Origin of the sequence: Rhodococcus sp. KRD175 (assembly GCF_017168275.1) — a bacterium.
Classification (GTDB): domain Bacteria; phylum Actinomycetota; class Actinomycetes; order Mycobacteriales; family Mycobacteriaceae; genus Rhodococcoides; species Rhodococcoides fascians.
On record NZ_JABFAQ010000004.1, the window covers coordinates 1 to 56,355 of the forward strand.

At 64.2% G+C, this 56,355-nt stretch carries 59 protein-coding genes and 1 pseudogene (1 of these 60 only partly in view); 31 read left to right on the forward strand and 29 right to left on the reverse strand.

All coding sequences use genetic code 11. From position 1 onward, the window contains the following. Positions 1-151: pseudogene (locus J1M81_RS26170) on the reverse strand (DUF445 domain-containing protein); the annotation flags it as partial. A gap of 140 nt (positions 152-291) precedes the next feature. Between J1M81_RS26170 and J1M81_RS04430 the strand changes: the two are divergent. Continuing rightward, a complete protein-coding gene (locus J1M81_RS04430) occupies positions 292-969 on the forward strand; it encodes a TetR/AcrR family transcriptional regulator (protein ID WP_228139367.1) in 678 nt (225 codons plus the stop codon). Here the strand turns inward: J1M81_RS04430 and J1M81_RS04435 are convergent. Next, positions 966-1,136, reverse strand: a complete 171-nt coding sequence (locus J1M81_RS04435) for a hypothetical protein (RefSeq protein WP_206497670.1) — start codon at positions 1,134-1,136, stop codon at positions 966-968. The genes J1M81_RS04430 and J1M81_RS04435 overlap by 4 nt on opposite strands. A 72-nt stretch (positions 1,137-1,208) precedes the next feature. On the opposite strand from J1M81_RS04435, the gene J1M81_RS04440 reads away from it, so the two are divergent. Beyond that, positions 1,209-1,754: a type 1 glutamine amidotransferase domain-containing protein gene (locus J1M81_RS04440; RefSeq protein WP_206497671.1), complete on the forward strand. Its 546-nt coding sequence runs from the start codon at positions 1,209-1,211 to the stop codon at positions 1,752-1,754. Positions 1,755-1,770: 16 nt separating this feature from the next. Continuing rightward, positions 1,771-2,760, forward strand: a complete 990-nt coding sequence (locus tag J1M81_RS04445) for an iron-siderophore ABC transporter substrate-binding protein (RefSeq protein WP_206497672.1) — start codon at positions 1,771-1,773, stop codon at positions 2,758-2,760. A gap of 24 nt (positions 2,761-2,784) precedes the next feature. Here the strand turns inward: J1M81_RS04445 and J1M81_RS04450 are convergent, their stop codons facing one another. Then, entirely contained in the window at positions 2,785-3,246 is a 462-nt protein-coding gene (locus tag J1M81_RS04450; RefSeq protein ID WP_027498399.1) for a PPOX class F420-dependent oxidoreductase, read from the reverse strand. A gap of 32 nt (positions 3,247-3,278) precedes the next feature. Between J1M81_RS04450 and J1M81_RS04455 the strand changes: the two genes are divergently transcribed. Then, a complete protein-coding gene (locus J1M81_RS04455; protein ID WP_032381231.1) occupies positions 3,279-4,136 on the forward strand; it encodes a PPK2 family polyphosphate kinase in 858 nt (285 codons plus the stop codon). Positions 4,137-4,228: 92 nt separating this feature from the next. Beyond that, the gene (locus tag J1M81_RS04460) at positions 4,229-4,384 is read left to right on the forward strand and encodes an IS3 family transposase (RefSeq protein ID WP_206497673.1); all 156 of its coding nucleotides are present in this window, start codon (positions 4,229-4,231) and stop codon (positions 4,382-4,384) included. Positions 4,385-4,472: 88 nt separating this feature from the next. On the opposite strand, the gene J1M81_RS04465 is transcribed toward J1M81_RS04460, so the two are convergent. The 4 genes from J1M81_RS04465 to aceA all read right to left on the reverse strand — a co-directional run bounded on the left by J1M81_RS04465 (position 4,473) and on the right by aceA (position 8,304). Next, positions 4,473-5,513, reverse strand: coding sequence for an NAD(P)-dependent alcohol dehydrogenase (locus J1M81_RS04465; protein WP_032399563.1), 1,041 nt, complete (start codon positions 5,511-5,513; stop codon positions 4,473-4,475). Positions 5,514-5,609: 96 nt separating this feature from the next. Further along, complete coding sequence (locus J1M81_RS04470; RefSeq protein ID WP_027498402.1) at positions 5,610-5,885, reverse strand: hypothetical protein; 276 nt, start codon at positions 5,883-5,885, stop codon at positions 5,610-5,612. Between the two features lie 91 nt (positions 5,886-5,976). Next, complete coding sequence (locus J1M81_RS04475) at positions 5,977-6,852, reverse strand: 3-hydroxybutyryl-CoA dehydrogenase (protein ID WP_032365176.1); 876 nt, start codon at positions 6,850-6,852, stop codon at positions 5,977-5,979. Positions 6,853-7,014: 162 nt separating this feature from the next. After that, positions 7,015-8,304, reverse strand: coding sequence for an isocitrate lyase (gene aceA, locus J1M81_RS04480; RefSeq protein ID WP_027498404.1), 1,290 nt, complete (start codon positions 8,302-8,304; stop codon positions 7,015-7,017). A 532-nt stretch (positions 8,305-8,836) separates the two neighbouring features. Between aceA and J1M81_RS04485 the strand changes: the two genes are divergently transcribed. Beyond that, a complete protein-coding gene (locus tag J1M81_RS04485; RefSeq protein WP_032399564.1) occupies positions 8,837-9,685 on the forward strand; it encodes a DUF559 domain-containing protein in 849 nt (282 codons plus the stop codon). A 196-nt stretch (positions 9,686-9,881) separates the two neighbouring features. On the opposite strand, the gene J1M81_RS04490 is transcribed toward J1M81_RS04485, so the two are convergent. Continuing rightward, positions 9,882-10,286: a hypothetical protein gene (locus J1M81_RS04490; protein WP_032399565.1), complete on the reverse strand. Its 405-nt coding sequence runs from the start codon at positions 10,284-10,286 to the stop codon at positions 9,882-9,884. A 148-nt stretch (positions 10,287-10,434) separates the two neighbouring features. On the opposite strand from J1M81_RS04490, the gene ramB reads away from it, so the two are divergent. Both ramB and J1M81_RS04500 read left to right on the forward strand, forming a co-directional pair. Then, on the forward strand, positions 10,435-11,847 hold the full coding sequence (gene ramB, locus J1M81_RS04495; RefSeq protein ID WP_027498407.1) for an acetate metabolism transcriptional regulator RamB: 1,413 nt from the start codon (positions 10,435-10,437) through the stop codon (positions 11,845-11,847). Between the two features lie 17 nt (positions 11,848-11,864). Continuing rightward, positions 11,865-12,638 carry an LLM class flavin-dependent oxidoreductase gene (locus tag J1M81_RS04500; protein ID WP_032373729.1) on the forward strand — a complete coding sequence of 258 codons (774 nt, stop codon included), beginning with the start codon at positions 11,865-11,867 and terminating at the stop codon, positions 12,636-12,638. Positions 12,639-12,664: 26 nt separating this feature from the next. On the opposite strand, the gene J1M81_RS04505 is transcribed toward J1M81_RS04500, so the two are convergent. Continuing rightward, a complete protein-coding gene (locus J1M81_RS04505; protein WP_230593385.1) occupies positions 12,665-13,660 on the reverse strand; it encodes an MBL fold metallo-hydrolase in 996 nt (331 codons plus the stop codon). A gap of 9 nt (positions 13,661-13,669) precedes the next feature. After that, positions 13,670-14,992, reverse strand: a complete 1,323-nt coding sequence (gene mqo / locus J1M81_RS04510) for a malate dehydrogenase (quinone) (protein WP_052053131.1) — start codon at positions 14,990-14,992, stop codon at positions 13,670-13,672. 70 nt (positions 14,993-15,062) lie between these two features. Between mqo and J1M81_RS04515 the strand changes: the two genes are divergently transcribed. From J1M81_RS04515 to J1M81_RS04525, 3 genes are all read left to right on the forward strand, one after another. Beyond that, complete coding sequence (locus J1M81_RS04515; RefSeq protein WP_206497674.1) at positions 15,063-15,725, forward strand: TetR family transcriptional regulator; 663 nt, start codon at positions 15,063-15,065, stop codon at positions 15,723-15,725. A gap of 95 nt (positions 15,726-15,820) precedes the next feature. Beyond that, positions 15,821-17,260, forward strand: a complete 1,440-nt coding sequence (locus J1M81_RS04520; protein ID WP_032373727.1) for a gamma-aminobutyraldehyde dehydrogenase — start codon at positions 15,821-15,823, stop codon at positions 17,258-17,260. Next, entirely contained in the window at positions 17,257-19,194 is a 1,938-nt protein-coding gene (locus tag J1M81_RS04525) for a primary-amine oxidase (RefSeq protein WP_032373726.1), read from the forward strand. Before J1M81_RS04520 ends, J1M81_RS04525 begins: the two co-directional genes overlap by 4 nt. A gap of 97 nt (positions 19,195-19,291) precedes the next feature. Here J1M81_RS04525 and J1M81_RS04530 read toward each other — a convergent pair whose 3' ends face one another. The 3 genes from J1M81_RS04530 to J1M81_RS04540 all read right to left on the reverse strand — a co-directional run bounded on the left by J1M81_RS04530 (position 19,292) and on the right by J1M81_RS04540 (position 20,673). After that, on the reverse strand, positions 19,292-19,720 hold the full coding sequence (locus J1M81_RS04530; protein WP_052053133.1) for a hypothetical protein: 429 nt from the start codon (positions 19,718-19,720) through the stop codon (positions 19,292-19,294). A gap of 171 nt (positions 19,721-19,891) precedes the next feature. Beyond that, positions 19,892-20,464: a hypothetical protein gene (locus J1M81_RS04535; RefSeq protein WP_052061334.1), complete on the reverse strand. Its 573-nt coding sequence runs from the start codon at positions 20,462-20,464 to the stop codon at positions 19,892-19,894. After that, complete coding sequence (locus J1M81_RS04540; protein ID WP_027498412.1) at positions 20,461-20,673, reverse strand: helix-turn-helix transcriptional regulator; 213 nt, start codon at positions 20,671-20,673, stop codon at positions 20,461-20,463. The genes J1M81_RS04535 and J1M81_RS04540 overlap by 4 nt, the downstream gene beginning before the upstream one ends. Before the next feature lie 181 nt (positions 20,674-20,854). Here J1M81_RS04540 and urtA point away from each other — a divergent pair, with 181 nt between their 5' ends. The 6 genes from urtA to J1M81_RS04570 all read left to right on the forward strand — a co-directional run bounded on the left by urtA (position 20,855) and on the right by J1M81_RS04570 (position 26,369). Continuing rightward, positions 20,855-22,132, forward strand: coding sequence for an urea ABC transporter substrate-binding protein (gene urtA, locus J1M81_RS04545; protein WP_032369802.1), 1,278 nt, complete (start codon positions 20,855-20,857; stop codon positions 22,130-22,132). Between the two features lie 72 nt (positions 22,133-22,204). Then, entirely contained in the window at positions 22,205-23,089 is an 885-nt protein-coding gene (urtB, locus tag J1M81_RS04550; protein WP_027498414.1) for an urea ABC transporter permease subunit UrtB, read from the forward strand. Then, complete coding sequence (gene urtC / locus J1M81_RS04555; RefSeq protein WP_032399567.1) at positions 23,086-24,177, forward strand: urea ABC transporter permease subunit UrtC; 1,092 nt, start codon at positions 23,086-23,088, stop codon at positions 24,175-24,177. The genes urtB and urtC overlap by 4 nt, the downstream gene beginning before the upstream one ends. After that, complete coding sequence (gene urtD / locus J1M81_RS04560) at positions 24,174-25,004, forward strand: urea ABC transporter ATP-binding protein UrtD (RefSeq protein ID WP_027498416.1); 831 nt, start codon at positions 24,174-24,176, stop codon at positions 25,002-25,004. Before urtC ends, urtD begins: the two co-directional genes overlap by 4 nt. Continuing rightward, a complete protein-coding gene (gene urtE / locus J1M81_RS04565; protein ID WP_032373723.1) occupies positions 24,997-25,689 on the forward strand; it encodes an urea ABC transporter ATP-binding subunit UrtE in 693 nt (230 codons plus the stop codon). The genes urtD and urtE overlap by 8 nt, the downstream gene beginning before the upstream one ends. 11 nt (positions 25,690-25,700) lie before the next feature. Then, complete coding sequence (locus J1M81_RS04570; RefSeq protein ID WP_032399568.1) at positions 25,701-26,369, forward strand: GntR family transcriptional regulator; 669 nt, start codon at positions 25,701-25,703, stop codon at positions 26,367-26,369. A 4-nt stretch (positions 26,370-26,373) separates the two neighbouring features. On the opposite strand, the gene J1M81_RS04575 is transcribed toward J1M81_RS04570, so the two are convergent. Next, on the reverse strand, positions 26,374-27,303 hold the full coding sequence (locus tag J1M81_RS04575) for an iron-siderophore ABC transporter substrate-binding protein (protein ID WP_032399569.1): 930 nt from the start codon (positions 27,301-27,303) through the stop codon (positions 26,374-26,376). A gap of 108 nt (positions 27,304-27,411) precedes the next feature. Between J1M81_RS04575 and J1M81_RS04580 the strand changes: the two genes are divergently transcribed. The 3 genes from J1M81_RS04580 (at position 27,412) to J1M81_RS04590 (ending at position 29,900) form a co-directional block, all read left to right on the forward strand. Beyond that, positions 27,412-27,972, forward strand: coding sequence for a carboxymuconolactone decarboxylase family protein (locus tag J1M81_RS04580; protein WP_027498420.1), 561 nt, complete (start codon positions 27,412-27,414; stop codon positions 27,970-27,972). Further along, entirely contained in the window at positions 27,969-28,733 is a 765-nt protein-coding gene (locus J1M81_RS04585) for a class I SAM-dependent methyltransferase (RefSeq protein WP_230593386.1), read from the forward strand. The genes J1M81_RS04580 and J1M81_RS04585 overlap by 4 nt, the downstream gene beginning before the upstream one ends. A 117-nt stretch (positions 28,734-28,850) precedes the next feature. Beyond that, entirely contained in the window at positions 28,851-29,900 is a 1,050-nt protein-coding gene (locus J1M81_RS04590; RefSeq protein ID WP_032365161.1) for a M48 family metallopeptidase, read from the forward strand. 70 nt (positions 29,901-29,970) lie between these two features. On the opposite strand, the gene lpdA is transcribed toward J1M81_RS04590, so the two are convergent. After that, positions 29,971-31,386, reverse strand: a complete 1,416-nt coding sequence (gene lpdA / locus J1M81_RS04595) for a dihydrolipoyl dehydrogenase (protein WP_032399570.1) — start codon at positions 31,384-31,386, stop codon at positions 29,971-29,973. A gap of 114 nt (positions 31,387-31,500) precedes the next feature. Between lpdA and J1M81_RS04600 the strand changes: the two genes are divergently transcribed. Beyond that, positions 31,501-33,570 carry a prolyl oligopeptidase family protein gene (locus tag J1M81_RS04600; protein ID WP_032399571.1) on the forward strand — a complete coding sequence of 690 codons (2,070 nt, stop codon included), beginning with the start codon at positions 31,501-31,503 and terminating at the stop codon, positions 33,568-33,570. A gap of 2 nt (positions 33,571-33,572) precedes the next feature. Here the strand turns inward: J1M81_RS04600 and J1M81_RS04605 are convergent, their stop codons facing one another. The 3 genes from J1M81_RS04605 to ppk2 form a co-directional block, all read right to left on the reverse strand. Continuing rightward, the gene (locus tag J1M81_RS04605; RefSeq protein ID WP_032399572.1) at positions 33,573-34,589 is read right to left on the reverse strand and encodes an alpha/beta hydrolase family protein; all 1,017 of its coding nucleotides are present in this window, start codon (positions 34,587-34,589) and stop codon (positions 33,573-33,575) included. A 127-nt stretch (positions 34,590-34,716) separates the two neighbouring features. Next, a complete protein-coding gene (locus tag J1M81_RS04610; protein ID WP_027498426.1) occupies positions 34,717-35,550 on the reverse strand; it encodes an alpha/beta fold hydrolase in 834 nt (277 codons plus the stop codon). 1,084 nt (positions 35,551-36,634) lie between these two features. Beyond that, complete coding sequence (gene ppk2, locus J1M81_RS04615; RefSeq protein ID WP_045840630.1) at positions 36,635-37,579, reverse strand: polyphosphate kinase 2; 945 nt, start codon at positions 37,577-37,579, stop codon at positions 36,635-36,637. Positions 37,580-37,860: 281 nt separating this feature from the next. Here ppk2 and J1M81_RS04620 point away from each other — a divergent pair, with 281 nt between their 5' ends. Continuing rightward, entirely contained in the window at positions 37,861-38,067 is a 207-nt protein-coding gene (locus tag J1M81_RS04620) for a PspC domain-containing protein (protein WP_027498428.1), read from the forward strand. A gap of 80 nt (positions 38,068-38,147) precedes the next feature. On the opposite strand, the gene J1M81_RS04625 is transcribed toward J1M81_RS04620, so the two are convergent. Together J1M81_RS04625 and J1M81_RS04630 are read right to left on the reverse strand one after the other, a co-directional pair. Continuing rightward, complete coding sequence (locus J1M81_RS04625) at positions 38,148-38,303, reverse strand: hypothetical protein (protein WP_155288427.1); 156 nt, start codon at positions 38,301-38,303, stop codon at positions 38,148-38,150. A gap of 162 nt (positions 38,304-38,465) precedes the next feature. Next, positions 38,466-39,878 carry a glucose-6-phosphate dehydrogenase (NADP(+)) gene (locus J1M81_RS04630; protein WP_032399594.1) on the reverse strand — a complete coding sequence of 471 codons (1,413 nt, stop codon included), beginning with the start codon at positions 39,876-39,878 and terminating at the stop codon, positions 38,466-38,468. A 49-nt stretch (positions 39,879-39,927) separates the two neighbouring features. Here J1M81_RS04630 and J1M81_RS04635 point away from each other — a divergent pair, with 49 nt between their 5' ends. After that, positions 39,928-40,530, forward strand: a complete 603-nt coding sequence (locus tag J1M81_RS04635) for a hypothetical protein (protein WP_032381215.1) — start codon at positions 39,928-39,930, stop codon at positions 40,528-40,530. Between the two features lie 28 nt (positions 40,531-40,558). Here J1M81_RS04635 and J1M81_RS04640 read toward each other — a convergent pair whose 3' ends face one another. Next, positions 40,559-41,131, reverse strand: coding sequence for an isochorismatase family protein (locus J1M81_RS04640; RefSeq protein WP_032399573.1), 573 nt, complete (start codon positions 41,129-41,131; stop codon positions 40,559-40,561). A gap of 21 nt (positions 41,132-41,152) precedes the next feature. Here J1M81_RS04640 and J1M81_RS04645 point away from each other — a divergent pair, with 21 nt between their 5' ends. Continuing rightward, positions 41,153-41,959 carry an MOSC domain-containing protein gene (locus tag J1M81_RS04645; protein WP_080731950.1) on the forward strand — a complete coding sequence of 269 codons (807 nt, stop codon included), beginning with the start codon at positions 41,153-41,155 and terminating at the stop codon, positions 41,957-41,959. Here the strand turns inward: J1M81_RS04645 and J1M81_RS04650 are convergent. The 4 genes from J1M81_RS04650 to aspA are packed head-to-tail and all read right to left on the reverse strand — an operon-like array spanning position 41,924 to position 46,095. After that, a complete protein-coding gene (locus tag J1M81_RS04650; protein ID WP_027498433.1) occupies positions 41,924-42,244 on the reverse strand; it encodes a hypothetical protein in 321 nt (106 codons plus the stop codon). The genes J1M81_RS04645 and J1M81_RS04650 overlap by 36 nt on opposite strands. 60 nt (positions 42,245-42,304) lie before the next feature. Then, positions 42,305-43,225 carry an asparaginase gene (locus J1M81_RS04655; RefSeq protein WP_052061335.1) on the reverse strand — a complete coding sequence of 307 codons (921 nt, stop codon included), beginning with the start codon at positions 43,223-43,225 and terminating at the stop codon, positions 42,305-42,307. After that, entirely contained in the window at positions 43,218-44,651 is a 1,434-nt protein-coding gene (locus J1M81_RS04660; protein WP_032399574.1) for an amino acid permease, read from the reverse strand. Before J1M81_RS04660 ends, J1M81_RS04655 begins: the two co-directional genes overlap by 8 nt. Positions 44,652-44,655: 4 nt before the next feature. Next, positions 44,656-46,095, reverse strand: a complete 1,440-nt coding sequence (gene aspA / locus J1M81_RS04665) for an aspartate ammonia-lyase (protein ID WP_032399575.1) — start codon at positions 46,093-46,095, stop codon at positions 44,656-44,658. 102 nt (positions 46,096-46,197) lie between these two features. Between aspA and J1M81_RS04670 the strand changes: the two genes are divergently transcribed. Then, positions 46,198-46,902: a FadR/GntR family transcriptional regulator gene (locus tag J1M81_RS04670; RefSeq protein WP_032399576.1), complete on the forward strand. Its 705-nt coding sequence runs from the start codon at positions 46,198-46,200 to the stop codon at positions 46,900-46,902. Positions 46,903-46,924: 22 nt separating this feature from the next. Next, a complete protein-coding gene (gene argG, locus J1M81_RS04675) occupies positions 46,925-48,340 on the forward strand; it encodes an argininosuccinate synthase (RefSeq protein ID WP_032369815.1) in 1,416 nt (471 codons plus the stop codon). 68 nt (positions 48,341-48,408) lie between these two features. Here the strand turns inward: argG and ligD are convergent, their stop codons facing one another. Both ligD and J1M81_RS04685 read right to left on the reverse strand, forming a co-directional pair. Beyond that, complete coding sequence (gene ligD / locus J1M81_RS04680) at positions 48,409-49,356, reverse strand: non-homologous end-joining DNA ligase (RefSeq protein WP_032373709.1); 948 nt, start codon at positions 49,354-49,356, stop codon at positions 48,409-48,411. Positions 49,357-49,428: 72 nt separating this feature from the next. Then, entirely contained in the window at positions 49,429-50,895 is a 1,467-nt protein-coding gene (locus J1M81_RS04685; RefSeq protein ID WP_051365423.1) for a helix-turn-helix domain-containing protein, read from the reverse strand. A gap of 150 nt (positions 50,896-51,045) precedes the next feature. Between J1M81_RS04685 and J1M81_RS04690 the strand changes: the two genes are divergently transcribed. Genes J1M81_RS04690 through J1M81_RS04705 form a run of 4 tightly spaced genes read left to right on the forward strand, consistent with a single transcriptional unit; the run spans position 51,046 to position 54,271 of the window. Next, positions 51,046-52,089 carry an amidohydrolase family protein gene (locus J1M81_RS04690; protein WP_032389017.1) on the forward strand — a complete coding sequence of 348 codons (1,044 nt, stop codon included), beginning with the start codon at positions 51,046-51,048 and terminating at the stop codon, positions 52,087-52,089. Position 52,090: 1 nt separating this feature from the next. After that, positions 52,091-52,870 (forward strand): iron-sulfur cluster assembly protein, encoded by a 780-nt coding sequence (locus J1M81_RS04695; protein WP_080736388.1) that lies wholly within the window; start codon positions 52,091-52,093, stop codon positions 52,868-52,870. Between the two features lie 5 nt (positions 52,871-52,875). Beyond that, positions 52,876-53,901 carry an NAD(P)-dependent alcohol dehydrogenase gene (locus J1M81_RS04700; protein WP_027498442.1) on the forward strand — a complete coding sequence of 342 codons (1,026 nt, stop codon included), beginning with the start codon at positions 52,876-52,878 and terminating at the stop codon, positions 53,899-53,901. Between the two features lie 46 nt (positions 53,902-53,947). Then, on the forward strand, positions 53,948-54,271 hold the full coding sequence (locus tag J1M81_RS04705; RefSeq protein ID WP_032365151.1) for a putative quinol monooxygenase: 324 nt from the start codon (positions 53,948-53,950) through the stop codon (positions 54,269-54,271). Here J1M81_RS04705 and J1M81_RS04710 read toward each other — a convergent pair. Together J1M81_RS04710 and J1M81_RS04715 are read right to left on the reverse strand one after the other, a co-directional pair. Further along, entirely contained in the window at positions 54,268-55,170 is a 903-nt protein-coding gene (locus tag J1M81_RS04710) for an alpha/beta fold hydrolase (RefSeq protein WP_032399577.1), read from the reverse strand. The genes J1M81_RS04705 and J1M81_RS04710 overlap by 4 nt on opposite strands. Positions 55,171-55,200: 30 nt before the next feature. Then, positions 55,201-55,989: an RsiV family protein gene (locus J1M81_RS04715; protein WP_032399597.1), complete on the reverse strand. Its 789-nt coding sequence runs from the start codon at positions 55,987-55,989 to the stop codon at positions 55,201-55,203. Positions 55,990-56,081: 92 nt separating this feature from the next. On the opposite strand from J1M81_RS04715, the gene J1M81_RS04720 reads away from it, so the two are divergent. After that, a protein-coding gene (locus J1M81_RS04720) for a VOC family protein (RefSeq protein WP_032399578.1) crosses the window boundary here: on the forward strand, positions 56,082-56,355 show its 5' portion. It continues 80 nt past the right edge of the window; the window shows 274 of its 354 coding nt (coding positions 1-274); its start codon is at positions 56,082-56,084; the stop codon falls past the right edge of the window.

The window sequence follows — 56,355 nt, forward strand, 5'->3', positions numbered from 1 at the left end:
CCCATGCCCCGGCCCCGGTGGATTCCTGCCAGCGGCAGAAGAGATAGACGATCGAGGCGAAGACGAGGAATCCCGTCGCGACGGTTTTCATCTTGCGGAGGTCGCGACGCTTGGTCTCGTCGTCGAAGTTCATGAGCTGCACACCCGACATTGTGCCCAGAATCGCAACCGATCAACCGGGCACGGCCCCCTCCTGTGTCGTACCCGACGCATAAGGTGGGTGACGTGGTGAAAAATAGTGCGGCGGCAGCCTCGGAGGACGCCCCCGAGGCGGACGCGGACAAGCCCAAGATCGAGAAGCCGGACGGCCGCAAGCGTCGATGGCGAGAGCACAAGATTGCCCGACGCGAGGAGCTCGTCGACGGTACGTTGGCCGCGATCCGGCTGCGTGGTCGCGAGATCGGGATGGACGAGATCGCGTCGGAGATCGGTATCTCGAAGACGGTGCTCTATCGGTATTTCACCGACAAGAACGATCTGACCAGCGCGACGATGTCCCGGTACGTCGAAACCACCCTCGCGCCGCGCATCTACTCCGCGATCTCCCACGAGCTCGACGAGTACGAGCTGACCCGGGTGGTGGTGACCGCCTACGTCGAGACGGTGGCCACCGATCCCGAGGTGTACCTCTACGTGATGGCCAACAACGCCGGCAACAACCGGGACGTGGTGGCCGAGTCCGAGCGCATGATCGCCGAACTCCTCTCCACCGTGTTGGGTGAGCGGCTGCGCCAACGCGAGATGGATTCGGGCGGCTCGGTGCCGTGGGCGTTCGCCATCGTCGGCGCAGTCCAGTTGGCCACGCACTGGTGGATCTCGAACAAGTCCATGTCCGCCGATGACCTGATCGACTACCTCTGCATGATGATGTGGGGCGGCATCCACGGCGTGGCCATGGCCGACGGCTCACCGGCCAAGTTCAAGTCGCAGCCGCATCCTCTGGTGGACGACGAGCCGGGTAAGTCCTAGCGCTCGTCGTATTCGTCGTCGAGCGGAACTTCGGTGCGTTGTTCGATGACGTCCGTGGCGTCGGCCTCGACGGGGAGATCGCCCGCATCCGGCTCCGGTTCGTCCGCGATCGGCAGATTCTGCTCGACGCGATCCTCGGTCGGAGATTCGATCGGTGATTCGCTCATGTGTCCATTCGTACCACTGCCGCGCACACGGTTCTCGTTTGAAACTCGATCGCGCCGGTAATCCGAACGAGCATGAGCAACGAAACATTGTCCGGACGCCGCATTGCCGTTCTTGCCACCGACGGTGTAGAGCAGGTCGAGTTGGTGCAGCCCCGTGAAGCCGTCGAAAATGCCGGTGGCACAGTCACATTGGTGTCGCTCGATCATGGCGACATCCAAGCCATGAACAGCGACGTGAACGCAGGCGACACGTTCAGTGTCGACAAGATCGCGGGCGAGGTATCGGTCGACGACTTCGACGCATTGATCCTGCCCGGCGGCACCACGAATCCCGATCAATTGCGCGTGGATGCGGACGCAGTGGAGTTCGTGCGTGCGTTCGTTCAGGCGCGCAAACCGGTCGGAGTCATCTGCCACGGCGCGTGGACGTTGGCCGAAACAGACGTACTGAAAGGCCGCACGCTGACGTCCTACCCGAGCATTCGGACCGACCTTCGTAACGCCGGTGCGACTGTCGTCGACGAGGAAGTGGTCGTGGACGGCAACCTGGTGTCGAGCCGCAACCCCGACGACCTGCCTGCCTTCTGCGCGAAGATCGTGGAGCACTTCCGCGCTTGATAGGTTAGCGTGCCCTATGCGCATCTCTCGATCTTTGGCCCTGCCTGCGGCAGCCGTGGCCCTCGCTCTGACCCTGACCGCGTGCGGATCCGGTAATTCCGACGGCGGCGACTCGGCCGATTCGGCTGCTGCGGGCACCGTCGTCACCGACATGTTCGGGGAGGTCGAGGTGCCGGCCGACCCCCAGCGAGTAGTTGCACTCGGCTGGTCCGACGCCGAAACCGCACTGGCTCTCGGCGTGCAGCCCGTCGGAGCCAGTGACTGGCTCGGCGTCGGAGGCAACGGCCTCGGCCCCTGGGTCACCGAAAAGTACGACACCGACCCGACGATCCTGGCCACCTACGACATCGACGTCGAATCGGTCGCCGCCCTGGCACCGGACCTGATCCTGTGGACCCGGAGCACCAACGACAAGGCCGTGTACGACCAGCTGTCCGACATCGCCCCCACTGTCGCGGCACCTCCGGGAACCGACGTCGCCTACGGCACCACATGGGACGGGCAGACCGAGATCGTCGCCGAGGCGCTCGGAAAAGTCGACGAAGGCAAAAAGCTGATCGACGACACCAAGACCCAATTCGCCGAGACCGTGGCTGCCAACCCGGAATTCGCCGGCAAGTCCGTCGCCGTCGGCACGCTGTACAGCGGCCAGAGCGGGGCCTACGTACGCGGCGACACCCGAGTCGACTTCCTCGAAGCACTCGGACTGTCGAACGCCCCGGCCATCCAGGGCCTCGCCCAACCCGGGAAGTTCAGCGTCGACCTCTCCGAGGAGAACATCGCGAACCTCGACGCCGACCTGACGGTCATGTTCCCCATCGGCAGCGGACCCGAGGTCATCACCGAGAACCCGCTCATCCAGGGACTCCCGTCGGCCCGCGACGGACGCCTCGTCGTGCTCGGTGACACCGACCTGTCCAACGCATTCTCGGCCGCCTCGGTCGCGGGAACCCGATATGCACTCGACAACGCAGTGCCACTGTTCGCAGCACCACTGAAGGCTTAGCTCACACTCTCCCGGGCGGGCTTGTCACACTCTTCCCGGGGGAAATCCACCCGCGGCGATCGGGCCCCAGGTGTCGATCGTGATGCGGATCAACGACTTTCCCTGCTTCACCATCGCCGCGCGGTACTCGTCCCAGTCCGAGTGCTCACCGGCGATGCTGCGGAAGTACTCCACCAGAGGCTCGACGGCGTCGGGGAGATCGATGATCTCGGCCGTCCCGTCGACCTGGACGTAGTCGCCGTTCCAGTCGTCGCTGTGTACCAACACGGTGACGGCCGGCGTGCGGCGGATGTTGTGCACCTTGGCGCGCTCGGGGTAGGTGGCGATGACGATGCGGCCTTCCGAGTCCACGCCTGCGGACACCGGGGAGACCTGCAGACCGTCGTCGCGCTTACGCGTGATCAGGGTGTGGTGGTGCCGCGGAGAGACGAATTCGAGCAGTTGCTCACGCGACACAGTCTCGGCTTTTGCGATGGTAGGGGCCATGAATCCCATGGTAGAGAAGTAGTCTTCCGCCTATGGCCGACAAGTCGAAACTGTGGACGCTCTCTCCCGTCGATGTGCTGCGCGCCAGTGCCTCTCCTCGTGTGGAGGACATCGATTTCACCGCCACTCCGGGGTTCGACGGCGCGAAAGCACACGGCAACGACGTCCTCGAGCAGCGCGGTGCGGTGCTCGCGGCGCTCCAGGAAAAGCTCTATGCCCACGGGCGCGCAGGCGGCACCAAGTCGGTTCTGCTCGTGCTGCAGGGTATGGACACTGCAGGCAAGGGCGGCATGGTCAAGCACGTCATCGGGATGGTCGATCCGCAAGGCGTCGACCTCGCGTCGTTCGGAGTGCCGACCCAGGAAGAGAAGCAACACCACTACCTGTGGCGCATCCGCAAAGCCCTTCCGCGCGCAGGCCGAATCGGGGTGTTCGATCGGTCCCATTACGAGGACGTTCTCGTCGTCGCGGTCCACGACCTCGTGCCACGGCAGGTGTGGGAGAAGCGATTCGACGAGATCAACGCCTTCGAGAAGGAGTTGGTCGACGAGGACACGGTCGTCGTCAAGGTGGCCTTGTTCGTCTCGGCCGACGAACAGAAGAAGCGACTGCAGGAACGGCTGGATCGACCCGAGAAGCACTGGAAGTACAACCCGGGCGACGTCACCGAGCGTGGCTTCCTGCCGCAGTACCGGACGGCGTATCAGCGGGTTCTCGATCGCACGGATACCGACCACGCACCGTGGTACGTCGTCCCGTCCGACCGCAAGTGGTACAGCAGACTGGCCGTCACGGAAATTCTCATCGACGCGCTCGAAAAGCTCGATCTCGATTGGCCCGCAGCCGATTTCGATGTCGAACACGAGAAGCAGCGACTCGCCGAGAGCTGAACCCCCTTCGAAGGCGTGAATGGTCCATCGACCTGCACAGCTCCCCGGAAGTTGGACTGAGTAATTCAGTTCCGACTACCGGGGAGTTTTGTATGCGTGCACGAAGTTCACTTACCGAGGATCAGCGGGTCGCGGCGGTAGCGTTGTTCGAGGATGGTGTCATCGACTGGTTCAACAACGACCGCATCTCGCTACGACTCGACGGCCTGAGCCCGGTGCAATACCGAGCCCAGGCCCTCGCAGCCTAGGATTTCCATTAACCGGTCCAACCCACGGGGTCCAGTGCAACCCCCGTCTGGGCAGGTCGATGGACCATTCACGCGTCCAAGGAGACAGTTACAGCGTGGCTGCGTCGATCACGAAGCGGTAGCGCACGTCGGACTTGACGACGCGGTCGTATGCCTCGTTGATCTTCTCGGCCGGGATGACCTCGATCTCGGCACCGATGTGGTGCTCGGCGCAGAAGTCCAGCATTTCCTGGGTCTCGGCGATGCCGCCGACCATGGAACCGGCGAACGAGCGACGGTTGGCCAGCAGGTTGAATGCAGGCACCTCGAGGGGCTTCTCGGGAACACCGAGCTCGACGAGTGTTCCGTTGCGGGCCAGCAGTCCCAGGTACTTGCCCATGGGCAGGTTGGCCGAGACGGTGTTGAGGATCAGGTCGAACTTGCCCTGCAGATCCTTGAGCGCGGTGGTGTCCTTGGTGGCGTAGTACTCGTCGGCACCGTAGGCCTTGCCGTCTGCTTCTTTCGCATCCGTCTGGCTCAGCACGGTGACGTGCGCGCCCATGGCGTGAGCGATCTTGACGCCGATGTGGCCGAGTCCGCCCATACCGATGATGGCGACCTTCTTGTCGGGGCCGGCTCCCCAGTGCTTGAGGGGCGAGTACAGCGTGATGCCTGCGCACAGCAGCGGCGCTGCGACGTCGAGTTCGACGCCTTCCGGGATTCCGAGTACGAACTTCTCGGTGACGACGATCTGGGTGGAGTAGCCGCCGTTGGTGAACTCACCCTCGTAGGTGGTGGAGTTGTACGTCTGGACGACGCCCTTGGTGCAGTACTGCTCGTCGCCGTCGAGACATGCCTCGCACTTGCCGCAGGAGTCGACGAAGCAGCCGACGCCCACGCGGTCGCCGACCTTGCGGGTGGTCACCTCGGAGCCGACCTCGGCCACGATGCCGGCGATCTCGTGTCCGGGAACGACGGGGTACGTGGTGCCGCCCCACTCGTTTCGGGCGGTGTGGATGTCGGAGTGGCAGATGCCCGCGAACTTGACGTCGATGAGGATGTCGTGCGGTCCGACTGCGCGTCGCTCGATCGTCGCCTTCACGAGCGGAGCGTCCGGAGCGGTGGCCTGGTAAGCGGTAGCTGAAGTCATGTCTACATTGCTACCTACGCATCTGTGTAAGCGCAACACAGCTACCGCTACGACCAGGCTATTCCTGCTCCGGACGAGTCGTTCGCAACAGTAACGTCAGCTGTTCTTGGCGATATTGACGCCGAGCCATCCAACATACGCTGCCAGACCGACCAGTCCGATCTTGCGGGTCTTGGGGTACGCGATCGCCACGCCGACGGCCAGTTCTGTGGCCCCGTTACGACTGATCCAGGTTCGAGTGTCCTTGGGGAACGGAAGCTTGGTGATTCCCTCGAAGGCCTCCGGCACCACGAAATGGGCCGCGCCTGTAGCGGCCAACCCGATTCCGAATGCCTTGGGCACCAGACCGTTCGACTTCTTGGACTTGCTCACTGACATGCTCCCTGGGATCGATGGATTTGCACCGGCAGACCGACAATAGCGCTCTGCAAGCCGCTGCGCGGCGACCCGCCCGAGACGCCCACTACTTTGCTACGCGGCCGTTCTCGTAGCGGTAGAACCCGGCCCCGGTCTTCTTGCCCGTCTGTCCCGCCTCGACCATGCGCAGCAACAACGGCGGTGCCGCGAACAGCGGCTCGTCGAATTCCGAATACATGGAGTCGGCAATGGACTTGACGGTGTCGAGACCTACGAGATCCGCGAGCGCGAGCGGTCCCATCGGGTGCGCCAAACCCAGAACCGTCGCTTTGTCGACGTCTTCCTTGGTGGCGAATCCCGACTCGACCATGCGGATCGCCGAGAGCAGATACGGAACGAGAAGTGCGTTGACGACGAAGCCCGAGCGATCTGCGGATCGCACCACCTGTTTGCCGAGAACATCTCCGGCGAAGGCTTCGGCACGGTCGGCCACCGCATCGGACGTTGTGCTCGTGGTGACCAGCTCGACGAGTGGCAACACCGGTACCGGATTGAAGAAATGAAGTCCGACGACGCGCTGCGGTGCCGTGGTGGCCGACGCGAGCGTCGTGATCGGAATGGACGAGGTGTTGGACGCGAGCACGGCATTCGCGTCGGACACCACCGCGTCGAGTTCTGCGAATATTGCCGACTTGATCTCTTCGTCCTCGAGGACTGCTTCGACGACCAGTTGGCGGTCTGCGAAGTCCCCGAGGTCGCAGGTGAACCGTAACCGGGAGGCGGCGTGTTCTCGTTCGCGCTCGGTGATCTTGCCGCTGCTCACTCCGCGGTCCAGTGATTGCAGGATGCGGCTGCGGCCCGCCGTCGCCAGTTCGCGAGTCTGTTCGTAGACCGACACGTCGACGTGCGCGCGGGCGCAGACCTCTGCGATTCCCGCACCCATCTGTCCGGCTCCGACGATCCCCACCCTCTCGACCGTCACTGAGACACTCCTTCAAAAAACATTGCGCTACAACATCTTTGGTGAGATGGGGGTAACTCTTGCCGGGTACGCCCAAGACCCTCGCGATACAGAACAGGCGGCCCGCAACGAAAGTTGCGGACCGCCCGACTGGTGCGCTGAAGGCCAGGAGAGGCGGTACCTCTAGTGGAACTGGCCTTCTTCGGTGGAGCCCTTCAGTGCTGCCGTCGAGGTGTTGGGGTCGACGGTGGTGGCGATGCGGTCGAAGTAGCCGGCGCCAACCTCACGCTGGTGCTTGATGGCGGTGAAGCCACGCTCTTCGGCAGCCTTGAACTCACGCTCCTGCAGGTCGACGAACGCGGTCATGCCTTCGCGGGCGTAGCCGTGTGCCAGGTCGAACATGCCGTAGTTGAGCGAGTGGAAGCCCGCGAGGGTGATGAACTGGAACTTGAAGCCCATGGCGCCGAGTTCCTTCTGGAATTTCGCGATGGTGGCGTCGTCCAGGTGTGCCTTCCAGTTGAACGAAGGCGAGCAGTTGTAGGCGAGCAGCTGGTCCGGGAATTCGCTGCGAACCGACTCGGAGAACTTCTTGGCGACCTCGAGGTCCGGGACGCCGGTCTCCATCCAGATGAGGTCTGCGTACGGTGCGTAGGCCTTGGCGCGAGCGATGCAGGGCTCGATGCCGTTCTTGACGCCGAAGAAGCCTTCTGCGGTGCGGGTTCCGTCGAGGAACTCGCGGTCACGCTCGTCGACGTCGGAGGTGATCAGCGTGGCTGCCTCGGCGTCGGTGCGGGCGATGATGACCGAGGGGACGTCGGCGACGTCCGAGGCCAGACGGGCGGAGGTCAGGGTGCGGATGTGCTGCTGGGTGGGGATGAGCACCTTGCCACCGAGGTGGCCGCACTTCTTCTCCGATGCGAGCTGGTCTTCCCAGTGCACGCCGGCAGCACCGGCCACGATCATGGCCTTCTGCAGCTCGTATGCGTTCAGTGCGCCACCGAAGCCTGCTTCGGCGTCGGCCACGATGGGCGCAACCCAGTTCTTGACGGACGTGTCGCCCTCGATCTTGGCGATCTCGTCGGCGCGCAGGAGTGCGTTGTTGATGCGACGGACGACCGACGGAACCGAGTTGGCCGGGTAGAGGCTCTGGTCCGGGTAGGTGTGGCCCGAGAGGTTGGCGTCGCCGGCGACCTGCCAGCCGGAGAGGTAGATCGCCTGGAGGCCGGCGCGAATCTGCTGCACGGCCTGGTTGCCGGTGAGGGCACCGAGCGAGTTGATGTAGTCCTCGTTGTTGACGAGATCCCACAGGATCTCGCTGCCGCGGCGAGCGAGTGTGGCTTCTTCGACCACAGTGCCCTGGAGGTCGGAGACCTGCTGCGCGGTGAAGTTACGGGTGACGCCCTTCCAGCGCGGGTTGGTGTCCCAATCCTGCTGAATCTCGGCGGTGGTCTTCGGGGTGCCGGTGGTCGACATCGGAGCTCCAGTCTCTTCTCTGCTTCTCGGCCTGCCGCGAGACGAATCTTCACATCGTTGCCAGGCCCTTCTGGTGTACTCCAAAACAATGGCACACCCGAAAAGAGGCGTCTACCAGTTGTTAGTGCCAATCTTGGCTAGCTTTCCAGAGCCCTTTGCTAAGTCTGCAAATTTTCGGGGCTCACATACCTCGCCGATCGGGCAGCGTGATTACTCGTCGGTAGCGACGAATCCCCAGTTGGTGAACGGAATGAACAAAATTCTTTACGGGACGCTTGTACGGTTTGAATCGGGCGTCTGAATCGAGTCAGAAAACGACTCTGTAGTGATGGACATCACACTCGCTTCGTCTCACGATGTGGACGCTGCACAAGGTGCTCCTCTCGCGATCTCTCGTTGGAGAATCCCCCGTGCGAGTGCGTCGAGTGGAGCAGGAATTGCACCATCCACAAGCATTCGGCCATGCACAGGCCATTCCATTTCCCCAGGTCGACCGATCAACACCTCACAACGACGCACCGATGCTGCAGCCATGACACACCACAGTTCCGCGGGCTCCACTCCCACCACTTGGGGGGATCTCGTCGCCGCAGGGATTCACCCCAGCACCATCTCGCGTCGCTTCACGCGCGTCCTGCCGACGGTCCATATGCGCGGGGAGCCGTCGACGACGGACCGTTGTCGGGCGATCACGCTGTGGCGACCCGACGCCGTCCTCAGTCATCGATCGGCCGCGTACCTGCGCGGCTGGACCACCGAACCGACAATGCTCGACGCCACCGTCCCCCGAACTGCGTGGCTGAGACCTCCGTCGTGGCTTCGGCTGCACCGTCGCGACATGGACTCCACGCTCATCGACGAGGTCGCGGCGCTGCCCTGCACCATCTCTGCGCAGACGATGCTCGATTGCCTGGCGCTACTCCCCCGCCCCGATTCCGAGTTGCTGATCGACGAGCGCCTGAAGTTCGGAATGGACCCGGCTTCGCTGCTCTGCCTACTCGACCGATTCCCGGGTCGGCACGGGAACGTCGAGCTGGCTCGTCAGGTGCGGCTCGCGGTATCGAGATTTGCGTCGGAGCCCGAGCGCGCCCTGGGCCGCGCAGTGCATCGACTCGGCCTGCGCCTGGAGATGAACGCTGCAGTCGGACCGTTCGTGTGTGATTTCGTCGACCGCCGCAGCCGAACGATCGTCGAAGTCGACGGTCGCGAATTTCACAGTGCAGCAGCCGTATTCAGCAAGGATCGCCGACGACAGAACGCGCTGATCCTCGATGGCTGGTTGGTGCTGCGCTACTCGGCGTTCGATGTGCTCACCGCGCCTGACGACGTGGCTGCCGAAATCGCGTCGGTTGTCAGGCGGCGCCGGGCATCGCGGCGATGACTGCACACAATGCTCCACTTCCCGGGGCGAGCACGAGTCTCATCGCGCACGCCCCAGGGAGTGGAGCACCAGTCGCATCCGGCCGGTCGCAGTGACCGACCCGGCGCTGAATGCACGAAATGCTCCACTTCCCGAGGCGAGCACGAGATTCATCGCGCACGCCCCAGGGAGTGGAGCATCAGTTGCAGAGAAGGGATCAGATGCGAACGCCGGTGCGCTCGTTGCTGGAGGCCACTACTCGCGAGGTGACCGGTGCCCGGCGCGACGCGATGACCCCCAGCGCACCCATGGCGGCGATCACGAGTCCGCCGACGATGGCGAACAGGTCCGCAGCCAGCAATCCGGAGGGGAAGACCATCAGCGCGGGTGAGACGGCGAGCAACACACCGAGGCCGACGTGGGTCCAGTGGCTCTGCCTGGACGCGGACCCGATGGCCCAGAGCGCCGACGATGCCGCGAGGATGCCGAGCACCAGGATGGCTCCGGTGACTTCTTGGTCGCCCTGGACGGAACGCCAGACGGTGGAGGCGACGAGAACGGCTCCGGTGATGAAGACGACGACGTCCCTGACGATTTCCGATGTGCGCTGACGATTGGACATGACCGCTCCTCGAGGTGCGTGGTGAATAGCTCGTATATCGGTATACGCCTTTACTTCGGCTAATGTTCCCGACGGTCACCGAATCGTGACCCAGCAGCTAGTTGCGAACGGTGTTAAGGCAAATCTTCGCAGGCGTAGCCTGGCAACCGTGTCCAAGACTTTCGTCGGCGTTCGCCTTCGGCAGCTCCGCAGCGAACGCAGCATGAGCCAGGTATCTCTGGCGCAGAAGCTCGGCATCTCGGCCAGCTATCTCAACCAGATCGAGCACGACGTGCGTCCGTTGACGGTTCCGGTACTGCTGCGCATCTCGGAGGTCTTCGGCGTCGACACATCGTTCTTCTCCTCCGAGGACGACACCAGGTTGGTTGCCGAGTTGCGCGAAGTCGCACTCGATCAGGACATGGGCATCGATGCCGATCCGCACGAGATCGCGCAGATGGTCAGCTCGCACCCACAGCTGGCCCGGGCAATGGTCAATATGCATCGCCGCTACCGCAATACGACGGCTCAGCTGTTGGCAGCGACCGAGGAACGATTCTCCGATGGCAGTGGCAGCGGCTCCATCAGCAAGCCGCACGAAGAGGTGCGCGACTACTTCTATCAACGACAGAACTATCTGCACGAATTGGATACCGCCGCAGAGGCATTGACGTCGAGAATTCGGTTCCATCGCGCCGATGTGGGCGGTGAGATCGCGAAGCGGTTGCGCACGGTGCACGACGTGCAGATCGTCAATCGCATCGACCTCGGTGAGAATGTGCTGCATCGGTTCGACCCGCAGACGCGGGTGTTGGAGATTTCTCCTCACCTCTCCGGCGGGCAGAAGGTGTTCAAGTTCGCTGCCGAGCTCGCGTATCTCGAATGCGGTGATCTGTTGAACAAGATGGCCGACGAGGGAAACTTCACGAGCGAGGCGTCGAAGAAATTGGCGGTGCTCGGGTTCGCCAACTATTTCGCGGCCGCGACGGTGTTGCCGTATCACCAGTTCCACGATGTCGCCGAGGATTTCCGATACGACATCGAGCGGCTGTCGGCCTTCTTCTCGGTGAGTTACGAGACCATCTGCCACCGACTCTCCACGCTGCAGCGCCCCGAGATGCGCGGTGTTCCGTTCTCGTTCGTCCGAGTCGATCGCGCCGGCAACATGTCGAAACGACAGTCCGCCACCGGCTTTCATTTCTCGTCCAGCGGTGGCACGTGCCCGCTGTGGAACGTGTACGAGACGTTCGCGTATCCCGGCAAGATCATGACGCAGATCGCCGAGATGCCCGACGGCCGCAACTACCTGTGGATCGCGCGGACGGTGGAACGCCGCGCCGCTCGATACGGGCAGCCCGGCAAGACTTTTGCCATCGGCCTCGGTTGCGAACTGCGCCATGCCGGACGGCTCGTCTATGCCGATGGATTGGATGTGCAGGGCTCGGCGGTCGCAACTCCGATCGGAGCGGGTTGCCGGGTCTGCGAACGCTCGAATTGCCCGCAGCGTGCGTTTCCGCCGCTCGGCAAGGATCTCGACATAGACGAGCACCGAAGCTCGGTGTCCCCGTACCTCGTTCGATGAGTAGAAAGAGAATTCCCATGACCCGAATCGGCGTTGTACTCCGGCCCGAGATCGCCCCGGAGGCGCTGGTCGACGCGGCTCGCGCAGCCGATGCCGCGGGCGTCGACGAGGTCTGGCTGTGGGAAGACTGCTTCTTCTCCGGCGGGCTGTCCACTGCTGCACTGATTCTCGCGAGCACCGATCGCGTGAACGTCGGCATCGGGGTGTTGCCCACTCCGATGCGGAACGTGGCGTCGACGGCCATGGAGATCGCGACCGTCGCTCGGGTCCATCCGGGCCGGCTCCGCGTGGGACTCGGCCACGGCGTCCAGTCGTGGATGGGCCAGATCGGCGCACGAGTGCAGTCTCCGCTGACGTTGCTCGACGAGCAGATGACAGCCCTCACCGCTCTCCTCGCGGGCGAGAGCGTCACCACGCAGGGTCGGTACGTCTCGCTCGACAATGTGCAGCTCGATTGGCCTCCGCTGCAGGCACCTCCACTGCTCGTCGGGGCCACGGGCCCGAAAACCCTTGCTCTGAGCGGCCGCAGGAGTGTCGGCACAATTCTCACGAGCGAGACGGACCCGGATCAGCTGCGGGCTGCCGTCGGGCATATCGCCGCGGGGTCGGGTCACGACATCGTCGTCTATGTCGCCGTCGGATCCGATTCCGATGCCGCCATGAGCAATCTGCAGCGCTGGATCGATGCGGGCGCGACCACTGTCGTACTCGAACCGTCTGCAGAACAACCGGATCCGACCCCACTGTTCGCGCACGCCGCGTCCTTGACGAAGGAGCTCGGAGCCCGGTAACCAGCAGTCTCACCGAAAGGCTGACACTAGCGCTCCCGCAGATACCGTCCCGCGTCGGCGAACGCGCGTGCTCGACGCGTCAGCGTGGGTGGCGCAGCGGGTTCGCCTCGCCACAGGCGGTAGAGCGTGCTCATGCTGAGGATGAGTCGCTCGGGCGAATCCCAGTGCGCGTAATGGCCGAATTCGGGTGATTTGAGCAGGTTCAGGGCGGCCTCGGTGGAGCCGAGGCCCGCGTCGAAGCACGCTCGTCCGGCCTCGCCGACCCAGGTCCAGTAGCTGCGCACGGCGCGTATTTCGTCGGTGCCGCACAGGGGTCCGTGGCCGGGGACGTACACGTCGGCGTCGAGTTCGAGGAGGTGGTCGAGGGCGTCGATCCAGTTCTGCAGAGGACCGTGCCAGAGCACCGGGGTGGCGTCGATGAAGAGCAGGTCGCCCGCGAACACGACCCCCACGTCCGGGAGGTGCGCGATGAGATCGCCTTCGGTGTGCGCCGGACCGAGGTAGCGCAAATGTACCGATCGTCCTGCGACATCGATGGTTTCGGTGGTTTCGAAGGTGTGATCAGGCAGGCGGGGCAGCGCCGACGGAAACAGCGCATCGCCGCGAACACGGTCCATGTAGGAGCCCATCGCACCGATCGGTCCCGGCACCCAGCCGACTGCCTTGCCGAAGGACGCGAATGCGGATACACCCTTCGGCGGGGTCTCCTCCTTCATCGCGTGCAGCGACGCCGCACTGGTGGTGATGCGTGCGGAGGCGGGCACGCTGTCGTTACCCCACCAGTGATCACCGTCCGAATGCGTGTTGAGGACCTCGGTGATCGGTGCGGCGGCAACCAACTCGGCCGTGTCGGCGGCAACCCTCTCGGCCCAGTTCACGTCCCAGACGGTGTCGATCAGCATCGACGCCGAGCCGGGTGCCACGACGAGCCCGGTGTTGGTCTGACCCCAACTGCCCGGTGGACGCATGAAGGCCCAGGTGTCGTCGGCGATCTGCTGGTATCCCACCTCGGTGTTTCGCACTGCCACAGGCTATCCGCTGAGCATCTCTTGCAGTCGACCATTCCACTGGCGCTCCGGAAAACATCGACCCAATACTTCCAGCATGATGGGAACAGCGGTGGAGGCGCCGGGCGATGCGCCGAGAACGGCGGCGATGGAGCCGTCCTGCGACGCGATCACCTCCGTGCCGAAACGCAATTGCCCGTTCACGACGATCTGGGCGCGCTGTCCGGCGGGGACCACGGACCAGTCCGACGGATCGGCATTCGGTACGAATTGGCGCAACGCAGCGATCTTCTTGGCTCGGGTGGCCGTCAATTCCGACAGCAGCAGACCTATCAACGGCGTGTTGTTGCCTGCCATCGACAGCAGTGAACCGATGTTGTGCCGGTCGATCGACGTCGGGAAGTCGAGCCACGATCCGTGTTTCAGAAACCGAGGATTCGCGCCGGCGTACGGTCCGAAGAGTATGGACCGCCGCCCGTCGACGATGCGGGTGTCGAGATGGGGCACCGACATCGGAGGCGCTCCGATGGGCGGAGTTCCGTAGACCTTCGCGTCGTGTCTGTCGACCACCTCGGGCCGATCACAACGCAAGAACTGCCCGCTGATCGGTAGTAGTCCATAACCGCGGGCCTCGGGAATCCCTGCTGTGCGCAACAGCTTCAGAGCCCAGCCACCGGCACCGACGAACACGAAGCGCGCGCGCTCGATCGATCGGCCACCGCGCACTCGCAGGGACCAGGATCCGTCCCGTTCCTGACTCATCCCGGTCACCTCCCGCCCGGTCTCCACGCGCGCACCACGTCCACTCATGTCCCCCAGCAACTGCCGCGTCAGTGCACCGAAGTCGACGTCGGTTCCGGTCGCATCTCGGGTGGCGGCCCAGTCGCCTGTTCGTCCCGCCGACACCAGCGGTGCCCACTCGTCCAGTACCGCAGCATCTTCGGTGTACTCCATGGCTCGAAACAGCGGATGCGCGGTCAACGCTCGATGCCTGGCCTGCAGCGATCGGACGTTCTCCGCCCCCTGCACCAGGGTCATGTGCGGCACCGAACGTACGAAGCTGGTGTCGGCCAGCGTCGACCAGAAGCGTCGCGTCACGGCGAACTGCTCGGCGATCGCGACGGCCCGGTCGATATCGACGGAGCCGTCGACTCTCTCCGTCGTGTAGTTGGTTTCGCACAGGCCGGCGTGGCCGGTCCCGGCATTGTTCCACCCGTCGGAGGCTTCCATCGCTACCTCGGGCAATCGTTCGAGGACCCGAATCGACCAGGTCGGCTCCACACGTTGCAGCAGCGTGCCGAGCGTCGCGCTCATCACCCCACCGCCGACGAGGATGACGTCATCCATCGCGCACCCCTTTCTCGTACTAAGTACAAGTCACGCTAACACCGACTCGTACGCATGTATAGTTCTGCCGGTGCCTCGCTTGACCAGGACTGCCGTCGTCGACGCCGCGCTCGAAGTCGCGTACCGACGCGGACTCGACTCGCTCACCATCCGCAAGATCGCCACCGAACTCGGTGTCTCTCCCATGGCGATCTACTGGCATGTGAAGAACAAGGACGAACTGCTCGACGCCATGGGCGACCGCGTCTGCCAGGATCTCGAGATCACCGTCGACCCCACGGCGACGTGGTGGGAGCAACTGCGCACCGTGCTCGAGGACTTCATGCGCGCCTTGCGCGCACATCCCGGAGCAGCGACCATCGTCGTTCCACGAATGCTGTTCTCCCCCAACAGCAGAGCGGCGATGGAGCTCAGCCTGAAACTTCTCGGCGAGGCCGGTTTCTCCCTGTACGACGCCACCCAGCTGGCCCGTCACGGCGTTCGAGTCGCCATTTCGTCGATCACGGAGCCGCTGTTCACGGGTGTCGAAGTCGAGCCGGAGCGTCGGGCACACGTCGAACACGAGGTGGCGGAAACGATGAACTCCCTCAATCCCGACGAGTTTCCCAATATCCTCGCCGCAGCCTCGTATCTGAGCGACGTCAGCGCGCGGACGGCGTTCGAGAAGCTCGGGCTGGACACCTACATCGCCGGTGTCAGGGCGCTGGCCGAGGAGACTGACGTTTCGTCCTGATTACTCGCATCGTCGTGTACATCTTGTCGGGTGGCAAAGTCTCGTCCGCGGGTGCAGGCTTTGCAGAACCGAAATAGTCGACGCTAGGGGTTGTGATGACGGTGCCTGTCCTGCAGAACTACATCGACGGGGCATTCGTGACGCCCTCGGGTACCGAGATGCTCGATGTCGTCAGTCCGGTGGACGAGTCGGTGGTCGCTCGAGCCCCGATTTCCGATGCTGCCGATGTCGATGCCGCAATGTCGGCTGCCGCCAAAGCTTTCGAGACCTGGGGCAAGACGACTCCGAGTGAGCGGCAGAAGGTACTGCTGAAGCTCGCCGATGCCATCGAGGCCCACAGCGACGAGATCGTCGAGGCGCAGAGTCGTAACACCGGTCAGCCGAAGGCCACCATCGCCGCCGAGGAAGTCACCGTCGGAGCAGATCAGATTCGGTTCTTCGCCGGGGCTGCACGGATGCTCGAAGGCAAGTCGGCCGGCGAGTACATGGACGGGTTCACCTCGTACGTACGCCGCGAGCCGATCGGCGTCGTGGGGCAGGTGACGCCGTGGAACTACCCGTTCATGATGGCGATCTGGAAGATCGGGCCTGCCCTCGCGGCCGGCAACACCGTCGTTCTCAAGCCGAGCGACACCACCCCCGAGAGCACCCTGGTGCTGGCGAAATTGTCGAAGGGCATCGTCCCCGACGGTGTGCTGAACATCGTGCTCGGCAACGGCGGCACCGGCGCAGCCATCGTCGAACACAAGAGGCCCGGCCTGGTCTCGATCACCGGTTCCGTGCGGGCAGGCATCGCCGTCGCCGTCGCCGCCGCCAAGCAGCTCAAGCGCGCGCACCTCGAACTGGGCGGCAAGGCACCGGCCATCGTGTTCGACGACGTCGACATCACCAAGGCCGCCGACGGCATCGCCGAGGCCGCGTTCTTCAACGCCGGCCAGGACTGCACGGCGGTCACTCGCGTGTTGGTTCACGAGTCGGTACACGACTCGCTCGTCGACGCACTCGTCGCCAAGGCGAAGACACTGAAGGTCGGATTGCCCGACGACCCCGACACCTTCCTCGGCCCGTTGAACAACGTCAACCACTTCGGCCAGGTCAGCTCCAAGGTCGACGGTATCGGCGCGCACGCCACCATCGTCACCGGCGGAAAGCGTATCGGCGACAAGGGATTCTTCTACGAGCCCACGATCATCACGGGCGTGCAGCAAGCCGATCCCATCGTGCAGGAGGAGACGTTCGGCCCGGTGCTGACGGTGCAGAAGTTCTCCGACGAGGCAGAGGCGATCGAGCTGGCCAACGACGTCGACTTCGGTCTCGCTTCGAGCGTCTGGACGTCCGATCACGCCCGCACGCTTCGCATTTCGGCGGCTCTGGACTTCGGTGCCGTCTGGGTCAACTGCCACATCCCGTTGGTGGCCGAGATGCCGCACGGCGGCTTCAAGTACTCCGGTTACGGCAAGGACCTCTCGGCCTACGGCGTGGACGATTACACCCGCATCAAGCACGTGATGAGCTCGACGGAGACTCTTCGATGACATTCCATCCCCTGGACCCACTCTCAAGCGACGAGTTCTCTACCGTCGCCGAGGTTCTGGGCCGGGAACACGGTGTCGGCGACGGGTGGCGATTCGCCTCGATCGAGATGATCGAACCGTCCAAGTCCGAGGTCGCCGCATTCGATGCGGACGGTACAGTCCCCGCCCGTCGCGCAGTCTCGGTGGTGTTGAACCGCGCCGAGAACAGCACGTTCAAAGCCGTGGTGTCACTGGACAACAGGAGCACCGAATCCTGGACCCACATCCCGGACGTGCAGCCCAACTTCACCGTCGACGAGTGGGAAGAGGCCGACGCGGCGCTGCGTGCACACCCCGATGTGATTGCCGCGCTTGCCGATCGAGGCATCACCGATCTTGATCTGGTGTTCATGGACACCTGGACGTACGGCGAGGCGGTGACGCCCGAGAAATACAAGGGTCGACGCCTGGGCTGGTCCGACACGTGGGTCAAAGCCGCAGAGGGTGCCAATCCGTACGCGGGGCCGGTGGGCGGCTTCCACTGCGTCATCGACGCCAACACGATGGAACTGCTCGAAATCGAGGACACCTACCGTGTCGAGCGGCCGGAGATCATGGGCGAGTACGTGCCCCGCCATATTCCGGAGCGCATCCGGAACGCCAGCAGCCGTCCGCCGCTGAAGCCGCTCGAGATCACCCAGCCGGACGGCCCGTCGTTCGAGCTGGACGGAAACAAGCTGACGTGGCAGAACTGGTCGCTGCGCGTGGGGTTCAACTACCGCGAGGGCATGACGCTGCACGCCGTCACCTACGGCGACAACGGGAACGTGCGATCCGTCGCGAACCGAATGTCGTTCGCGGAGATGATCGTTCCGTATCGTGACCACACCGAGGATCACTATCGGCGCACCGCATTCGACATCGGCGAGTGGGGCCTGGGCTTCATGACCACCTCGCTCGAGCTCGGCTGCGACTGCCTCGGTGAGATCCGGTACCTCGATGCCGTGCTGCACAACAGCAAAGGCGAGCCGTACACGATCACCAACGCGATCTGCATCCACGAGGAAGACAACGCGGTGCTGTGGAAGCACGTCGATCACGACGCCGGGGCAGAGGTGCGTCGGATGCGCCGTCTCACCGTCAGCTTCCACGCCACCGTCGCCAACTACGAGTATCTCGTCTACTGGCGCTTCTACCAGGACGGCAACATCGAGTGCGAGGTGCGCGCCACCGGCATCATGGTCGTCACCCACTTCGACGAGGGCGGCACCCATCCGTCGGGCACGCTGATCGACAATCGCACGTATGCGCCGTACCACCAGCACTTCCTGGTCGCCCGGCTCGATCTGGACATCGACGGCACCGAGAACACCGTCTATTCCAGCCAGACCCAGATGGTTCCGATGGGTCCCGACAATCCGTACGGCCTGGCCCTGACGCAAGTGAACACCCCGCTCACCACCGAGTCCGAGGGCAAGCAGGATTACGACTGGAACACGCAGAAGGCGTGGAAGGTGGTCAACGACAACGTCACCAACGGTCTCGGCACCCGGCCCGCGTACAAGTTGGTGCCCGGCTCGGCGATTCCGGCGATGTTCGATCCGGCGTCGCCGATCTTCCAGCGTTCCCAGGTGATCGGTCACACCGTATGGGTCACGCCCAATTCACCCGACGAGCGTTGGCCCAGTGGCGAGTTCGTCAATCAGAGTGGCGTCGACCATGGCCTCCCCGAGTGGACCGAGAAGAACCGTTCGATCGAGAACACCGATGTGGTGGTCTGGTACACCTTCGGCATCCATCACATCACCAGGCCCGAGGACTGGCCGGTGATGCCGTCCGACACCGTCTCGTTCTGGCTCAAGCCTTTCGGCTTCTTCGACCGCAACCCCTCGCTCGACGTCGCACCATCGGAGCCGAAGCACTGCCACACCGATCCCGGCAGCACCTGTCACTGACTGGCGCGACCCGACGGCAGCGAGGACCGACAACGAAGCGAAGCGGCGCGTAGCTCACCTGAGCTACGCGCCGCTTCGCTGTGTTGTGAGCCGAGGTTTACGAGCTGCGTCGGACCTCGAACTGCTCGCCGACGACAGCAGTCTGCGATTCGGTGACGCAATCCAGGCGTCCGTCCAGACGCAGCGAGACGTTGTACTCACCCGGCTTGAGCGCGAACGTGGTGATCGTGATGCTTGTCGCGTTGTCTTCCACGACGACGCGTGGGCTCAGCGACAGCATGCCGTTGTGCAGGACCTCGCATACCTGACCCGGAAAAACGTTGTCCACATCGACGGTGATGGTTCTGGGGCCGCCCAGAACCTCGATCGTGGGAGTGCTCGACCCTACGAGTCTGAGGTAGCTCTTTTCTCTGCGCACGGTCTCGACTTCCCTGTTTGCATGCTCCACCGGAAGGTGGACGCCCGACACGGTCTCGTTGGTACTTCGTGGCGCGACGGAGGACGGATTGGTATTACACGTCGTCATCGCCGTCCACCCGAGCCTCCCTTTACATCGAACGTGCATCCGTCCGCGTTACCGAAACCGCCGCCGAACAGCACCCCTACAGCCGCAACACCGGGAAATCGCGATGTCATCGGTCAGAACATACCCTCCGGCCTGCAAATCTGCGAAACGGAGACGGTCCAATCGAAGCCTTTACGCATCCTTGCACCCTGAAACAGATCGTGCGACACATTCGAGACCCAATTCATTCGTCCGTATCGAAAGCCCGCTGCTCGGCCAGCTCGGCGGCACGCTCGGCCTGTCGGGCCTGCCGCCGCCTACCCCTGATGCCCACCACGACACGGCAAGACCTCCGACAAGGCCGATGCCGGCACCGACCAGGATCGGTGCGAGCCTCCCGTGTCCGTAATGAAGCAGCAGGCGCAGGCCGGCACCACCAGCACCCACGAGATAAAGAACCACCAACACCCCGATCCGCGACCGGCGAAGCTTCTGCGAGGTGTACATGTCGATCCCCCGCGCGCGGGCGTATGCCAACACCACGTTCGCGACGGCCGTCAGAGCCACGAAGATTCCCAATGCCACCCAGGCCCCGGTGACACCCGCCGCGAAGGGCAGTACAGCGCCGACGATCATTCCGATCCACAGCAGGGATTGGAATCCGACGGCCGAGGCCTCGTTCCAGATGTCGCGTTGTAGTTCGTCGGCGTAGAAGTCGTCGTCCAGGTCTCCCACGAAGCGGGCAGCTTTGGTGAATGCGCTCATGTTCGTTTCCCTTCGTCGTCGCCGAACAGTGTTTCGACTGTCGTGTCGAGTGCTCGGGCCAGTCGCAGTGCCAGGTACACGCTCGGTGCGTAGTCGCCGCCCTCGACGGAGACGATGCTCTGCCGGCTGACTCCGCAGATGGTGCCGAGTTCGGCCTGCGTGATGCGTGCCTGTTTGCGATGCGCGCGAACGTTGTTGGATCCGGGCATGACAAAAAGTCAACTCTGCTTGTCACAAAATGTCAAGCAGTCTTGTCATTCGCTCGCCTTTACCTACTCGTAACGCGAGAAACAGACTCGTCACCGCAGAAAATACCAACGCAATAAGTTGCCTTTACTGTTCGCAATCGCGAATACATCTCCGTATACACACTTTCCGAAAGGGCCGTAGATGCCTGCTGTCTCGAAGCGCATGTCCGTCAAGCGCGTCATGGTCGTTCCCGCAGCACTGGCTGCATTGAGCCTGGTTGCCACTGCCTGCGGTAGCAAGGCGAGCGACACCACCACCGCCGAGGGCGGCGGAGGCTCGTCCACCTCGTGTGTGGACACCTCCGGTGACACCATCAAGGTCGGCTCGCTCAACTCCCTGTCCGGCACGATGGCGATCAGCGAAGTGACAGTGCGTGATTCGATCGCACTGGCCGTCGAGCAGATCAATGCGGCAGGCGGCGTCAACGGAAAGCAGATCGAGGTCGTCGCAGAGGACGGCGCATCCGAGCCGACCGTGTTCGCCGAGAAGGCCGAGAAGCTGATCAGCAGCGACTGTGTCGCAGCCGTTTTCGGTGGCTGGACGTCGTCGTCGCGCAAGGCGATGCTGCCGGTGTTCGAGGACAACGACGCACTCCTCTACTACCCCGTGCAGTACGAGGGCCTCGAGGCGTCGAAGAACATCTTCTACACCGGAGCCACCACCAACCAGCAGATCATCCCCGCCCTGGACTACCTGAAGGAGAAGGGCGTCAAGTCCCTGTACCTGGTGGGCAGCGACTACGTGTTCCCGCAGACGGCCAACCGCGAGATCAAGGCGTATGCGGCCGCCAACGGTATCGAGATCAAGGGCGAGGATTACACCCCGCTCGGTTCGACGGACTTCTCCACCATCGTCAACAAGGTGCGCTCCGCCGACGCCGATGCCGTGTTCAACACGCTCAACGGTGATTCCAACGTCGCATTCTTCCGTGAGTACACCAACGCCGGCCTCAAAGCTGCTGACATGCCGGTCATCTCGGTGTCCATCGCCGAGGAAGAGGTGGCGGGCATCGGAGCCGCGAACATCGCTGGCCAGCTCACTGCCTGGAACTACTACCAGACCGTCGACAGCCCGGAGAACACCAAGTTCGTCGCCGACTACAAGGCGAAGTACGGTGCCGACAAGCCCACCTCGGACCCCATGGAAGCCGCGTACACCTCGGTCTACCTGTGGAAGAACACCGTCGAGAAGGCAAATTCGTTCGCGGTGGCCGACATTCAGGCCGCAGCCGACGGTGTCAGCTTCGCCGCTCCCGAGGGCGAGGTCGTCATCGACGGCGACAACCACCACATCTCCAAGACCGCCCGCATCGGTGAGATCCGGCCCGACGGCTTGATCTACACGGTGTGGGAGTCCCCCGAGGCCATCGCTCCCGACCCGTTCCTCGAGACCTACGACTGGGCCTCCGACCTCAACTGACCACCACCCATGTGAGTGGAACTTCGTAGCCTGCTACGAAGTTCCACTCACATGCTCCGAAGGAGCTCCCCCATGGACGTCGTGATCGGACAGTTGTTCACCGGCCTGTCGATCGGATCCATTCTCTTGCTCGCCGCCCTCGGGCTCTCACTGACGTTCGGTCAGATGGGCGTCATCAACATGGCACACGGCGAGTTCATCATGGCCGGCTCGTACACGGCTTACGTAGTGCAGCAGATCGTCTCGACCGGCGGCGCATCACTGTTCATCTCGCTCATCGTCGGCTTCCTCGTCGGCGGCGCAATGGGTGTGCTGCTCGAGGTGACGCTGATCCAGCGCATGTACCACCGTCCACTGGACACCCTGCTCGTCACGTTCGGCGTCGGGCTCATCCTGCAGCAGCTCGCTCGCGACATCTTCGGTGCCCCTGCGGTCAACGTCGTCTCGCCGGAATGGCTGAGCGGCGGCGTCGACATCCTCGGTGCCGTGGTGCCCAAGACCCGAATCTTCATTCTCGTGCTGGCGGTCGTCGCCGTCGTCGCACTGTCGATCGCGCTGAAGAAGACCGCAATGGGTCGACGCATCCGCGCGGTGGTGCAGAACCGCGATCTCGCGGAAACCTCGGGCATCTCGAGCCGCAGGACCGACATCTCGACGTTCTTCCTCGGCTCCGGTTTGGCGGGTGTCGCGGGCGTGGCACTGACTCTGATCGGATCCACGAGTTCCACTGTGGGACAGAGCTACCTGATCGACGCCTTCCTGGTGGTCGTCGTCGGTGGACTCGGCCAGATCAAGGGCGCGGTGATCGCCGCCTTCGCCCTCGGAATCCTCAACTCGTTCATCGAATACAGCACCACGGCCTCGATCGCCAAGGTCATCGTGTTCGTCCTCATCGTGATCTTCCTGCAGGCCCGCCCGCAGGGCTTGTTCGCCGTCAAGACAAGGAGCCTGGTATGAGCGAGTTCATCGCCAAGCGCGGCGCTCTGCTGGGTTTCGCGCTCGCCGCAATCCTGTTGTTCGCTGTGGCGCCCGCCGTCCTCAGCGACTTCCGGTTGAATCTGCTGGGCAAGTTCATCTGCTACGCGATCGTGGCTGTCGGTATCGGATTGGCCTGGGGCCGAGGCGGAATGCTCACCCTCGGCCAGGGTGTCTTCTTCGGCATCGGTGCCTACATCATGGCTATGCATCTGAAGATCTCCGACGCCGATCTGCGCGGCGACGCGGTACCGGACTTCATGTCCATCGCCGGCATCCGTGAATTGCCCTCGTACTGGCTGCCGTTCACCTCGCCCATCACGACGATCCTGGGCATCCTGTTCGTGCCGGCACTGGTGGCGCTGGTGCTCGGCCTCGGCGTGTTCAAGCGTCGCGTCAAGGGCGCGTACTTCGCGATCCTCAGTCAGGCACTGGCCGCCGCCTTCGCGATCCTGCTCATCGGACAGCAGACCACCGGTGGATCCAACGGGCTCAACAGGTTCCGCACGTTTTTCGGGTTCAACCTCAACGACCCGGCCAACAAGCAGATGCTGTTCTTCATCGCTGCCGGCGTACTGCTCGTCGTCGTCGCCATCACCCGCCAGCTGATGTATTCGCGCTACGGCGAACTACTGGTGGCCGTCCGCGATCAGGAAGAGCGAGTGCGCTTCCTCGGCTACGACCCGGCGAACGTGAAGATCGTCGCGTACGTCGCCGCAGCGTTCTTCGCCGGTCTCGCCGGGGCGCTGTCCGTCCCGATTGTCGGCATCATCTCCCCCAACGACGTCGGCATCGTTCCGTCCATCGCGTTTCTCATCGGCGTCGCCATCGGCGGCCGCACCACTCTGCTCGGCCCGGTTCTCGGCGCGCTCGGAGTCGCGTGGGCGCAGACCACGCTGTCCGAGCAGTTCCCGTCCGGTTGGACGTACGCGCAGGGTCTGCTGTTCGTCGTGGTCGTCGGATTCTTCCCCGCCGGCATCGCCGGACTCTTCGCACTGCGCAAGCGAAAGAAAGAGCCCGAATCGGTCCCCGAGGCCAGCGCGGAACCAGAGAAAGAGCTCGCACGATGATCCATGTCGAAGGCCCGCAGCCCACGTTCGGCGGCAACGCCGGCATGTCCAGTCAGTACCTCGAAGTCCGCGATCTGACAGTCAGTTTCGACGGCTTCAAGGCCAACACCAACGTCGATCTGACGCTGATGCAGGGCGATCTTCGCTTCCTCATCGGACCGAACGGAGCCGGCAAGACCACGCTGATCGACGCCATCACCGGTCTCGTTCCGGCCACCGGCTCTGTCACCAAGTCCGGAGTGGAACTGCTGGGCAAGAAGGTGCATCAGATCGCCCGGCTCGGTATCGGTCGAACCTTCCAGACGGCCAGCATCTTCGAAAATTTGACGGTGCTGCAGAACCTGGACATCGCCGCTGGGTCCGGACGATCCGTGCTGACGATGTTGCGCCGTCGGGCATCGGTTCTGCCGCAGATCGAGGAGGCCCTCGAAACGATCGGCCTGACGGCCCAGAGAGACAAGGCCGCAGGAATTCTGGCGCACGGCCAGAAGCAGTGGCTAGAGATCGGAATGTTGTTGGTGCAGAACGCCGATGTGCTCCTTCTCGACGAGCCGGTCGCCGGCATGAGCCACGAGGAACGTGAGGAGACGGGCCAGCTGCTGCAACGCATCGGCGGTGAACGGACCGTGGTGGTGGTGGAGCACGACATGGACTTCATGCGGATGTTCGCGACCTCGGTGACAGTACTGGCGGCCGGACGCGTTCTGGCCGAGGGCACCGTGGCCGAGGTGCAGGCCGATCCGAAGGTTCAGCAGGTCTACCTCGGCACCGCCGCGGCGGGCGAGGAACTCGAGCACATCGCAGAAGAGGGAGCCGATCATGCTTGAACTGGTCGACGTCAGAACAGGTTACGGCCGCAGCGAGGTCGTTCACGGTGCGTCGCTGACGGTTCCGGCCGACGGTGTCGCGGCGGTGATGGGCCACAACGGTGCGGGCAAGACGACGCTGCTGCGCGCGGCGGTCGGGCTGTTGAAAGTGAACTCGGGCAAGGTCATGTTCGACGGTGAGGACGTCAGTGCGTTGCGGCCCAGCGCCCGCGTCGCCCGCGGACTGGCGTACGTGCCACAGGGCCAGCAGTCGTTCGGTCAGTTGACGACAGCGGAGAATCTGCAGGTGGTGGCCGACGGGCGCAAGCGCGGCAAGGCACTGATCGACGAGGCACTCGACCTCTTTCCGGCGCTGAAGGAATTGCTGAATCGCAGAGCCGGCCTACTGTCCGGCGGCCAGCGCCAACAGCTCGCCATCGCACGAGCATTGATCACCGAACCGCGGATGCTGATTCTCGACGAGCCGACCGAGGGTATTCAGCCGTCGGTCGTCGCCGAGATCGAGCGCACCGTCATCGAGCTCACCCGCCGCGGCGGTCTCGGAGTTCTGTTGGTGGAGCAGCACATCGGCTTCGCATTGGAATCTGCCCAGAAGTACTACATTCTCGAGGCCGGCCGGATCACGTCCACCGGTGTGGGCGGATCCGATTCCGAGGCCGACGTGCGCGCAGCCATGGCGATCTGACCGGGCGTATCGTGCCGCGCAAGGACCTTCGCGAGAAGGTCTATTCGTCACTGCGCCGGGATCTGATCTCCGGTGCGATCGGCTCCACGGAACGGCTCGGCGAGGAGCGTCTCGCCGAGCTGTACGGCGTCTCGCGCACGCCTGTGCGGGAGGCGCTGGCACGTCTGCAAGCCGACGGTCTGGTCGTGCGCGACGAGGCCGGTCTGCATCCCTATCGTCCCCGGCTCGGCGACCTACCGGATCTGTACGAACTGCGGTCGACTCTCGAGTCCCGCGGAATCACTCGCTCGACGCCGCAGTCCTTCGATCGGGCGGCCTTGTCGGCGTTGGCGGTGACGTGGGCCGGGTTGCGTGCGCACCCACCGGAGACCACCGACGACATGGTCGCCATGGACGAGCAGTTCCATGTCGCGTTGTCGGCCGCTTCGGGCAATGCGGCTCTGACCGAGGCCCTGTGCGCCGTCAACGCCAAGGTGCGGCCCGTGCGTATTCTCGGTGGTCTCGACGCCTCGGCCGTGGTCTCGGCGATCGATGAACATCTCGCGATCGTCGAGCACCTACTGGCCGGGCAGCTGGACACGGCGCTGAATATGCTTGTTGCACATATCGATTCGTCCCGCGACCGAGTGGTCGAGCGCGCCCGTCAGGCAGCGGCGTTGGCCGGCGCGGTCCGAATCTGACGCGTCAGTTGGAAGCCGACAGAATACGATCGATGTCGTCTAGCACGGTTTGCCCGCCCATGGGCCCGACGCCGGTGATCCAGTACGACAGGTCCACCGCGTGCGGGTTGGGCAGTGCCGCAGCGTTGGCGGTGATCGACGACGGGATCGCGGCGGGGTCCGACGGGTTGTCGGCGGTGACGACGATCAGGTCCGCGGCCGCCTGAGCCGCGAGCTCGGGCGAGAGGTCGACCGAGATCTCGTCGGCCCATTCCGGCCGCGGCGGGGTGGTGAATCCGGCGCATTCGAGCGTGCTTCCGGCGAACGACGACGGCCCGTACAGGGTCAGCTCACCACTGCGCGGCCTGATCAATTGCGCTGTTTTCCCGGCGGTGTCGTGCTTTTCGGCGATCTCGGCGCACCGGTCGTCGTAGGCGGTGAGCAGTTCCTCGGCCTTCGCTTCCTTGCCGAGAACGCGCCCGACGAATCGGACACTGTCGCGCCACGGATCGGACTGGGAGGCGATGAACACCGTCGGCGCGATGGCGGAGAGTTGGTCGTAGTACTGCGCGTGCCGAGTCTCCGTCCCGAGAATGAGGTCGGGTTGCGCGGCCGCAATGTCCTCGATGGTCGGTTCGGCCACCGTGCCGACCGTGGCGATGTCGGCCGCTTCCGTACCGAGATAGGCCGGCACACCGGCGGTTTCGCTGAGCACCGCCGTGCCGACGGGCACGATGCCGAGCGCGACCGTGGTGTCGAGTTCCACCGGTTCCAGGGTGACGACCCGCAGAGGATTGTCGGGAACGTCGATCGAGCCTCGAACGGTCTCGACCGTTCGAGTCGCTTCGCCGGCCGAACCGTCGGCGGTATCGGCCGACGAGCATGCCGTCGCTCCTGCCGCCACCGCGAGCGCGGTGATGGCCAACGCTGTCAGACCGAGCTTGAACTGCACCACTTCGAGGGACCTCCGGGTAGAACAATGCGAGACACAAAGGAGGTTAGCCTACCCTGCAAGCCGTTGCGAACCGCGTCCCCGGACGGCGGAGCTACCAGTCGGTAAGATGTGATCGTGACCACTCCACGCATTCCGTCCGGTACCGCCCGCACCCTCGGCCCCGTCAACTGGGTCATCTGCAAGGTCATCGCCAAGGGCGCGGGAGTACCCAACCCCCACCTGTTCACCACTCTCGGTCGAACCGGCGGCCTGTACCGGGCGTGGCTGTTCTACAGCGGCCATCTGATGCCGGGCGGAAAGATATCCCGCAAGGAATCGGAAATGGTGATTCTCCGGGTGGCGCACCTGCGCGAATCGGCATACGAGATGGACCACCACATCCGCCTGGGCCGTCGAGCCGGCATCGACCGAGACCTGCTCGAGCTGATCATGACCGGCCCGCACGCCCCTGGGCTGTCGACTCGCTACCGCACCATCCTCACTGCCGTCGACGAGCTGATCGAGACCAAGACGCTCACCGACGCCACGTGGTCCGAACTGGCGACCCAGTTCGACGAACGTCGCCTCATCGAATTCGTCTTGCTGGTCACCCAATACGACGGGCTCGCAACCACACTGGGCACCCTCCGCGTCGAACGCGACTACGGCGACCGGCCGCCACGACGATGAACGAGACACCCGAGACTGCACTGCGCCGCGCTCTGGCGATGATCGAACCGGAGTCGGTCCGCACGAGCGCCCGGATCGACGGCGACTACGTCGAACTCATGGACGACGCCAAGGCCCCCAATCCGACGATGGCCAGCCGAGCGATGAACAACCGCGGTGTCGCGGCGATCTACGAGAACATCTGGCGACCGTTCGGCGTATCGATGATGGGAATCGGCGGGCTGCCCATGTCCGCCGAACGCGCCAAGGCCGTCGCCGACTTGCGGTTACACGGGCCACAGCGAGTCCTGGACGTCGCCTGCGGCCCCGGCAACTTCACCAGGTTCCTGTCGGAGCAGCTGACCGAGGACGGTATCGCCGTCGGCTTCGATATCTCCGAGGCCATGATCGCTCGTGCAGTGCGCGACAATCGGGGGCCGCGTGCGGCATACGTTCGCGGCGATGCGGCCGAACTCCCGTACGCCGACGCGACATTCGACGCCGTATGCTGTTATGCCGCACTGTATCTCGTGCCACATCCACTGCAGGTGGTCGACGAGCTCATCCGCGTCCTGCGACCGGGTGGACGCATCGCCATCATGACCAGCTGTGAACTGGGCCTGGCACCGCTGCGTACCGTCGTCGGCCTGGGATCTGCCGCCGTCGGGGTACGCATGTTCCCGAAGGGGCAGTTCACCGAGATGTTCGCTGCTGCGGGCATGACCGACATCGAGCAGGACATCCGCGGTCTCGCCCAATTCGTCAGTGCCACCAAGAATTAGCGCTACCGACCCTGCTACACCCCCGGCAATGCGAGACCTGACCGTGGTCAAGAACGAACCGGAAGGGCTTTTTACTGATACTTTGGCAAACAGACCGATCAGACTGGGAGCCACACAGTGACACACGCACCGGACCGTACTCGTATCGAGTTTCCCGATATCTCCTCTCGCACTTGGGAACACCCTTCGGACCGAGCAGCCTTGGTCACTCTTCGCACCCTCAAGGGCTTCGACACGGTGCTGCGAACGCTGTCCGGACTGCTGCGCGAGAGACAGCATCGCCTGATGTACTTGGCCACCGCGGTGCGTGTCGACGAACGCCAGTTCAAGGATCTGAACGATCTTCGAGCCGATTGTGTGCAGATTCTCGGCGCGGAGGAAACTCCGGAGCTGTTCGTGGTTCAGTCGCCGATGGTCAACGCGTTCACCATCGGGATGGATCGACCGTTCATCGTCCTGACCACCGGCATGCTCGACATCATGACCTACGAGGAACAGCGATTCGTGGTCGGCCACGAACTGGGCCACGCCCTGTCCGGCCACGCGGTGTACCGCACCGTTCTCATGCACCTGATGCGCCTCGCCGGCACGGTCGGCTGGGTTCCGGTGGGCGGCTGGGCCTTGCGCGCGGTCATCGCGGGGCTGATGGAATGGCAGCGCAAATCCGAATTATCCGGCGACAGAGCAGGTTTGCTGTGCGGACAGGATGTGCACACCGCGATCAGCGTGCAGCTCAAGTTGGCGGGCGGCGCACGTATCAGTGAAATCGACGTCGACGCCTTCCTCGCTCAGGCCGCCGAGTACGAGGCCAGTGGAGACCTGCGCGACGGCGTGCTCAAGCTGCTCAATCTCGAACTCCTCTCGCACCCGTTCTCGGTGCTGCGAGCTGCGGAACTGAAGAAGTGGGTCGACACCGGCGAGTACGCGGCGGTCCTTCGCGGCGACTACCCGCGCCGGTCCACCGACCACGAGGCCAAGGTGTCGGAGGAGTTCCGTAACGCGGCCCGCACGTACAAGAACAACTTCGACACGTCTGAGGACCCGCTGATCAAGACGGTCCGCGACATCGGCAGCGGCTTCACCGGTGCCGTCGACGCCGTCGGCAACGGAATCGGCGACGTGGCATCGGACATCAAGGGCAGGTTCGATCACTGGCGAAAGTCCTAGCACCCCAGAACGAAGCGAACGGCGGCGACCACCGAGGTGGTCGCCGCCGTTCGTCGTTCTACAGCAGAGATCAGAAGTTGATCATGTGGCCTGCGAGGCCGTGGATCGCTTCCTGCAGTGCCTCCGACAGCGTCGGGTGCGTGTGGACGTTGCGGGCCAGCTCGTTGACCGTCAGGTCCCACTTCTGGGCCAGGGTCAGCTCCGGCAGCAGCTCCGAGACGTCCGGTCCGATGAGGTGGCCACCGAGCAGCTCACCGTGCTCGGTGTCGGCGATGAGCTTGACGAAGCCCGTCGCGTCGCCCAGGCCGTGTGCCTTGCCGTTGGCGGCGAACGGGAAGTTCGCGACCTTGATGTCGGATCCACGAGCCTGCGCTTCTTCGCGGGCCTGGTCCTCGGTCAGACCGAAGCTGGCGACCTGCGGCTGGCAGAACGTGGCGCGTGGCATCATCCGGTAGTCGTCGATCGGCAATGTCTCTGCGCCGCCGATGGTTTCGGCAGCCACCACGGCCTGCGCCTCCGCCACGTGGGCGAGCTGGAGCTTGGCGGTGACGTCGCCGATGGCGTAGATGTGCGGGACGTTGGTCTGCATCGTGTTCGTGATGCCGATGGCACCGCGATCGGTGAGCTCGACACCGGTCTTCTCGAGACCGAAGCCCTCGACGCGAGGGGCGAATCCGACGGACTGCATCACCTTGTCGACGGTGAAGGTCTCGCTCTCACCGGACTTGTTGTGCTTGATCTCGACGGTGACCTTGGAGCCGTCGTCGTCGATGCTCTGCACACCCGCGCCGGTGATGACCTTGACGCCGAGCTTCTTGTACTGCTTCTCGATCTCCTTCGAGACGTCCTTGTCCTCGTTGGGGAGCGCGCGATCGAGGAACTCGACGATGGTGACGTCGACTCCGTAGTTCGTCAGGACGTACCCGAATTCCATACCGATGGCACCTGCGCCGACGATGAGGATCGAGCCCGGCAGATCCTTGGTCATGATCTGCTCTTCGTACGTGACGACGTTCTTGCTGAGCTCGGTTCCCGGGAGCAGCTTGGTAGTGCTGCCGGTCGCGATGATCGCGTTGTCGAACGTGATCGTCTCGGTGCCGCCCTTGGACAGTTCGACCTCGATGGTGTTGGCATCGGTGAACGTGCCCTGGCCGTCGTACTCGGGGATCTTGTTCTTCTTCATCAAGAAGTGGATGCCCTTGACGCGTCCGTCCGCGACCTTGCGGCTGCGGTCGAATGCTGCGCCGAAGTCGAAGGATGCTTCACCCGAGATACCGAACAGCTTGGCCTCTTTGGTGAAGAGGTGCGCCAGCTCGGCGTTACGGAGAAGCGCCTTCGAGGGGATGCAGCCCACGTTGAGGCACACACCGCCCCAGTACTTCTTCTCGATGATGGCAGTGCTGAGTCCGAGTTGTGCCGCGCGGATAGCAGCGACGTACCCACCGGGACCGGCTCCGAGGACAACGACGTCATAGTGTGAGGTCACGAGTCCCCAGCGTAGTCGTGCCCTCCGACACTGTCTCGACCTGGTCTTCGTTACCAGCCGGTAGCCTCGCACGCGTCCTGCACCCGACCGCACGTGTGCTGCTAGAACTGTGCCATGGCTTTCTCGGACGACCCGTACCTCTGGCTCGAAGACGTCACCGGCGACGACGCACTCGCGTGGGTACGCGAGAAGAACGAGGTGACGATCCAGGCGCTGGCAGGCGAGCGTTTCGACGCCACCGTGGCGGGTGTACGCGAGATTCTCGACACCGATGCGCGGATTCCGTACGCACGCAGGCGCGGGCAGTTCCTCTACAACTTCTGGCGCGACGCCGAGCACATCCGCGGGGTGTGGCGGCGCACCACGATGGACGAGTACCGCACGGACGAACCCGCATGGGACGTCCTGCTCGATCTCGATGCCCTGGCCGCCGACGAGGGCGAGAACTGGGTATGGGGCGGCGCTCAGGTACTGCGCCCCGACCAGCTGCGCGCTTTGGTGACGCTGTCCCGAGGCGGTGCCGACGCGACGGTGGTACGCGAGTTCGATCTCGACTCCCGCACGTTCCGCGCTGCGGAGGACGGCGGTTTCACGCTGCCCGAGGCCAAGACCGACATCGGCTGGATCGACGCCGACACCGTCTTCGTCGGCACCGATTTCGGACCGGGGTCCCTGACCGAATCCGGCTATCCGCGGATCACCAAGAGATGGCACCGAGGCACCCCGCTCGCCGACGCGGAGACCGTCTACGAGGGCGAATCCCAGGACATTTCGATCTCCGCGTGGCACGACCGCACGCCCGGATTCGAGCGCGACTTCGTGCAGCGGTCCACCGACTTCTACAACTCCGAGACCTACGTGCTCGACGGTACGGCGGTGACCCGCATTCCGACGCCGACGGACGCATCGACCTCGGTCCACGAGAACTGGCTGCTGGTTCGGACGATGACCGAGTGGACCTACGACGGCGTCACCCATCCGGCGGGCGCTCTGCTCGCGGCCGACTTCGACGAATTCATGAGCGGCACAGCATCTCTGGCGGTTCTGTTCACTCCGGACGAGCACACGTCCCTGCATCAGTACGCGTGGACCGAGAATCATCTGCTGCTGGTGACGCTGCAAGATGTCCGCACTCGTCTGCATGTGCTCACCCCTCGTGCGCGTTTTGCGTACCTGGAGGGGCGCAAAACGCGCACGACGGAGTGGGACACGGCCACCGTCGACGGGCTGTCGGAGTTGGCGTCGACCGAGATCATCGGTACGGACGCCGAGGAGAACGGGGACGAGTTCTTCCTCGGCTCCTCGGGTTACCTCACCCCGGCCACGCTGTTGGTCGGCACGGTCGGCGGCGCGCTCGAGGTACTGAAGCAGGCTCCCGCCTTCTTCGACGCGGACGGCATGACGGTGCAGCAGTTCTTCGCGGAGTCGGACGACGGCACCGCGATCCCCTACTTCGTCGTCCGACGCGGCGACGCAGGCCCCGGCCCGACACTGCTGTACGGCTACGGCGGCTTCGAGATCTCGATGACGCCCGGCTACAGCGGAGCGATGGGTCGAACGTGGCTCGAGCGCGGCGGCACCTACGTCGTTGCCAACATCCGCGGCGGCGGCGAGTACGGACCGTCCTGGCACACCCAGGTGTTGCGAGCGGGCCGGCATCTGGTCCACGAGGACTTCGCCGCGGTCGCGCGCGATTTGGTGGCCCGAGGGATCACCACCGCCGACCGCTTGGCCGCCCAGGGCGGCAGCAACGGCGGCCTGCTGATGGGCATCATGGAAACGAAGTACCCGGAACTGTTCGGGGCGTTGGTATGTCAGGTCCCGCTACTGGACATGAAGCGGTACCACCTGTTGCTCGCGGGAGCGTCCTGGGTGGCCGAGTACGGCAACCCCGACGACCCCGCCGAATGGGAGTTCATCTCGCAGTACTCCCCGTACCAGAACGTCGTGGCCGCGTCCGAGCGGAAGTACCCACCGATACTCATCGCCACGTCCACCCGAGACGATCGAGTCCATCCCGGTCACGCCCGCAAGATGGCTGCGCGGCTGGCCGAGCTCGGTCAGGACGTGAGCTACTACGAGAACATCGAGGGCGGCCACGGCGGGGCGTCGGACAATGCGCAGCTGGCTTTCAAGACCGCACTGACGTACGAGTTCCTGTGGCGGCACCTCGAGAGCCGGTGATGTCAGTCGGCCAGAGCCTGCTCGAACATCGGCCAGGAATTGTGGAGATCGTCCTGCCAGTATCCCCAGGAGTGCGTCCCGCGTTCCCGTAGCTCGAAATGGGCTGGGATGTCCAGCTTTTCGAGCGCGCTCTTCAGTCGACGGGTGCAGTCGCCGGTGGCGACCTCGATGGCACCGCCCACCACCATCTGGTTCAGCAGCACGAAACCGGGGCCGTTGGGGTTGGTTCCGTCGAAGGTGTCCGATGCCCCCGCCAGGCCACTGCCGTTGGAGATGTACAGCGCGGTGCCGCGCAGCTTGTCGGCGTTGACGACAGCGTCGTTGTGCACCCAGTCGGGGTCGCCGTCCGGGCCCCACATGTTCTTCACGTCGGTTCCGAGCGCCATCGATACGACGGTCTTGACGTACGCGCGGCCCAACGGATCGGTGGTCGAGGCGCAGCCGCTGTAGGAGCCGACCGCCCGGAAGAGACCGGGGTTGTGTGCCGCCAGATTGAGCACCGACGTCGCAGCCATCGAGATTCCGGCAATGACGTTGCGGCCGTTGGTCTTCAGCAGTTGGTCGACGAGTGGAGGCAGTTCACGGGTCAGGAAGGTCTCCCACTTGTTGCGGCCGAGCACGCGATCGTCTCGCTGCCAGTCCGTGTAGTAGGAATAGGCCCCGCCGACGGGTGTGACCACATTGACGTTCTTGTCCGCGAAGAACGACACGACATCGGTCTGGGTGTACCAGTCCATACCGTCCACCCCACCGCCCGCGCCGTTGAGCAGATACACGGTGGGGCTCGGCTTCGCACGGTCCGGCGAGCGGAGAATCTTCAGCGGGATGGTCCGCTCCATCGCGGCCGAATGCACGAACGCCGTCATGGCGACGGCGTCGGTCTCCTCCGTTCGCACCACGTACGACGTCGACGCGTCGGGCGCGGCGAGGGCCGTGCCCTGCGCGGCCGACGCAGCGATACACGCGGCCACGAGCACAGCCCTACCGATCCGACGAGCTGTAGCCCCCAGGCCGTTCATACACGTGCTCGCTATCTTCGGCAGAACAGAAGTTGAGTCACTAGCGTTGTACACCAGAACGGGCGCGGAGTTGGAACTTATCGCATGAATTAGTCCAAACGACCGTATCGTTCGGCACGGGGTTGTGTCAGCGGTGCATCCACCGCTCGACCAGGTCGGCCACCGCGGTGGGATTGCGGATCCACCCGTTGTGGCCCAGCGGCTCGTCGATGTGTTCGGTGGTGATGTCGGCGTTGGCAAGCTTGGCCGTCAGATTCTCCATCGAACCCTTGGGGGCCAGATCGTCGCCCTCGATGGTCACTGCCAGCACCGGTAGGGTCAGCCGGCCCATCCGTTCCTCGTAGTCGATGTCGGCACCGGCCGGCTCGATCGAGCCCGTTCGGGCGAACCTCGACCAGTCGTCGATCAACACTCGTGATTGACGACCGAATCCGCCGACCCCGATGCGGTCCCCCGGCCAGAATCCGGCGATGTTGCTGGTGATCGCCATCGCCGCCGCGCCGAAGTAGAGCGGGACCCCGCGAGTGGTGCCGAAACCGCGGTGGTACGGCGACCCGGATGCCACCAGGATCAAGCCACCGAGCCTGCCTCGAATTCGGGCTGCGTACATCGCGCCCAGTTGTCCGCCCATACTGTGGCCGAGCAGATACGGGGTTGCGGCGGGGAACTGCTCGCGCACCACCTCGAAGATCGCCGGAAAGTCGACCGAGACCAATTCCTGATATCCGTACCTGCTCGACGAACTCGGCTTCGGCTTACTGTCCCCCTGGCCCCGAAGATCGCCGATCGCAGCATGGAATCCGCGGGCGACGAGCGCTTCGGCGAACAGCCGGTAGTAGCCGCCGGGGATGCCGAGACCCGGGAGAACGACGATGACGGGCGCATCGTCTCGGCCCTCACTCGGAAACAGCGTCACCGGCACCGTCGAACCGTCGGGCATCTGAATCGGAACCGTCTGCATCGGCCAACCCTATGACGGTGCGACCGCACCTTCCCCAGGGCACTACCTCACAGGATGATCGGGTGGTAGCTACCGGTCGACCAGCTGAACCAGAACAATTGACTGTTGATGAATCCGACTACGGCTTCGAGCATGGCACCACCTCTATTACCGTCGATACCGAGCGCATCGAGGATGAGGTTCAGGTCTACCCGGTCGGCGGCGAATCATCGACCGCTGGAGGATATTTCGGTCGACCGAATGACACTTCGAAACCACGAAAACCGGGCCCGACGGTAGTCGGGCCCGGCTTCGGGGTCGCGCTTCAGCTGGGGAGCGTGCCGGGGATGTTGACGACCGAACCTGTTCCTTCGGAGCTGCCGACAGCGAGCAACTGCAGCAACAGCGAGAGAAATTCCATCAAAACTCCTTCGAGAGAGGGGGATTCGCCGCCGACGCGGCGTCGCGAGCCTTACTGTTCATCGATTCGGCTCCGGTCTGCCGTCCTGGCCGAGGCCTACGGCGCGGAGCCGGGATGTCAGTCGGAGGAAGAACTGATACCCGAGAAGAGCTGGATGAAGATTGCCAAGAGGTCACCGAGTTCAGCGGACATGCGACAGGCTCCTTGTTGTTCGAGGGATGTGCAGATCGAACGTGACGGTCGTCACTCGATTACCTCTGCATGAAGATTTCTACCCGAACGGATAACGTTTCGTACACGCATTGGCATCGAAAAGTCAGAAATCTTGGTGAGCTGTCACAAAACGGTCACGGAGACGAAAAGTCGCGGCCGCCCCCGACAGCGACCGCGACTCGTGGACCGACGAATTACGCGGCGCTACCCGACGTCAGCACGCCGACGATCTGCTCGACGATCGCGTCGACGATGCCGTCGTAGACTCCGGTTGCAATGTCGGTGATGAACTGCGCAGCTGAACCCATGAGAACTCCTGATGCTCGTCTCTTCGTACAGCCGTAGGTAATACGGCCTACCACTTTCCTACCGCAACCACCGGCGCGGTGCACAACGCGGCACGAACTCACTGCGCGGATACCGAAGCGACGCAGGACGTTCACCGAGCAGACCCCGGTATGTAGCCCAGAATTATTCTCCGAGCACGTCTTTCGCGCGACCGACGAGCAACGGGTCTGTTTCGCCCACGATCTCGGAGTCCTTGTTGGCGTAGTCGAACTTGTTGAGCACGAACCGCATCGCGTTGATCCGCGCGCGCTTCTTGTCGTTGCTCTTCACCACGGTCCACGGTGCTACGTCGGTATCGGTGGCGCGGAAGTTCTCTTCCTTCGCAGCGGTGTACGCATCCCACTTGTCCAGTGACGCAAGATCCATCGGCGACAGTTTCCACTGCCGTACCGGATCCACCTGCCGGATCGCGAAGCGAGTGCGCTGCTCGTGCTGCGACACCGAGAACCAGAACTTGGTCAAGCTGATGCCCTCGTCCACCAACATCTGCTCGAACAGCGGTGCCTGCCGAACGAACTGTGCATGCTGCTCCTCGGTGCAGAACCCCATGACCCGTTCGACACCGGCACGGTTGTACCAAGACCTGTCGAACATCACAATTTCGCCGGCCGCAGGCAGATGCCCGATGTACCGCTGGAAATACCACTCCGTCGACTCCCGCACCGACGGCTTCTCCAACGCGACGACGCGTGCGCCGCGGGGGTTGAGGTGCTCCATGAACCGCTTGATCGTGCCGCCCTTACCGGCGGCGTCGCGACCCTCGAAGATGATGACGTGGCGTCGTCCGGTGTCCTTGGACCACATCTGCAGCTTGAGGAGTTCGATTTGCAGCAGCCGCTTTTCGAGTTCGTACTCGGCGCGGGTCATACGCTCGTCGTAGGGGTAGTTCTCCCGCCACGTGTCGACGACGTGACCGCCCGGGACCGTCAGCAACACCGGGTCGTCGTCATCGGAGTCGTCGACGACGAATCCCGAAGTATCGGCAAGATCCACGGCGGTCGTGATGTCCCGCACGTCGCTGAGATTCTTGCGTGCAGCCACGCCGTTGCGGAGATCGAAGTCGGTCATGCGCCGAAAGTTAGTGCTCATCGGTGACCGGTCCATGGCGATTCGGTGAACACCGAGCGCAACCGGACGCATCGGACACGCTTCCGGTCTGCAAGGGGGACGGACCGGAAGCGACCGACACATCCGACCGTAATCCTCGCGCCGACAACAGGTCGAGTGTCCGCGTCGTAAAAGTCACCGAACTTGTTCGGCGACCCGTTTCTCGATCGTTCGATTCTCCGGGTCGATATGGGTGAAAGCCCCGATGTGCCCACAGGCGTCGGCGACGCAGACTTCTCACCATGACATTCGAGAGCAATTCCCCCAGAGAATTCACCCTGTCCAACTCGCAGAAGATGATCGGAGGCGTCTGCGGCGGTATAGCCGACTACTTCGGTTGGGACGTCAACCTCGTTCGCGTCGCCACCGTCGCCGGTGCAGTGCTCAGCGGTGGCACAGTCGTGCTGATCTACCTGGCGGCCCTGATGCTGATGCCGCGCCGCCCGTGAGCTCCCGCGACCGCGGAAAGGCCCCGCATCCTCGCCGGTGGAGGAACGGGGCCTTGCCGTCGGACTTCGCGGAATGGGGCCTAGCTGGAGCCGAAGCTACCGGTGCTTCCGCCGAGCAGTCCGTCGAGGAGTTCACCGAGACCATCGGTGAGGCCACCGGTGATGGGTCCGGTGATGCCACCGTCTTCGCCGCCGCCGAGGATGGGCAGGAGGCCGGTGAGGAGATCGAGGAGCATGGGTAAGCCTTTCGAAAGACACGTCGTGGCCCGAGTCGGAAGGTGACCAGGCCACAGGAACATAACGTTCCAGACGCGGTCCATTCCATCGTTTCGGACAAAAAGGACCCACCGGCTGTTTCGGGGCTCGAAAGCCGACCCGGTTCTTCGCCGTTCCGGTGATCAGTCCTCGGTTTTCCCGGTGATCAACCAACCGCAGGACGCTGCCAGATCGTCGGCTTCCGTCGGTCCCATCGAGCCCGGCGCATAGTTCTTCACCGCGGGCGGATCGTTCAACAGCGGTGCCGCCACCTCCCACACGTGGGCCAGGCCGTCGGGTCTGGTGAACAGCGATCGGTCCCCGTTCAGTACATCGAGGATCAGACGGGAGTACGGGCTCAACGGCTCCGCGTCGGGCACCGATTTCAGCGGCAACGACAGATGCCCGACGGACAGGTCGAAATCCGGTCCCGGTTCCTTGACCGTCATCGCGATATCGATGCTGCCGTCACCGGACAGGTCGAACGAGAGCACCGCGCCGTCTTCGGGCAGCGTCGACAGTGGACTGTCGGCGGGCTTGCGGAACACCAGCGATACCCGCTGCGCTCCGGCACCGAGCATCTTGCCGGTACGAAGCAGGAACGGCACCCCACGCCAGCGATCGGTATCCACCCACAGCTTCGCGGCCACGAACGTGTCGACCGTCGAATCCTCGGCAACGCCGTCGACGTCGCGGTAGCCGTCGTACTGCCCCAGAACCACCTCGTCGGTGTCGAGTGGACGGAACTGCCCGATCACCGTTTCGCGAGCCGACTGAAGATCCTCGGCCTTCAACGACGCAGGGGGTTCCATGGCCACCTCGGCGGCCACCTGGAACAGATGGGTCACCAGCATGTCCAGTACGGCACCGGTCTCGTCGTAGAACTCGGCGCGGTCGTCGATGTCGAGTGTCTCGGGCACGTCGATCTGCACATGCTCCACGTGCTCGGAGTTCCAGATGCCGCTGATCATGCCGTTGGCGAACCGCAGCACGTGCAGGTTCTGCGTTGCTTCCTTACCGAGGAAATGGTCGATGCGATAGACCTGTTCCTCCTTCACGACCTCGTGCACGGCCTTGTCGAGTTCCTCGAAGTTGTGCTGCGAGGTGCCGAAGGGCTTCTCGTACACCACTCGGGAACCCTCGGCGAGATCGTGTGCACCCAGGGCCTTCGTGTAGTCGACGAACGTGCTCGGCGGCAGCGCGATGTAGTGCACCAGCTGTGCGTCGTCACCGATCTCTTTCCTGGCGTCGGCGACGACGTCGGGGAGCTTGCCGGGATCGTCGACGGTGAAGCCGTTGCCCGCGAATCGGATTCGCTTCGAGAACGCCGACCAATCGTCGTCGGCCACGTTCTCGGCGAACTCGTCGAGCACATCTTTCACGTGGTCGCGGAACTCGTCGTCGGACGAGTCCTTGCGACCGTTGCCGATCAGGATCCATTTCTCCGGCAGCAGGCCTTCGACGTGGAGTTGGTAGAACGACGGCAGAACCATTCGCTTCGCGAGGTCTCCGGTCGCGCCGAACAGGACGAATACAGTGGGTTGCGAGGACGCCATGACCTCCACTATGCACCGCATAGTGCTACCTAGGTGAGAGTGCACGAAGATGACCAGATCACGGTTTCACGGAGAGATCTACGGGGTAGGTACGACGTCGGGAGTGCGCATCGTCGTCGGACACTGGACGCGCTCGCCCCTCGGCGAATTCACCGATGTGATGGTCCAATTCGCGGACGGTCGACGCCTACTCGTGGCCCCGAACGAGGCGGTACGTGAATTCGTCACGGCGACATACTCGTTCGATTCCACCGAGCTGGTACCGGTCACCTTCTCCGACCAGCCCGACGGGTGGCGGTCCGTCGTCGCCGGGGATCTGTCGGTACGCATCCGAGTGGCCGGGCCGACGGTTCTCGGCCGCGCCCTGAGCCTCGTCCCCGACGCCGTGTCCACCGCACCGTGGTTCTGCACGATCAGCGACCCCATCGCCCGAGTGATACTGCGCGGAGTGCGAACTCGCGGCAGCGCCGGCGGAGGCAGGCGCGAATACTACGGAGCCAGGCACCAGCACCGCGTCGTCGACGTCGTCGCATCCTGGCAAGGAGAGGACCTCGGCTCGCTGACGCCCGTCACTCCCCCGGTGACGTTCGGTTTCGGCAGCACCCCCGCGGCACCGTCGGTCACGTCCATCACCACCACGATCGACTCGTAGACCACTGCTGTTTCACACCACTGCTGTCTCACACCACTGCTGCTCCGACTTCGCGGAGTTCGTCGAGAGCTGCTGCGGAGGTCTCGGGAGCGACCCCGGCCACCAGATCGGTGAGAACCCGAACGTCCAGGTGCTGTGCCACTGCATCTTTCGCCGACGCCAGCACGCAGTAATCGGTGGCGAGACCGACGATGTCGACGGCCGTCACCTCGTTGGCGGTCAGGATCTCGGACAGGGATGTTCCGTCCTCGGTGACGCCTTCGAACGCCGAGTACGACGGTCTGCCCTGCCCCTTGTAGACATGCACGTCGACGCTGCCGGTTCGGTAATCCGGGTGATATTCCGCGCCGACCGTTCCCGCGACGCAGTGCACGGGCCACGTGGTGACGAAATCCGGGGCAGCGTCGGTGGCGAAATGTCCACCGTTGTCGCTGTCGCCGTCGTGCCAATCACGTGAGGACACCACGAGATCGTAGTCGTCGCCGCTCCGGGCGAGGTACGCGCTGATCCTGCGCGCCACCTCCCCACCGCCGAACACGGCCAACGCACCACCCTCGGTGAAATCGTTCTGAACATCGACTACCAACAGAGCACGAGTCATGTGTCCCAGTATCCTCGACGGGTGCGCGTGTCGTCTTTGGTGACCTATCCCGTCAAAGGATGTGCCGGTACGGCACTGGACTCGGCCCGGGTGAGCACATCCGGTCTCGAACACGACCGAGCGTTCATGATCGTCGACGCGGACGGCTCGTTCCGCAGCCAACGCACCGATCCCGTACTGGCCGTCGTTCGCTGCTCGGTGGAAAACGGCTCACTGACACTGCGCCACGAGAGCGCAGGGAGCGTCACCGCCGTCGTCGATCGTGATTCCGCGGACCGCGAGGTCACGATGTTCGGCACGCCGCTGCGGGGCATCGACCAGGGCGACGACATCGCCGCCTGGCTCACCGACGTCATCGGCGAGCCCTCACGCCTCGTCGCCGCGCCCCGCGATCACGGCCGCGTCACCGACGGAATCCGTCCCGGCTCGGCCCATTTCGCCGACAGCGCCGCCGTCCACATCCTCTCGACCGCCACGCTGGCCGGTCTGAACTCCCGTCTCGACGCCCCGCTGCCGATCGACCGATTTCGGCCCAACATCGTCGTCGACGGCTCGCAGGACGCTCATGTCGAGGACGAAGTGCGCGACATCTCGATCGGCGACGCACGATTGGCGTACACGAAGCTGGCGATCCGCTGCGCCGTCACCACGGTGGAGCAGAGCACCGGTGTTCGCACCGGACCCGAACCCCTGCGCACTCTCGGCACCTACCGCCGGGCCCGACAGAAGGGCGTCGCCTTCGGTTCGAAGTTCTCGGTGGTCGAGGAAGGAACCATCTCGGTCGGGGACGAACTACGCGTCGAGACCTGGGGCGAGTCGGAGCTGTAACTCGAACGGCATGTGGTTCGCCCACCCGTTACGCGCGCGCAGCCGAAGATGCTGTTCTGCACCGAGTTCGACGCGTCGCCGCCCGATGCCGAGTGCGGATGTCGTGCCGCGATAGCGGATGAATGCGGTGAGCTCGTGGCCACCCGGTGCCAGCTCGTAGGTCGACGGTTCCGACCACGACTGGCGATGCTCCACGCCGTCGATCGTCACGAACGGCCGCGCCAGCGTGCGCACCAAGGACGCGTTCACCCAATGTGGGGCGAATTCGATCTCGATCGTGCTCACGTCACGCCTCCTTGGTGCGCTGAGTGTCCACTATTCGGCTCCGTAGGCGGGGGATCCCGCCTAGGCGAACGAATTGTGGACGACCACGTCAGTAGCTCCAGTGGCGACCAGCGCCGCCAACTGGATGCGCGCCTGTCCGGCCCGGAGTTCGCGGGAGAAGACCGCACCGGCGTCGAGCAGATCGTGGCCGCCGCCTCCGCCGCCGTACGTCGGCGAGGTCTCACCGAACGGCACCCGCGTCGTGACGACCACGTGCAGCCCAGCAGCAACGGCCTCTTTCACCGCGTGCACCACCAGAGCGTTGGTGTTACCCGAGCCCAACGCCTCGAGCACGATGCCCGACGCCCCGGCTTCGCGACAGGCATCGATCTGCACCCCGTCCGCGCCCGGGTACAGGGCCACGACGTCCACGCGCACTCCCGCGACGGGCTGCCACCGCAGCGGGTCCGGCCTCGGCACTGCTGCCGACCGAAAGGCGTCGAGTTCGAAGGTGTGCTTCTTGATCGCCCCGCGGGCCGGCAGTACTCGTCCGCCGAACGCGATCAGCACTCCCTGCTCGGACCACGCGGCCGCTACCGCTGCTGCGATGTTGCCGGGGCCGTCCGGGTCCGGATGATCGGCAGTACGTTGAGCCCCGGTGAACACCACCGCACGCGCGTCGTCGTGGAACAGGTCGACGTACAACGCCGACTCCTCCATGGTGTCGGTGCCGTGCAGCACCACCACTCCGGCGCAGCCGTCCTCGGCCAACGCGTCGACCACGGCAGTGCGAATGGCGTCGAGATCGGCGAGGTCCAGGGCGGAGCTGTCCTTCGACATCACCTCGCGCACCACCACGCCGTCCATGTCGACGCCCACGCCTGGGACCGGCCGAGAAACCCCGTGCTCGTCGCGACTACTGGCGATCGTCCCACCGGTGGTCAACAACGCGACGAACTCAGCACTGTCGGGTCGTTCCGGCAGGCTCCACTCCTCAGTCATTACGGGCGGCTACCTCTCGAATTCTGTTGCGGCACATGTACCATCCGGCGATCAGCATCGGCGCGATGAGCAGGATGGACGCGACGGTCCATGTACCGACGGGTTTGTCGAAGGCCATCAGTACCAGTACACACGCCAGAAAGCCTAGCGTTGCGTAGCCGGTGTACGGGGCACCGAACAACCGGAACGCAGGCCGGGTGACCGCGCCGGTCTTGGACAGAGACCAGAACTTGAGCTGGCACGCCACGATGACGGCCCACGCGCTGATGATGCCGAGCGCAGCGAGGTTCAGCACGATCTCGAACGCCTGCGCCGGGACGACTGCGTTGAGGACGACCCCGAGCAGCGTCACCACCGACGTCAGTGCGATGCCGCCGTACGGAACTCCCTGCTTGTTCATACGGGCCGCGAATTTCGGTGCCGAGCCGGCGACCGCCATCGAATGCAGGATGCGACCGGTGGAGTACAGCCCGGCGTTGAGAGACGACAGCGCTGCGGTCAGCACGACGAGGTTCATTATCGCGTCGGCACCCTCGACGTCGATCGCTCCGAAGAATGTGACGAACGGGCTCTCCCCGGCCTGATACGCGGTGTACGGCAGCAACAGCGAGAGCAGCAGCACCGAGCCGACGTAGAAGACGACGATGCGGACGATGACGGTGTTGATCGCCTTGGGGATGACCTTCTCGGGGTTCTGCGTCTCTCCGGCGGCGGTACCGACCAATTCGATGGAGGCATAGGCGAATACGACGCCCTGGATCACGACGATCGCCGGAAGCAGTCCGTTGGGGATGAGACCGCCGTTGTCGGTGAGAACGCTCAGACCCGGAGCCTGACCGTCGATGGGGGTGCCGAAGATGACGTAGTAGGTGCCGATCGCGAGGAACGTCACCAGGGCCACGACCTTGATGAGCGCGAACCAGAATTCGAGCTCACCGAACACCTTGACCGACACCAGGTTCAGACCGAGAACCAACACCAGGCCGGCCAGCGCGAACACCCACTGATCGACGTTGCCCAGCGGTGCCCAGTACTTCTTGAAGAAGTTCATGTACAGCGCCACTGCCGTCACGTCCACGACGGCCGTCATCGCCCAGTTCATCCAGTACAACCACCCGGCCGCGAACGCGACCTTCTCACCGAAGAACTCGCGGGAGTACGAGACGAACGATCCGGACGACGGGCGGTGCATCACCAGCTCACCCAGCGCGCGCAGGATCAGGAATGCGAAGAAGCCGCACAGTGCGTAGACCAGAACCAACGCGGGCCCGGCGTCACGCAGTCTTCCGCCGGCACCCATGAACAGGCCGGTGCCGATCGCGCCGCCGATGGCGATCATCTGAATCTGGCGCGGAGCCAGCTCTTTTCGATACCCCAGCTCCTCTTCGCTGAAGGCCTGCTTCTGGGTCGGGTTCTCGGTGCTCATCGCATTACCTCGTCGACGTCTCGGGAGCAACGGAATGCTCGGTGGGAGCCACCCGCAGGTTCGCGAGATGCTCGGGGCTCAGCAATCGATCCAGCTCTTCTCGCGCCAGCAGGCCCTTCTCGAGCACCAGGTCGACGACGTTGCGGCCGGTGACCAGCGCTTCCTGCGCAATGGCCGTCGACTCCACGTACCCGAGGTACGGGCTGAGCGCGGTGACCAGACCGATCGAGTTCTCCACCCGCTCACGCAGCAGATCGACGTTCGCGGTGATGCCGTCGACGCACCGATGCGCGACGGTGCGGCAGGCCGCACTCAGATGCGCCATACCGTCGGACAGGGATTTGACGATGATCGGCTCGAAAGCGTTGAGCTGCAACTGTCCTGCCTCGGCGGCCATCGTGATGGTGACGTCGTGACCGATCACCTCGTAGGCAACCTGATTGAGAACCTCGGGAATGACGGGGTTGACCTTGCCGGGCATGATCGATGAACCCGCCTGCATCGGAGGCAGATTGATCTCGTTGAAGCCCGCGCGCGGCCCGGAGGACAGCAGCCGGAGATCGTTGCAGATCTTCGACAGTTTCACTGCGACGCGCTTGAGCACACCCGACAGGTGCACGAACTGACCGACGTCCTGCGTTGCCTCGATGAGGTCCGTTGCGGTGACCAACGGCAGGCCGGTGATGGTGCGCAGGTGCACGACGGCCGATTCGGTGTATCCGGCAGGAGCATTGAGCCCGGTGCCGATGGCCGTGGCCCCGAGGTTGATCTCGTGCACCAGCAGCGCGGCTTCCTCGAGCCGTGAGCAGTCCTCGTCGATCATGATCGCGTAGGTGCCGAACTCCTGACCGAGTGTCATCGGCACCGCGTCCTGCAGCTGGGTGCGGCCCATCTTGACGACGGTGGCGAACTCGCTTGCTTTGCGGGAGAACGAATCTCGCAGGACCTTCATCGATGCGATCAGCTCGTGCACCGCGAAGATGGTCGCGATGTTCACCGACGTCGGATACACGTCGTTGGTGGACTGCGAGGCATTCACATGCTCGTTGGGGTGCAGCATCGAGTGGTCACCGTGCGCGTGGCCGAGGATTTCCAGGGCACGATTGGCGATGACCTCGTTGGCGTTCATGTTGGTCGACGTACCCGCGCCGCCCTGAATGACGTCGACGACGAACTGCTCGTGCCACTGGCCGTCGAGAATTTCCTGGCACGCGGCCCGGATCGCTTCCCCGCGGGTGGCGTCGAGTATTCCGAGGTCCTGATTGGCCGCCGCGGCCGCCCACTTCACGGCTGCGAGCCCGCGGACGAGGTGGGCGTTGGTGGAGATCGGCCGCCCCGTGATGGGAAAGTTCTCCAGCGCGCGCAGGGTATGGATTCCCCAGTAGACGGTCATCGGAATCTCGCGTTCGCCGAGAAGGTCTTTCTCGATGCGGGTATCGGCCACGGTGGGTGCGCTCCTTCAGAGGGTGTCCAGCTGTCCGGCTGTCTGACAGGTAGAGTGTGGCGTAGAACACCTCGTCGGTCAACCCCGGGATAGGATCACTGCATGAACCTGTCGGACAGCTGGGCAGTCAGTGCGCCCACCAATGCCCGCATGAGCGCCGCCGAGGCAGTCTTCGCCGACCTGCGTGCCGCGATCTCGTCGGGAAAGCTCCCCGTCGGGCAGAAGCTCCCGTCCGAGGCGGCGCTGGCCGCGAGGCACAGCGTCAGTCGTTCCGTCATCCGCGAGGCGCTGCGCTCGTGCCACGCGCTCGGTCTGACCGAGACCAAGACGGGCCTCGGCACCTTCGTCGTCCGTGATCGAGTGGGTAGCGACCTCGACATCGGCAATTACGAGGCCCGTGAACTCATGGATGCCCGACCCCACGTCGAGGTACCCGCAGCCGGGTGGGCGGCCGAACGACGTACCGACGACGAGTTGGCGGTGCTCTCCGGCCTCGCCGACGAGATGCGTTCCGAGGACGACCACGAGGCCTGGGTCCTGTTGGACGCGCAGTTCCACACCGCGATCGCGCGGGCCAGCAGGAACCGCGTGTTCGAGTCGATCGTCGTCGACATCCGAGATGCCTTGACGCGGCAGTCCGAAACGTTGAACCTCGTCGCGCACCGGCAGCAGCAGTCCAACGTCGAGCACGACGCCATCGTCGCCGGTATCCGATCCGGCGATTACGACGCAGCAGCCCGCGCCATGACCGCCCACCTCGATGCCGTCCGTGGTGCAGTGGAGTCGCTCGCCGATCGGCCCAGCTGACCGTACGACTAAGCTGCGGGCCGTGACGAAGGTATTGAACTCTCTCCCGGTCGGTGAACGAATCGGCATTGCATTCTCTGGTGGTCTCGACACCTCGGTGGCCGTGGCGTGGATGCGCGAGCACGGCGCGATTCCGTTTGCCTACACCGCCGACATCGGCCAGTACGACGAGCCGGATCTGTCCGACGTGCCCGCCCGCGGCCTTGCGTACGGCGCCGAGCAGGCCCGGCTGATCGACTGCCGCGAACCGCTGGTCGAGGAAGGCCTCGCGGCACTGACCTGCGGCGCGTTCCACATCCGATCGTCGTTGCAGACGTACTTCAACACCACTCCCCTCGGCCGCGCGGTGACCGGCACGCTGCTCGTGCGCGCGATGCAGGAGGACGGCGTCTCCATCTGGGGCGACGGCTCGACGTACAAGGGCAACGACATCGAGCGGTTCTACCGCTACGGCCTGCTCGCCAACCCCGAGTTGCGCATCTACAAGCCGTGGCTCGACGAGGCATTCGTCGCCGAGCTCGGCGGCAGGCACGAGATGTCGCAGTGGCTCACCCAGCGCACCCTCCCCTACCGTGACTCGGCCGAGAAGGCGTACTCCACCGACGCCAACATCTGGGGTGCCACCCATGAGGCGAAGCGTCTCGAATACCTCGACACATCCCTCGAGATCGTCTCGCCCATCATGGGTGTCCGCTTCTGGGACCCCGAGGTCGAGATCGCAGCCGAGGACGTCACCGTCGACTTCGAGCGTGGCCGTCCCGTTCGGATCAACGGCAAGTCCTTCGACAGTGCCGTCGACCTGGTGATGGAAGCCAACGCCATCGGCGGACGCCACGGGCTCGGCATGTCCGACCAGATCGAGAACCGGATCATCGAGGCCAAGAGTCGCGGCATCTACGAGGCCCCGGGCATGGCACTGCTGCACATCACGTACGAGCGGCTCGTCAACGCCGTCCACAACGAGGACACCATCGCCTCGTACCACAACGAGGGCCGCCGCCTCGGACGCCTGCTCTACGAGGGCCGCTGGTTCGATCCGCAGGCACTCATGCTGCGCGAGGGCCTGCAGCGCTGGGTCGGCAACGTCGTGACCGGCAGCGTGACGGTTCGCCTGCGCCGCGGTCAGGACTTCACCATCGTGGACACCCAGGGCAGCAACTTCAGCTACCACCCCGAGAAACTGTCGATGGAACGCAGCCAGGGGCAGGCCTTCTTCCCCGGCGACCGCATCGGCCAGTTGACCATGCGCAACCTCGACATCGCAGATTCGCGCAGCAAACTCGAGCAGTACGCCGCTCAGGATCAGCTGACCGCCTGGGGCGACCTGATCGGCGAACTCGCCCCCGGTGGAGCCGACGCCATCGCCGCCAGCAGCGCCGACAACTCCGTGGACTCCGCAGCCCTCGACCACGCCGCAATCGAGTCCGGCACCGACTGACTTCTGGCTGCCGAACTCGAAGTTATGGACGGATTTCTGCCGATTTCCGTCCATAACTTCGAGTTCGGCTACTCCTCGGGCTCCGTCAGGCCCTGATGCTCGTCGCGTTCCGCCCATTCGAGTAGCTCGTCGATGGCGAACACCGCGTCGTCGATACCCGCATGTAGGTCGCCCAGTTCGGCGTATCTGGCCGGTACGGTGAAAATCGTGAACTCGCGTGGATCGACGTCAGGTACCTCGGCCCACGAAATGGGTGTCGACACAGTCGCCCTCGGGTTTCCCCGCACCGAATACGCGCTGGCGATCGTGTGGTCGCGGGCATTCTGGTTGTAATCGACGAACAACTTCGACGGGTCGCGATCCTTGCGCCACCACGTCGTCGTCACGTCCTCGGGTGCGCGGCGCTCCACCTCCCGCGCGAATGCCAGTGCGCCCCTTCGCAAGTCCTTGAAGCCGTGGGCGGGGTCGATGCGAACGTAGATGTGCAGGCCGTGACCGCCCGAGGTCTTGGGCCAGCCGACTGCGCCGAGGTCATCGAGCACGTCCTGCACGACACCGGCGACGCGTTGCACCCGATCGAAGGGGCAGTCGGGCATCGGATCGAGGTCGATGCGCCATTCGTCGGGCATCTCGACGTCGGCGCGGCGCGAGTTCCACGGATGGAACTCCACCGTCGACATCTGCACCGCCCACGCGACGTGCGCCAATTCGGTCACGCACAGCTCGTCCGCGGTGCGGTTGTAGCGGGGAAACGTCACCTCGACGGTCTCCAACCACGGCGGGGCTCCGTGCGGCACCCGCTTCTGGTGCACCTTCTCGCCGGCGAGGCCCTTGGGGAACCGGTGCATCATGCACGGCCGCTCCCGCAACGCGCGGACGATGCCGTCGCCGACGCTCAGGTAGTAGTTCACCAGGTCCAGCTTCGTGGCACCGCTCTCGGGGAAATACACCCGATCGGGGTTGGAGATGCGCACCGTGCGCGTACCCACCTCGAGTTCTATTGCCGGAGATGCCATACCAGCGACACTAGATGTACCCGCGGCCGCGCGCGCTCGGAAGTCGGAGTTTTTCTCGCAGGTCCACCGAAGCTACGTGTGGGAACGCAGCGTGATGCCGTAGCGGTCTCGCTTGCGGTAGATCGTGGCCCGACTCATTCCCAGTTCCTCGCCCGCCTGGTTCATCGTGATGCCGGGCCGGCTGAGTACTCGAATCATCTCGTCGCGCTCGAACGTCTCGATTCGTGTCAGACGTTGCGTGGTGCGCGAAAGCACTTCGGGCGGAAGATGATTGACGCCGACGACGTCGGCGCGGACCGCCGCCTCGTGCATCACCGTCGCCAACTCGGTGACGTTTCCCGGCCACGAATATCCGACGAGGGCTCGTTCGGCGTCGCCGGTCAGGCTGACCTCGCGTCCACGCGCCCGCAATGCCAGATGCCGAGCGAGCGGAGCGATGTCCTCGGGCCGATCGCGCAGCGGCGGGACCTCGACGACCGAACGCACCAGCTGCGCCAGGGCAGCGGGAACAGCGTCGTAATCGGAGGCCGTCAGGGTGACGGGCACGCCGTCACCGACGCGAGAGATCAGTTCCGCCAACGCGTCCGCCCCTCGCGCCGGCAGCCGGTCCACGTCGCGGACGATCACGGCGGTGTCCGGCTTGGGCAGCTCGGGCGTCCACAGATCCAGCCAGGCGTCGACGTCGCGCGCCGCCGGAACTCCGGCACTCAGAATTCGACCCCGTGGGCGGATGGTACGCAGCGCTCGGGCCAGAATCGTGGCACGTCCGGTTCCCGGTTCTCCTACCAGCAGGACCGAATCATGTTGGCTCAGAGCTGTTTCGGAGGACGCGAGAGCCTGATTCCACCGCGTCGACAGCGTCGGGACGCTGCCCGCACCCGGCCGACCCGATGACGCCTCGACGCGAAAGACCGTCCCACGTGGAGCCGGACGCGCATGCTGTCCCTGCGCTCGCGCGAGCATCATCGCCGCAGTGTTCCCTGCCGCCGACTGAGCAAGGGCCAGCAGCAGATCCGTCGACGACTCCGACCACGTGGTGAGGTTGACGCAGCCCTCCACGGTGCCCGTCATCGGGTTCAGCACCGGTGCCGCGGCGCAGGTGTATCCGGTGAGCGAGAGCGAGTAATGCTCGGAGGCGCGCACCACTGCGGGAATTCGATCGGCGAGTGCGAGGGCGAGACCGTTGGTGCCCGCCTGGTTCTCGCCGTACGAGAAGCCGGGGGCCAGATGCACACGGTCGAGCGCGGCCAACAGCTCGCGGTCCGCGCTCACTCGATCGAGCACCAGACCGTCGGCGTCGGTCAGCATCATCGACACCGGCTCGTTCGCCAACGTGTCGCGCAGTCCGTCGAGCACCTCGCGCCCACATCGGTAGAACAGCGATTCGCCGTCGTAGGTGCCCGAAAATGCAGGTACGACGTCTTCGAGTGGCACTCCGAATTCCTGGCTTCGGTGCCACGATGCGAGCAACCGATGCGACACGGCAGCGAGGGGCTCCGAGTGCAAGCGGGCCCGCACGAGACCCTCGGGATCTGCCATGTGATTCAGGTTACATTCGCTGGTCGCCATGGATCCGAAACCAGCGTCTCGAATTGAGACATCACTCCATTTCGCCGAGCCTCAGCCGCGCCTACCGTCATCGACAGATCGCTTGTGACAGACGTCACGCACAGTCTCTGGAGGTCAGCCATGTACAGCAAGAACGGCGAGAACTACTTCATCGTGGACGCCCACGTCGCGCTCTGGGATGCGCGGCAGGAGAACCAACGCAACATCCACGGCAAGCAGTTCATCGACTGCTTCTACGACTACCACCGCAACCTCTCCCCCGAGAGCGAGCTGTGGAGTTACGAGGAGTACCTCTACCAGGGCGGCGATCGGTTGATGCGCGACCTGTTCGAGATCGGGTACGTCGACCACGCCATCTTCCAGCCCGCTCACCTGGGCGAGTTCTATCACCGCGGGTTCGGCCAGACCGACGAGGCATCGGCGCTCGCTGCAGCTCACCCGGACAAGCTGACCTACAACCATCACTTCGACCCACGCAACGGCGAACGTGGCCTGGACCAGCTGCGTGCGGACGCAGAACGCTTCGGGCTCAAGGGCGTCAAGCTCTACACGGCCGACTGGCACGGCGATTCTCGCGGTTACAAGCTCGACGACGACTGGACTCGGCGTTACCTCGACGTGTGCCGCGAGGTCGGCATCAAGAACATCCACGTGCACAAGGGACCCACCATCCGTCCGCTCGATCGCGATGCGTTCGACGTCGCAGACGTCGACCACGTGGCCACCGACTTCACCGATCTGAACTTCGTCGTCGAACACTGCGGACTGCCGCGCCTGGAGGACTTCTGCTGGATCGCCACCCAGGAGCCCAACGTGTACGCCGGCCTCGCGGTGGCCATCCCGTTCATGCACACGCGGCCGAAGTACTTCGGTCAGATCATGGGCGAACTGCTCTACTGGCTCGGCGAGGACCGCATCTTCTTCTCCTCGGACTACGCGCTGTGGACGCCCAAGTGGTTGGTCGAAGGGTTCGTCGACTTCCAGATCCACGAGTCCCTCGACGAATACGCACCGATCACGCTCGAACAGAAGAAGAAGGTGCTCGGACTGAACGCCGCCAAGCTCTACGACATCCCGGTGCCGGCCGAACTGCAGTTGCCCGACGCCGACGAGACCGAGACCGGACCGCGTCAGCCCGAGCGCGCCGATCTCGCGGCGGTGTGACGTGACGACTGCTGTGACCACCAGGAAGGACGAGGCGTACACCGCCCTCGGAGTCGTCCTGGATCCCGAATTGGACGAGCCCATCACCGATCTCGGCTTCGTCCGGTCGCTCGACGTCGACGAGGGCACTGTGCACGTTCATCTTCGACTGCCGACGTCGTTCTGTTCGCCGAACTTCGCGTATCTGATGGCGGGAGACTCCAAGGACGTGCTGACGGCGTTGCCGTGGACCGAGCACGTTCTCGTCGAACTGGACGATCACCACGACTCGGACAAGATCAATGCCGGCCTCGCCGCCGACGCCGGCTACCGCGGCACCTTCGGACACGAGGCCGAGGAGGATCTCGAGGAATTACGCGCGACGTTTCGCCGCAAGGCCTATGTGGCGGCGATGGAACGGTCGCTCATGGCGTGGTTGCGCGCCAATCCCGACTCGACCGAGAACGACTTGGCCGCAGTGGTTCTCGGAGATCTACCGGACGATCGCACCTCGACCGCGCTGCTTCGCCGCCGCGAGGCTCTCGGCCTGCGGACCGATCCGGCCGCACCGGCACTGGTCGATCATGCGGGTCGTCCACACACCGGCGACCTGACGATGGTGATGCGACGCGCCCGCGCCACCCGCGTTTCGATCGACGGTAATGCGCACTTCTGCCGCGGATTGCTGCAGACCCGCTACCCCGGCGCAGAGGAACAGCAAGTCCCTCGCGAAGAGGGCGCGTTCGTTCCTCTCACCACTCTCACTGTCCCCCTCCGCACTACACAGGAGCATGTTTCATGAGTTCGATGCGCGCCGTCCAGGTCGTCGGATATCACAAGAATCTGGAGATGACCGAGGTTCCGATTCCGGAAGTACAGGGTCCACTCGACGTCATCGTCAGGATCGGCGGTGCCGGCGTATGCCGTACCGATCTGCACATCCTCGAAGGCCAGTGGGCCGAGAAATCCGGCGTCACACTGCCGTACACGATCGGCCACGAGAACGCCGGGTGGGTACATGCCGTCGGATCGGCCGTCACCAACGTCCGCGAGGGCGACAAGGTGATTCTGCATCCACTCGTCACGTGCGGGTTGTGTCGGGCGTGCCGCTCGGGCGACGACGTCCACTGCGAGACGAGCGATTTCCCGGGTATCGACACCAACGGTGGATACGCCGATTACCTACGGACCAATGCGCGAACCGTCGTCAAGATCGACGATTCGCTCGAACCGTCCGCGGTCGCTGCGCTCGCCGACGCCGGCCTGACGGCCTATCACGCGGCCGCGAAGGCGGCCCGGCGTCTGACTCCCCGCGACAAGTGCGTCGTCATCGGAGCAGGTGGCCTCGGCCACATCGGCATTCAGGTACTCGAGGCACTGTCGCCCGCCGAGCTGATCGTCATCGACCGCAATGCCGACGCCGTGAAACTCGCGCTCACCTTGGGGGCCGATCACGCGGTGGTCGCCGACGGCAGTCAGGTCGACCAGGTCATGGAACTCACCGGCGGCTTCGGAGCCGAGGTGGTACTCGACTTCGTCGGCGAGAACGGCTCCACCGCAGAGGGATTGGCCATGACGAGGCGGGCCGGCGACTATCACGTCATCGGGTACGGCGAGAACGTCGACGTGCCGACCATCGACCTGGTGTCGGCGGAGAAGAACATCGTCGGCAATCTCGTCGGGTCCTACAACGACCTGTGCGACTTGATGTCCCTCGCCGCCCGTGGTGCCGTCAACCTGCACACGCAGACGTACGCCTTGGACGACTTTCAGAGTGCCATCGACGACCTCGACAACGGTCGGGTTCGCGGCCGCGCGATTCTCGTACCGTGAAATCGGGTACAACCCAGATTCGTCACTACAACCACAGGGAGCAACGTTGATCTTCATCACCGCCAAGTTCAAGGTGAAGCCCGAGCACGCCGACAACTGGCCCGAGATCTCGCGCGATTTCACCGAAGCCTGCCAGGCCGAGGAAGGATGCCTCTGGTACTTCTGGTCGCGCACCCTCGACGACCCCACCGAGTACGTCCTCGTGGAGGCGTTCAAGGACCCGGATGCCGGTGCCGCCCATGTGAATTCGGATCACTTCAAGCAGGCCCAGAAGGATCTTCCGCCGTACCTGGTGGAGACGCCGAAGATCATCAGCCAGGAAGTCGACGGCACCGACTGGAACGAACTGGGCGAACTCGCGGTCGACTAGTTCCTTTCGCGATCCCGGATCACCTGGCCGAGCGTCATGACGGCGTCGGCGAACTGCCCAGGCAATTCCTGAGGCGGGTTGTGGCCGCAATCGACCTGGCGAACATCGATCAGATCGGTGAAGTGCGCCGTGTGGTCCGGGCTGCCGTACAGCGAGGCGACGGTGTCCTCGGTCGGATCGATCACGACCGTGGGCACCGTGATCGCCGGTTGCCGTGTCAGCAACTCCTGCGTTTCTGCATAGGCGGCGTCCCCGGCCTCGATGCCGTATCGGTGCCGATACGAGTGCACGGACACGTCCACGAAGTCGGGGTTGTCGAACGAGGGCGCGGTGGCCGCGAATTCGGAATCCCCGAACCTCCACGTCGGCGACCAGTCCGTCCACAGCGTCTGCGCGATCTCTGCGCGGTAGGCCGTGAGCCCGGCCCGACCCCGCTCGGAGTGCAGGTAGTACTGGTACCAGTATCGCTTCTCGAGGTGCGGCGGCACCGGCGTGGACACAGCGGCAGCGATGTCCTGCACCAGATATCCGGAGACGCTCACCAGACCCGACACCAGTTCCGGCCACAGCGCGGCGACGACGCACGCCGCTCGCCCACCCCAGTCGTAACCGGCGACGATGGGGTCGTTCAGCTCCAGGGCGAGGATCAGCTCGCGAAGATCGTGGCCGATCGCAGCCTGCTCACCCGAGCGCATCGTGTCTCCGTCGACGAACCGGGTGGGCCCGAAGCCGCGCAGGTACGGCACCACCACGTCGTAACCGGACTGGGCGAGCAGCCTGGCGACGTCGTCGTAACCGCGCGGGTCGTACGGAAACCCGTGCATCAGTACCACCGAGCGGCCGGACGGATCACCGACGCGGTCGTAGGCAACGTCCAGCACCCCTGCGCGAATCATCATGGGTCCATGCTCGCATTGTCGGGCCCAGGGTCAGCTGCTCAGCACGTCCTCCATGCCGGGAGCGAGGACGTCGGACAGGTCGGTCCATGGGACCGTGATCGTGATGAGGCCGATGCCATAGGCCCCCACCTGGTAGTCACCGAAGTGAATGTTCATACCGTCCGGCGATGCCGTCCAGTTCGCGAAGTTGGCCTCCGTCGGCTCGATGCCCGAGCGCTCGAAGCTGTCGCCTGCGCGGGTGGACGGGAGAATTGCCGCTGCTCGATCGGACAGTCGAGACAAGCCGGCATCCAGATCGGTGAAGGCATCGCCGAGGGAGATCGGCTGCGCCGTATCGGCATCGATCGTCACGGTCGCAAGCAGTGAATTACCGTGCGCTCCGGGCGGCACAGCGATCCAATCGGTGATCTGTTCGGCACTGATCACGCGTCGACCGACGTGGGCCTGCCCCTTCGAATAGCCGTCGCTGAGGGCGAAGTCGTTCCCGTAGTCGCGGTCGATCTGGTCCTGCAACGCCGCGCGCATCGACTCGTTGAATTCGGCTGTCACGGCCGGATTGCCGCCGCTCAGCTGTGGAATCGCGACGTCGTAAGTCGCACGCGCTGTCGATCCCGTGACCCGGGTGCTGCCGACAACGTACGGCTCGGCGGCACTCGAGGTAGTGGTTGGCGTTGTAGTCGTCGGCGCGGCTCGATCGATGGTGGCGGTGACATCGGTTGTGGTCGGTGCAGATACGGGCGTGGCAGTTCCCGAGGTGGAGCAGCCCGCGACGGCCGCTGCCAGAGCGAGTGCGACCGTCATCGAGCGGATTCGCGTCATGACCCACACTAACCACCGAACAGCCGGCAACTCCGCTGCTAGCGTCGAACCTCCCGGGTCTCCGACCGGCCCACGTTCGGAAAGGGAGTTCGATGAAAACGACGAGCATCATCACCAACCTGCGGGTTCCGGACGTCGACGAGGCCAAATCGTTCTACACCGAGTTTCTCGGTCTGAAATCCGAGGAGTTCGATATGGGGTGGGTCGCGCGGCTGTCGTCACCCGATCGCCCGGTGAGCGTTCAGCTGGTGACGAGCGACCGGAGCGCACCCGAGGATTCGGTGATGTCGGTGCACACCGACGATGTCGATGGCGCGTACGCCGAAGCGCTGAAACTGGGCTACGAGATCGTGCACCCATTGACGA

Coding starts and splice junctions, on each gene's coding strand:
- J1M81_RS04435 (WP_206497670.1), bottom strand. CDS start 1,136: ATGAGCGAATCACCGATCGAATCTCCGACCGAGGATCGCGTCGAGCAG.
- J1M81_RS04440 (WP_206497671.1), top strand. CDS start 1,209: ATGAGCAACGAAACATTGTCCGGACGCCGCATTGCCGTTCTTGCCACC.
- J1M81_RS04445 (WP_206497672.1), top strand. CDS start 1,771: ATGCGCATCTCTCGATCTTTGGCCCTGCCTGCGGCAGCCGTGGCCCTC.
- J1M81_RS04450 (WP_027498399.1), bottom strand. CDS start 3,246: ATGGCCCCTACCATCGCAAAAGCCGAGACTGTGTCGCGTGAGCAACTG.
- J1M81_RS04455 (WP_032381231.1), top strand. CDS start 3,279: ATGGCCGACAAGTCGAAACTGTGGACGCTCTCTCCCGTCGATGTGCTG.
- J1M81_RS04460 (WP_206497673.1), top strand. CDS start 4,229: ATGCGTGCACGAAGTTCACTTACCGAGGATCAGCGGGTCGCGGCGGTA.
- J1M81_RS04465 (WP_032399563.1), bottom strand. CDS start 5,513: ATGACTTCAGCTACCGCTTACCAGGCCACCGCTCCGGACGCTCCGCTC.
- aceA (WP_027498404.1), bottom strand. CDS start 8,304: ATGTCGACCACCGGCACCCCGAAGACCACCGCCGAGATTCAGCAGGAT.
- J1M81_RS04485 (WP_032399564.1), top strand. CDS start 8,837: ATGACACACCACAGTTCCGCGGGCTCCACTCCCACCACTTGGGGGGAT.
- J1M81_RS04490 (WP_032399565.1), bottom strand. CDS start 10,286: ATGTCCAATCGTCAGCGCACATCGGAAATCGTCAGGGACGTCGTCGTC.
- J1M81_RS04500 (WP_032373729.1), top strand. CDS start 11,865: ATGACCCGAATCGGCGTTGTACTCCGGCCCGAGATCGCCCCGGAGGCG.
- mqo (WP_052053131.1), bottom strand. CDS start 14,992: ATGGATGACGTCATCCTCGTCGGCGGTGGGGTGATGAGCGCGACGCTC.
- J1M81_RS04520 (WP_032373727.1), top strand. CDS start 15,821: ATGACGGTGCCTGTCCTGCAGAACTACATCGACGGGGCATTCGTGACG.
- J1M81_RS04525 (WP_032373726.1), top strand. CDS start 17,257: ATGACATTCCATCCCCTGGACCCACTCTCAAGCGACGAGTTCTCTACC.
- J1M81_RS04530 (WP_052053133.1), bottom strand. CDS start 19,720: ATGACGACGTGTAATACCAATCCGTCCTCCGTCGCGCCACGAAGTACC.
- J1M81_RS04535 (WP_052061334.1), bottom strand. CDS start 20,464: ATGAGCGCATTCACCAAAGCTGCCCGCTTCGTGGGAGACCTGGACGAC.
- J1M81_RS04540 (WP_027498412.1), bottom strand. CDS start 20,673: ATGCCCGGATCCAACAACGTTCGCGCGCATCGCAAACAGGCACGCATC.
- urtA (WP_032369802.1), top strand. CDS start 20,855: ATGCCTGCTGTCTCGAAGCGCATGTCCGTCAAGCGCGTCATGGTCGTT.
- urtB (WP_027498414.1), top strand. CDS start 22,205: ATGGACGTCGTGATCGGACAGTTGTTCACCGGCCTGTCGATCGGATCC.
- urtC (WP_032399567.1), top strand. CDS start 23,086: ATGAGCGAGTTCATCGCCAAGCGCGGCGCTCTGCTGGGTTTCGCGCTC.
- urtD (WP_027498416.1), top strand. CDS start 24,174: ATGATCCATGTCGAAGGCCCGCAGCCCACGTTCGGCGGCAACGCCGGC.
- urtE (WP_032373723.1), top strand. CDS start 24,997: ATGCTTGAACTGGTCGACGTCAGAACAGGTTACGGCCGCAGCGAGGTC.
- J1M81_RS04585 (WP_230593386.1), top strand. CDS start 27,969: ATGAACGAGACACCCGAGACTGCACTGCGCCGCGCTCTGGCGATGATC.
- J1M81_RS04600 (WP_032399571.1), top strand. CDS start 31,501: ATGGCTTTCTCGGACGACCCGTACCTCTGGCTCGAAGACGTCACCGGC.
- J1M81_RS04605 (WP_032399572.1), bottom strand. CDS start 34,589: ATGAACGGCCTGGGGGCTACAGCTCGTCGGATCGGTAGGGCTGTGCTC.
- J1M81_RS04610 (WP_027498426.1), bottom strand. CDS start 35,550: ATGCAGACGGTTCCGATTCAGATGCCCGACGGTTCGACGGTGCCGGTG.
- ppk2 (WP_045840630.1), bottom strand. CDS start 37,579: ATGACCGACTTCGATCTCCGCAACGGCGTGGCTGCACGCAAGAATCTC.
- J1M81_RS04620 (WP_027498428.1), top strand. CDS start 37,861: ATGACATTCGAGAGCAATTCCCCCAGAGAATTCACCCTGTCCAACTCG.
- J1M81_RS04625 (WP_155288427.1), bottom strand. CDS start 38,303: ATGCTCCTCGATCTCCTCACCGGCCTCCTGCCCATCCTCGGCGGCGGC.
- J1M81_RS04630 (WP_032399594.1), bottom strand. CDS start 39,878: ATGGCGTCCTCGCAACCCACTGTATTCGTCCTGTTCGGCGCGACCGGA.
- J1M81_RS04635 (WP_032381215.1), top strand. CDS start 39,928: ATGACCAGATCACGGTTTCACGGAGAGATCTACGGGGTAGGTACGACG.
- J1M81_RS04640 (WP_032399573.1), bottom strand. CDS start 41,131: ATGACTCGTGCTCTGTTGGTAGTCGATGTTCAGAACGATTTCACCGAG.
- J1M81_RS04655 (WP_052061335.1), bottom strand. CDS start 43,225: ATGACTGAGGAGTGGAGCCTGCCGGAACGACCCGACAGTGCTGAGTTC.
- J1M81_RS04660 (WP_032399574.1), bottom strand. CDS start 44,651: ATGAGCACCGAGAACCCGACCCAGAAGCAGGCCTTCAGCGAAGAGGAG.
- J1M81_RS04670 (WP_032399576.1), top strand. CDS start 46,198: ATGAACCTGTCGGACAGCTGGGCAGTCAGTGCGCCCACCAATGCCCGC.
- ligD (WP_032373709.1), bottom strand. CDS start 49,356: ATGGCATCTCCGGCAATAGAACTCGAGGTGGGTACGCGCACGGTGCGC.
- J1M81_RS04685 (WP_051365423.1), bottom strand. CDS start 50,895: ATGGCAGATCCCGAGGGTCTCGTGCGGGCCCGCTTGCACTCGGAGCCC.
- J1M81_RS04690 (WP_032389017.1), top strand. CDS start 51,046: ATGTACAGCAAGAACGGCGAGAACTACTTCATCGTGGACGCCCACGTC.
- J1M81_RS04700 (WP_027498442.1), top strand. CDS start 52,876: ATGCGCGCCGTCCAGGTCGTCGGATATCACAAGAATCTGGAGATGACC.
- J1M81_RS04710 (WP_032399577.1), bottom strand. CDS start 55,170: ATGATGATTCGCGCAGGGGTGCTGGACGTTGCCTACGACCGCGTCGGT.
- J1M81_RS04715 (WP_032399597.1), bottom strand. CDS start 55,989: ATGACGCGAATCCGCTCGATGACGGTCGCACTCGCTCTGGCAGCGGCC.